We start from the raw sequence: 55,697 nt of genomic DNA on the forward strand, positions 1-55,697 counted from the left end.
GGTCTGCTTGCGCTTGCCTGCGTACTCGGCGTCGGCGAAGGTCATCTGCTTCATCGGAAAACTCAGCGGGTGGAATCCGGGTATTTTGCCAAAATCAGGAAGTCTTCTTCAGAGTTTCCCTAGTGGTCGATGACCACGATCTGGTTCGTACAGGCATCACCCGGATGCTGGCCGATATCGATGGCCTGCAAGTCGTAGGGCAGGCCGACTCGGGCGAGGAGTCGCTGAAGAAAGCCCGCGAATTGAAGCCCGACGTGGTCCTGATGGACGTCAAGATGCCCGGCATCGGCGGCCTTGAAGCGACCCGCAAACTCCTGCGCAGTCATCCCGATATGAAAGTCGTCGCCGTGACCGCCTGCGAAGAAGACCCGTTCCCCACTCGATTGTTGCAGGCCGGCGCCGCCGGTTATCTGACCAAGGGCGCGGCCCTGGCCGAGATGGTGCAGGCCATTCGCCAGGTGTTTGCCGGGCAGCGTTACATCAGTCCGCAAATCGCCCAGCAATTGGCGCTCAAGTCGTTTCAGCCGCAAAACAATAACTCGCCCTTCGATTTGCTTTCCGAGCGCGAGATTCAGATCGCCCTGATGATCGCCGGCTGCCAGAAGGTGCAGAGCATCTCCGATAAGCTGTGCCTGTCGCCGAAAACGGTCAATACTTACCGTTATCGAATCTTTGAAAAGCTGTCGATTACCAGCGATGTGGAGCTTGCCTTGCTCGCCGTACGCCATGGCATGGTCGATGCCAACAGTTGAGATGCCCGCGGTTGAAGTGAACATTCCGTTCGAGCCCAACGCCTTCCTGGCCACTTGCAGCAGTCGCCCAGGTGTCTACCGCATGTTCGATGCGGACGCCAAGCTGCTCTATGTCGGCAAGGCGAAAAACCTGAAAAAACGCCTGGCCAGCTATTTTCGCAAGAGCGGCCTGGCGCCGAAGACCGCGGCGCTGGTCGGCCGGATCGTTCAGGTCGAAACCACCATCACCGCCAATGAAACCGAAGCCCTGCTGCTCGAGCAGACGCTGATCAAGCAATGGCGACCGCCCTACAACATCCTGCTGCGCGATGATAAGTCCTATCCCTATGTGTTTTTATCGGATGGTGATTATCCGCGCCTGAGCATTCATCGCGGGGCGAAGAAGCAGAAGGGCCGTTATTTCGGCCCTTACCCGAGCGCCGGAGCCATCCGCGAAAGCCTCGGCCTGCTGCAAAAGGCCTTCCTGGTGCGCCAGTGCGAAGACAGCTATTTCAAGAATCGTACGCGGCCGTGCCTGCAGTATCAGATCAAGCGCTGCAAGGGGCCGTGCGTCGGCCTGGTCGATCCGGCGGAATATGCCGAGGACGTGCGTCTCTCGGTGATGTTCCTCGAGGGCCGCAGCAATGCACTCGGCGATGAACTGTCCAGCGCCATGCAGCAAGCCGCCGCGACCCTGGATTTCGAGCGGGCAGCCGAATTGCGCGACAAGATGGCCTTGCTGCGCCGCGTGCAAGACCAGCAGAGCATGGAAGGCGGCAGCGGCGATGTCGATATAGTCGCCGCCATGGTCAATCCGGGTGGCGCCTGCGTGCACCTGATCAGCGTGCGCGGCGGTCGTGTGCTCGGCAGCAAGAATTTCTTCCCGCAAGTGGCGATCGAGGAGGATGTCAGTGAGGTATTGCTGGCCTTCCTGGCTCAGTACTACCTGGGCAATCAGGAGCGCGAGCTGCCTGCCGAACTGATCGTCAATGCGCAGCATGAAGACTTCCCCACGCTTATCGCTGCACTTGGCGAGTCGCGTGGCAGCGAGTTGAGCATCAGCTATCGGGTGCGCGGAACCCGCGCGCGCTGGCAACAGTTGGCGGTGACCAATGCCGAGCAAGCGTTAGACGCTCGCCTTGCCAGTCGCCAGCATGTGGCCGCCCGTTTCGAGGCCCTTGCAGAAGCATTGGCCATGGACGAGGTGCCGCAGCGCCTCGAATGTTTCGATATCAGCCATTCCAGCGGCGAGGCCACGGTAGCGTCCTGCGTGGTATTCGGCCCGGAAGGTCCGCTGAAATCCGATTACCGGCGCTACAACATCGAAGGCGTCACCGCGGGCGATGATTACGCCGCAATGCATCAAGCCCTGACCCGGCGCTTCAGCAAGATCAAGGACGGCGAGGGCAAATTGCCGGATATCTTGCTGGTCGACGGCGGCAAGGGCCAGCTGGCCATGGCCCGAGACGTGCTGAATGAGCTGGCTGTGCCAGAACTGATCCTGCTTGGCGTGGCCAAGGGGGCGACGCGCAAACCGGGACTGGAAACCCTCTACCTGAATGACGCCGCCCATGAGTTCACCCTGCCGGGCAACTCGCCGGCGCTGCATCTGATTCAGCAGATTCGTGACGAATCGCACCGCTTTGCCATCACCGGACACCGTGCCCGGCGCGGCAAGGCCCGGCGCACTTCGAGCCTGGAGGAGGTCGCCGGGGTAGGGCCGAAGCGGCGCCGCGAGCTGCTCAATCACTTCGGCGGTCTGCAGGAATTGTCTCGGGCCAGCAGCGAAGAAATTGCCAAGGCGCCCGGGATCAGTAAAAAGCTTGCAGAGCTGATTTATGCCGCCTTGCACAGCGAGTAGAATGCCGGCTCACCTTGCAGCCAGTTGTGTCGATGAATATCCCTAACCTGCTTACCGTGCTCCGCGTTGCACTGATCCCGATCTTTATCCTGCTGTTCTACCTGCCATTCAGCTGGAGTTATTGGGCCGCTAGCGCGGTTTTCGCTATTGCCGCTGTTACCGACTGGCTCGACGGCTTCCTGGCGCGTCGCTGGGAACAAAGCACGCCCTTCGGCGCCTTTCTCGATCCGGTCGCCGATAAGTTGATGGTCGCCGTAGCATTGGTCTTGTTGGTGGCCGAGCATGCCAACCTGTGGCTGACGCTGCCGGCGGCAATCATCATTGGCCGCGAAATTGTCGTCTCGGCCTTGCGCGAATGGATGGCCGAACTGGGCGCGCGCGCACATGTCGCCGTGTCCGAGCTGGCCAAATGGAAAACCGCAGCACAAATGGTCGCCCTGATCATGCTGCTGGCGAATCCACCCTTGTTCACGTTCTGGGTTCTGCTCGGCTACGGGCTGCTGATCGTTGCCGCCATCCTGACCTTGTGGTCGATGCTGCAGTATCTGCTGGCTGCCTGGCCGCACCTCAGCACTTCCACTGAAAAGAAATAAGCTTTTTTGAATCAAGGGGTTGACGGGGCGTTCTGAAGATATAGAATGGCGCCCGTCTACAAGACAAGCGGGAATAGCTCAGTTGGTAGAGCACGACCTTGCCAAGGTCGGGGTCGCGAGTTCGAGTCTCGTTTCCCGCTCCATTTTCAACGGACCGTCTAGCACGGTCCGTTTAGTTTCAAGGCTGAGTAGCAGAGTGGTTATGCACCGGATTGCAAATCCGTGAACGCCGGTTCGATTCCGACCTCAGCCTCCAATTAAAAAAAGCCTCGTAGATCTTTGATTTGCGAGGCTTTTTTGTTGGAGATAGGAGACCTTGCGAGGCTCGATAGGGCTGTATATAGTCCAAGCCTCGCGCTAAAGCGCTACCGCCCGAATGGCGAAATCGGTAGACGCAAGGGACTTAAAATCCCTCGGGGGTAACCCCGTGCCGGTTCGATTCCGGCTTCGGGCACCAACTGCAGTCAAACAAAAAGGCCAACCTCACAGGGGTTGGCCTTTTTGCTTTGTGTGCCCAGTTCGGATCGTTTTTGGCCTGGGTTGATCGCGCGTTCTGCGCCATTACGGACTGCATCTCAGCGCCACCGCCGCTGTGGCGCCCGGAACGAGGGCGGCCTTCACTCTCCGTTCATCCTGGTCGGGCTAGACGCCACACACGCGCTGTTAGCCAGACGCAGCCGCCTGGTACTTAGTGAAAATTGCACTGGCCTCACAGTTCACTAGCGTTATCATGCTGGCCGGCGCCGTATATCGGTGCGAGCGCTGGATGGATGCACCAGCAGCAAGCGTGCAGATGGCCATTATGGGGCGCGCAGCAGGGCTTACGCGTTATTCCTTACGGCATGAATTCTGCAGAAAGCCGAGGAGTTCGTTTTCAGTGGGACGGCAGGGCTGTGTCCGCCGTAGCGCGTCAATTTTCATGGAAGGCAACGTCAATGGCCATACGTATCGCGCTGCATCACAAAACCAGCTACCACTACGATCGCCAGGTTGGCTTGTCGCCCCATGAGGTGCGCCTGCGCCCGGCCCCCCACGCGCGCACGCCGATCTTGTCCTACTCGCTGAGCGTGACCCCGCAGAAGCACTTCATCAACTGGCAGCAAGACCCGTACGGCAACTACATTGGCCGTTTTGTCTTCCCGGAAAAATCCGCGACCCTGGAGTTCACCGTCGACTTGGTGGCGGACATGACGGTGATCAATCCGTTCGACTTTTTTGTCGAGAAGTACGCCGAGCAGTTCCCCTTCAGCTATCCGGCGCAACTGAGCGATGAGTTGGCAGCCTATCTGAAGGCCGACGAGCCCGGCCCCTTGCTGGGCAAATGGATGGCCGCAGCGCGCAGCGAAATGCTCGGCAAGGCGCAGCCGATCAATAATTTTCTGGTGGCCATCAACCAGCGCCTGCAGGCGGATATCGCTTATCTGTTGCGCATGGAACCGGGCGTGCAGACGCCCGAGGAAACCCTGGAGAAACGCTCGGGCTCGTGCCGTGACAGCGCCTGGTTGCTGGTGCAGATTCTGCGCGAATTCGGCTTGGCCGCGCGTTTTGTCTCCGGCTACCTGATTCAGTTGCGCGCCGACCAGGAAGCCCTCGATGGGCCGAGCGGGGCCGAGGTCGATTTCACCGACCTGCATGCCTGGACGGAGGTGTATATCCCCGGTGCCGGCTGGATTGGCCTCGACCCGACCTCGGGCATGCTCGCCAGCGAAGGGCATATTCCCCTGGCCTGCACCGCGCTGCCATCCTCGGCGGCGCCGATCAGCGGCTTTACCGACAAGGCCGAAGTCACCTTCGCGCACGAAATGACCATCACGCGCATCCACGAGGATCCGCGGGTAACCAAACCTTACTCGGAAGCCGACTGGCAAAAGATCGATCAGCTCGGTCAGCAGGTCGATGCCGACTTGAAACGTCAGGATGTGCGCCTCACCCAGGGGGGCGAGCCGACCTTCGTCTCCATCGATGACATGGATGGCGCGCAATGGAATACCGAAGCCCATGGCGAGCAGAAACGCGAGCTGGCCGGGGAGTTGCTGCAGCGCCTGAAAAACCACTTCGCCCCCGGCGGCATGCTGCATTACGGCCAGGGCAAGTGGTATCCGGGCGAGCCGCTGCCGCGCTGGGCGTTGAACATTTTCTGGCGGGTCGACGGCCAGCCGATGTGGCTCGATGCGACGCTGTTTTCTGCCGATGACCACAGCGATGGCTATGGCGCCGCCGAAGCTAGGCGGTTTACCGCCGAACTGGTGAAAATCCTCGGTTTACCGGCCAACTGCCCGATTCCGGCCTACGAGGACGTGGTGCAGCAGGCCCATCTGGAACAAGGGCTGCCGAACAACCTCGACCCGCTGCAGTTGGATCTCAAGGCGCCCGAGGCGCGGCAACGTCTGGCCCGCCTGCTGGAGCAGGGCCTGGGCGAGGTGGTTGGCTATGTGCTGCCCCTGGCGACCAAGGCGCTCGACCCGACTATTGCTCTGGGGGTCGCCTGGCGCACCTGCCCCTGGCCGCTCAAGCGCGAGCACCTGTACCTGATCGAAGGCGACTCGCCGATGGGCCTGCGCCTGCCGCTGAACGCGCTGCCCTGGGTCATGCCGGAGGATATGCCGCAGACCTTCGATGTCGATCCTTTCGCGCCGCGCGAGGCATTGGCGACCGTCGCCCCGGTCGTGGCCGCGGCGCCCGGCAAGAGTGAAAAGCGTCCGACGTTGAGCCGCAAGAATGCCGCCAGCATCGCTGCCGAGAGCAAGATCGAGCCGCGCGACGTGATTCATACGGCGCTCTGCGTGCAGGTCAGGGAAGGGCGCCTGCATGTCTTCATGCCGCCGCTCAAGCGCATCGAGGATTACCTGGCCCTGGTGACCGCGGTCGAACATACCGCCACCAAGCTGAAGCTGAAACTGCGCATCGAGGGCTACCAGCCTCCACGCGACCCGCGGATCAAGCTGCTCAGCGTCACTCCGGATCCGGGCGTGATCGAGGTCAATATCCACCCGGCAGCCAGCTGGAACGAGCTGGTCTACAACATGTCGACCCTGTATCAGGAAGCCCGCCTGACGCGGCTGGGTACCGAGAAGTTCATGCATGACGGTCGCCATACCGGTACCGGTGGCGGCAACCATGCCACCCTGGGCGGCGCGACCGCCGAAGACAGCCCGATGCTGCGCCGGCCGGACCTGTTGAAAAGCCTGATCACCTACTGGCAGAACCACCCGGCCTTGTCCTACCTGTTCTCCGGCACCTTTATCGGGCCGACCAGCCAGGCGCCGCGGGTCGATGAAGCACGTGACGACAACCTCTATGAACTGGCGATTGCCTTCCAGCAGATGGATCAGATCCTGCCGACGCTGCAGCCCGGCGACAAGCCCTGGATGGTCGACCGCTTGCTGCGCAATCTGCTGGTCGATCTGACCGGCAATACCCATCGCGCCGAGTTTTCCATCGACAAGCTGTACTCCCCCGACGGCCCCACGGGCCGGCTCGGCCTGGTCGAGTTCCGCGCCTTCGAGATGCCGCCGCATGAGCGCATGAGCCTGTTGCAAATGCTCCTGTTGCGCGCCCTGGTCGCGCGTTTCTGGCGCGAGCCGTACCAGGCCAAACTGGTCAACTGGGGCACCGCACTGCATGACCGTTGGATGCTGCCGCACTTCGTCGCCCAGGATATTCGCGATGTGGTCAAGGACCTGCGCACGGCGGGCTATGCCTTTGAGGACCGCTGGTTCGAACCCTTTATCGAATTCCGCTTTCCACGCTTCGGCACCGTGGTCTACGAAGGGGTCGAGATGGAGTTGCGCCAGGCCATCGAGCCCTGGAATGTCCTGGGTGAGGAGATGAGCGGTGGCGGCACGGCCCGCTATGTCGACTCCTCGGTGGAGCGTATGCAGCTGCTGGTGCGTGGCCTGACCGATGGCCGCCACGAGATCGCCTGCAACGGCCGGCGCCTGCCGTTGCACCCGACTGGCGTGCCGGGCGAGTATGTCGCCGGCGTGCGTTTCCGCGCCTGGAGTCCCTGGTCGGCGCTGCACCCGAGTATCAAGGTGCAGGCACCGTTGACCTTCGATCTGGTCGATAATTGGAGCGGCCGCGCCATCGGCGGCTGTACCTATCATGTGGTGCATCCGGGTGGCCGCAGTGAAGAAAGTTCGCCGGTGAATGCCAATGCCGCAGAAGCACGGCGTTTTGCCCGCTTCTGGGCCCATGGACATACCCCTGGACCGATTCGCGTGTACAAGGAAGAACTCAACCCGAGTTTCCCGATGACCCTCGATTTACGCTGGCAGCCCTGCTAAGCCCGGGGGCATTCCCGTGCGTCATTCGCGAGCAAAAGAACTGAGTCAATGCTGAAAAAACTTCTCGCCGAGTACCGCGCCGCCCCCAACAGCTTCGATGAGCTGCTCGATGCCTCGAAGCAGCCACGCGAGCACTGGCGCGCCATGCTCGGCAGTTTGGCCAAAGAGTCGCCGCGGATCATGCGCCAGCGCCTGGAAGCGGTGGAAAGCCAGATCCGCGAAAACGGCGTGACCTACAACGTCTATGCCGACACCAAGGGCATGCAGCGCCCCTGGGATCTGAATGTGCTGCCGCTGATCCTGCCCCATGACGAATGGGCGGGCATCGAAGCGGCAGTGGCCCAGCGCGCAACCCTGCTGAATCGGATACTTGGCGACGTTTACGGCGAGCAGCGCATGCTCCAGGAAGGTTTGCTGCCGCCGGCGTTGATCCACGGGCATGCCGGTTTTCTGCGTCCGGCCCATGGCATCCGACACCTCGACAATGTGGCCTTGCATTTTTATGCGGTCGACCTGGCGCGCGCGCCCAACGGTCAATGGTGGGTCGTGGCCGATCGGACCCAGGCACCCTCGGGCGCCGGTTATGCACTGGAAAACCGTGCGGTGATTGCGCGCACCTTTCCGGATCAGTTGCGTGATCTCAAGGTGCAGGACTTAGCCGGCTTTTTCAGCAGCATGCGCGACAGCCTGGCCCATTGGGGGCGGCAGTGCGCCGCCAATGGCGGGGTGCCGTTGCGTGGCAGCGAATCGCCGTTGATCGTGTTGCTCACCCCCGGCCCCTACAACGAGACCTATTACGAACAAGCCTACCTGGCCCGTTATCTCGGTTTGCCGCTGGTCGAGGGCAGTGATCTCACCGTGCGCGGCGGTATCGTCTGGCTGAAAACCCTGTCCGGCCTGCAGCGTGTGCATGTGATCATGCGCCGGGTCGACGATGACTTCTGCGATCCCCTGGAGCTGCGTACCGAGTCGGCACTGGGCGTGGCCGGTTTGACCGAGGCGGCCCGGCTCGGCAATGTGCTGATCGCCAACAGCCTGGGCTCCAGCCTTCTGGAGTCGGGGGCGCTGCTGGGCTTCTTGCCGGCACTCTGCGAGCGCCTGCTCGGCGAGCCATTGCAGATGCCCTCGGTGGCAACCTGGTGGTGCGGCGAACCGGCCGCGCTCGAACAGGTACTGGCCAATCTCGATCAATTGGTGATCAAGTCGAGCTTCCCGCAATTGCGCCAACTCTCGCTGTTTGGCCAGGACCTCAGCGGTGAAGCGCGCGCGACCCTGATCGCCAAGATGCGCGCCAATCCACGCAATTATGTCGCCCAGGAACTGGTGCGCTTGTCGCAGTCGCCCGTGTGGAAGGCCAGTGCCCCAGCCGGGTTGAGTGCCTGCGCCGTCGGCCTGCGGGTATACGCCTGCGCCACTGCCGACGGCTACGTGGTGATGCCCGGCGGGTTGACCCGGGTCGCTACCGGGCCCGACTCGCGGGTCATCGCCATGCAGCGCGGTGGCAGCAGCAAGGACACCTGGGTGCAGGCGCGGGCGCAAGCCGCTGCGCACCGCCACCCCACGCGCACCACCACCAGCAAAGACCTGATTCGCGACGACACCCACCTGTCCAGTCGCATGGCCGAGAACCTGTTCTGGCTGGGGCGCAATACCGAACGCTGTGACAATATCGCGCGACTGATGCGCACCACCCTGCATGAGCTGTTGAATGTCAGCCCGCAGGAGCGCGGCCCCGAATGGGCCACGGTGAAGGCACTATGTGCCTGGTTTCAACTGATCGAGACCCCGGACAAGGATGCCCTGCTGCAGCAAAGCCAGGTCGCGGGGCAAACGCCAAGCCAGACGCAGAGCGCACCCCCAGTGGTGCGCTGGAGCGATGCCCGGATCGAGGCAGCCTTGCTACTGGCCGTGGTATCGCCCGATGTGCCCGGGCTCGCCAGCCAGCAGCAGCAGCTTTACAACACGGCCAGCCAGTTGCGCGAGCGCTTGTCGGCGGATAATTGGCGCGCCCTCAACCGCATGCTGCAGCGCAGCGCCAACAGCGATGCGCAGCTGACACCGGCGGAAGCCATGAGCGCGCTGGATGATGCAGCCGCGTCCCTGATGACCCTGTCCGGTTTCGCCCTCGATGGCATGACCCGCGATCTGGGATGGAGTTTTCTCTCCATTGGCCGGCGCCTGGAGCGCCTGCAATTCCAGACCCTGGTGCTGCAGCGTGCGCTGGCTATGGAGACCGACGGCAGCCTGGACTGGTTGCTCGAGCTGTCCGACAGTATCGTCACCTACCGCTCCCGTTATCGGGCGCAATCCGAGTGGTTGCCGGTGCTGGATTTGTTGCTGCTCGACAGCAGTAATCCACGCTCGGTACTGTTCCAAATGGCCGGTATCTTGAAAAGTCTGGATAAATTGGCGCTAACCTACGGCAGCTGTGGCGAGACGCTATTGCTGCCACTGAAGGATGCACTGTTGGCACTCGATCCGGATGACGACCTGTATTGCGCTAATCCAGCCCTGATCAGCCTGCTGCAGCGCATCAACCACGCCAGCGGGGAATTGTCGCAGCAGATCAGCGCGCGATTTTTCAGCTACACCGCTAGCGAACAGCGGGGCAGGGGGGCGGCATGAGCAATTTTCCCGCTGGCAATTCACCGCCCGTGCGCTACCGCGTGGTGCATGAAACCCACTACAGCTACCAGTTTCCGGTGACGCTCTCGCAGCAATACTTGCACCTGACGCCGCGCTCATTCGAGTATCAGCAGACCGAGTCGCAGGCTATCTGGGTTGACCCGCAGCAAGAGCATCACCTCGACGCGCTGGACTACTTCGGCAACCACACGCGCAACATCACCATCACCGAGTCGCACAAGGAACTGCTGGTGCATGCCGAGTCGACCGTGCTGCTGAGTCCGCGCCCGGGGCTGGGGCAGATAAAAGGCAGCATGCCCTGGGAAGCGCTGGCGCAGATGCTGCAGCAGGTACGCACCCCGGCAACGCTTGAAGCCGTGCGCTATCTGTATGACTCGCCCCATATCCAGTGCGGTTCCGAACTCGCACGTTATGCCCGCGACAGTTACAGCCCCGGCCGGCCGCATCTGGAGGCCGCGTTGGACCTGACTCGGCGCATTTTTGACGACTTCGAGTTCGACGAAACCGCCACCGAGATTTCCACTCCCCTGGCCGAGGTGCTCAAAGGCCGGCGCGGCGTTTGCCAGGATTTTGCCCAATTGATGATTGGTTGCCTGCGCAGCCTCGGCCTGTCGGCGCGCTATGTCAGCGGTTATATCCTCACCCACCCGCCGGCCGGGCAGCCGCGGATGGTCGGCGCCGATGCGTCACATGCCTGGGTTTCGGTGTTCTGCCCACAGCTTGGCTGGGTCGACTTCGATCCGACCAACCGCTGCCTGGTTCAGACTGAGCACATTACCCTGGGTTGGGGGCGTGATTTCAGCGATGTGACGCCCCTGCGTGGAGTGGTGCTGGGCGGTGGCGAACAGGAGCTGCAGGTGCGGGTGACCGTGATCCCCACCAGCGAAGAGCTGGCGGGGGCATAGCGCTCGATCCCGCCAGCGTCGGCTGAGCAGGTGTCAGGCTTGGCAACTGGGTCATCATGAATCCACGCCCCAGGCGCAGTGCTTAACCCTGCGCCTGGGGCGGTCGAGCAGTCATCCGGCCGACGTCATTGCTGTTGCACCTGCAACATCGGAGCAACTTCAACCTCCACATGGGCGTGCATCTGCTCGGTGCCACCGCCACGGCGCATGCCGCGCACCGGGCAGGCATCCAGGTAATCGCGGCCGATCGCCAGCTTCAAATGGCGTTCCGGTTTGGTCAGGCAGTTGGTCACATCGAAACTGTACCAGGCACCCTCCAGCCAAGCCTCGGCCCAGGCGTGGCTGGCCAGGTGGTCGTCGCTGTCGGTGTACAGATAGCCCGACGCATAGCGCGCGGGGATGCCCAGGCTGCGCGCGCAGGCGAGAAAGGCATGGGCATGGTCCTGGCAGACGCCCTGCTGGCCGGCGAAGGCTTCGGCGGCGCTGGTTTCCACGGCAGTACTGCCGGTCAGGTAGCTGATGTGGCCATGCAAGCCATGCATCAGGTCGATCAAGGCGCTGCGGTCGCGACGTTTTTTGCAGTGCAGTTGGGCGAACTCGCGCAAGGCTGGATCCGCCTCGGTCAGGTGGGTGAAGCGCAGGAACGGCAACGCCGACTGGCTCTCGTGCTCGGACTCGCACAACACATCGATCTCGACCTGGCCACTGGCGCCGATGAGGATGGATTCGTGGGGCTCATCCATCGTCAGCACATGCAGGATGTTGCCGTACGGATCGAGCTGGGCGCGCACCGGGCGCGGCAGCTTGAGCTGCCAGTTGAGCACGCGCTGGCGCTCACTGTCGTGCGGGGTCAGGCGCAGGTACTGGATGCTCGTGCGTACCTGGCTGTCATAGCGATAGGTGGTGTCGTGGCTGATGGACAGTCTCATACGACCTCCAGGTAGGAACTGTGGATGGCGTGGCCCAGGTCGCGCACCAGCAGGATGAGGTCGGTGAGCCAGGCATGCAGGCCCTCATCCAGCACCTCGTCGATGCTGGTGTAGCGCAGCCGGGCTTCCAGTTCGGCCGCCAGGCGCTGGGCCGGACGACCATTGTCGCCAGGCAGGCTGGCGAGCATCAGATGCAGTTCATCCACGCAGGCGCGCAGCGAACGCGGAATGTCGGGACGCAGCAGCAACAGCTCCGAGACCTTGCGCGTACCCGGCGAGCCGCGATAGATCTCGGCGAAGGCCTCGAACGAGGACAACGCGCGCAACAGCGCGCTCCACTGGTAGTAGCTGCGTGCCGGGCGGCCGTCGACCTCGTCGATGTCCTCGCCGAGCATCTCGTAGCGCGCATCGAGCAGGCGCAGGGTGTTGTCGGCCCGTTCGATAAAGGTGCCCAGGCGAATGAAGCGGTACGGATCGCCGCGCATGATGGTGCCGGAAGTGGCGCCGTGGAACAGGTGCGAGCGCTCCTTGACCCACTCGCAGAAGCGGCTGATGCCGTAGCGCCCCAGGCCCTGCTCGGCAATGCCGCGAATCTCCAGCCAGGTGGCGTTGATGTTCTCCCACATGTCGGCGGTGATCCGCCCACGCACGCCGTGGGCATTGCTGCGCGCCGCGCCCAGGCAGCTGTAGATGCTCGCCGGGTTCTCGGCATCCAGGGCGAAGAAGTACAGCATGCGTTCGCCGTGCAACTGGCCATGGCGCGCCATGTACTCCTCAAGCGTGCCGGTGATGAGCAGTGGCATGGCCAGCTCTTCCAGGCCATCGCCACGGCCATCCTGCGGCATCAGCGACAGCGAATAACTGACATCGAGCATGCGCGCGAGGTTTTCCGCGCGCTCCAGGTAACGCGACATCCAGTACAGATCGGAGGCAGTTCTACTCAGCATTTTTCAAGTCCTCCACCACCCAGGTGTCCTTGGTACCGCCGCCTTGCGACGAGTTGACCACCAGCGAACCCTCGCGCAACGCCACCCGGGTCAGCCCGCCTGGCACCAGGCGCACTTCGCGACCGGAGAGGACGAACGGGCGCAGGTCGATGTGCCGCGGCGCGATGCCAGTCTCGACAAAGGTCGGACAGGTCGACAGGCACAGGGTCGGCTGGGCGATATAGGCTTCCGGCTTGGCGATCAGGCGGGCGCGAAAGTCTTCGATCTCGGCCTTGCTCGCGGCCGGCCCGACCAGCATGCCGTAGCCACCGGAACCCTGGGTTTCCTTGACCACCAGCTCGCCGAGGTTGGCCAGCACGTGGGATAGGTCGGCCGGCTTGCTGCACTGCCAGGTCGGCACGTTCTTGAGGATCGGCTCCTCATCCAGGTAGAAGCGGATCATCTCGGTGACGTAGGGATAGGTCGACTTGTCGTCTGCCACCCCGGTGCCGATGGCGTTGGCCAGCACCACATGGCCCGAACGGTAGGCCGACAGCAGCCCGGGGACGCCGAGCATGGAGTCCGGGTTGAAGGCCAGCGGGTCGAGGAAGTCGTCATCCAGGCGTCGGTAGATCACGTCCACCTGCTTGGCCCCGGCGGTAGTGCGCATATAGACCTTGTCATCACGCACGAACAGGTCCGCGCCCTCGACCAGCTCCACCCCCATTTCCCGCGAGAGGAAGGCATGTTCGAAATAGGCACTGTTGAAGCGCCCCGGGGTCAGCACCACCACGTTGGGGTTATCCAGCGGGCTGGAGGTCTTCAGGGTCTCGAGCAGCAGGTTCGGGTAATGGTTGATGGGCGCAATGCGCTGCGCGGCGAACAGCTCGGGAAACAGGCGCATCATCATCTTGCGGTCTTCGAGCATGTAGCTGACGCCGCTCGGGGTACGCAGGTTGTCTTCCAGCACGTAGTAACTGCCATCGCCATCGCGGACCAGATCGACCCCGGCGATATGCGCATACAGGTCGCGGTGCAGATTCAAGCCCTGCATGGCGATCTGATAGCCCTCGTTGGCCAGCACCTGCTCGGCCGGAATGATCCCGGCCTTGATGATGCGCTGCTCGTGATAGAGATCGGCGAGGAACATGTTCAGCGCCTGCACGCGCTGGATGCAGCCGCGCTCGACCATCCGCCATTCGCTGGCGGGAATGCTGCGCGGGATGGTGTCGAAGGGAATCAGGCGTTCGGTGCCCTGTTCATCGCCATACAGGGTGAAGGTGATGCCGGCGCGGTGAAACAGCAGATCCGCTTCGCGGCGGCGCTGGGCCAATTGCTCTGGAGGGATGGCCGCCAGCCAGCGGGCGAACTCTAGATAATGCGGGCGACACTTACCCTGTGCATCGTACATCTCATCGTAGTACTTGCGATCCATACCGCATTCCTCATCCGCTGATGACGATCACTATCGCAAATCGCCAAGCCCGTGCCATCCACAAATTTGCTTTATTTAAAAAAGTTTTACATTCGCAAAAAAACTCGCGCTGTTGTTCCATTACCAATAGTGGCCAGCAGCCACTTGCGGAGAAGACCGGTCACCCGATGCCGAGACAGCAAGCCCGCAAAAAGCGCCCGTCATGGCCGCTTGTTGTATATGCAAGAGGCTGTTATTCATAGCGATTAATCACTGCCAGTGAATCGAATCATTATTTTCCTGAGCTGAAAAGGAGAGGGGCAAACGGCCCCGGTGCAATTGTCCGGAAGCCAGCGTTACACTCCACGTTGAATTCAAGGTGTCGATCATGGCGAAAAGAAAAACAGGCTCCGCCAAAATGGCGCAAGAGCCGAGTGGCGCACGGGCAGTTGAGGATAAGTTGACCACCGACAGCACGGTTGAACTACCAGCGATGCCCGTCGGCACCGCGTCGAGTTTCCCGGTTGTGGGGATTGGTGCATCGGCCGGTGGGCTGGCTGCGTTCGAGGCGTTTTTCTCCGGGATGCCGACCGATACCAATCCGAACATGGCGTTCGTGCTGGTCCAGCACTTGGCACCTGACCATAAAAGCATGCTCACGGATCTGATTCGACGCTTCACCCGCATGCAGGTCTTCGAGGTGGAGGATGGCATGCAGATACAGCCAAACTGCGCCTACATAATCCCGCCCAACCGCGACATGGCCTTTATCAACGGCACCTTGCAATTACTGTCGCCGGTCGAGCCACGTGGTCAGCGCCTGCCTATCGATTTCTTCTTCCGTTCACTGGCCCTCGACCAGCGGGAGCGGGCGATCGGTATCGTGCTCTCCGGTACCGGCAGCGATGGCACCCTGGGTGTGCGGGCGATCAAGGCCGAAGGAGGCATGCTCATGGCCCAGGATCCCGACTCCGCGGAGTTCGACGGCATGCCGCGCAGCGCCATTGCCACCGGGCTGATCGATTACGTGCTGCCGCCGGCCGAGATGCCGGTACAGCTCAGGGCTTATGTGGCCCATGCTTTCGGCAAGCCGCCGCTGCTGGCCAGCATCCCGCTATCCAAGGCCGAGGACGCCTTGAAGAAGATATTTGTCGCGCTACGCAGCCATGTCGGCCATGACTTCTCGCAGTACAAACCGAGCACCATCCTGCGCCGCATCGAGCGGCGCATGGCGGTCCATCAGCTGGAGAATATCGACAGCTACGTCAGGTATCTGCACCAGGCGCCAAGCGAGGTCGAGTCGCTCTTTCGCGACTTGTTGATCGGCGTGACCAATTTCTTCCGGGATCCGGCAGCGTTCAAGACGCTCGAGGAACTGGTTATCCCCAAGCTTTTCGCCAACAACCCACCGGGTTCGGCGATCAGGGTCTGGTCGACCGGTTGTTCGACCGGCGAGGAGGCCTACTCGCTGGCCATCCTCTTGCAGGAATACCGCGAGACGCTCAAGCAGGATTACACGGTTCAGGTATTTGCCACCGACATAGACAGCCGCGCGATCGCCACGGCTCGCGCCGGAATTTACCCGACCAGCATGACCGCCGATATTAGCCCGGAACGGCTGAAGCGGTTTTTCACCCTTGAGCCGGACGGCAGCGGCTACCGGATTCACAAAAGCATCCGCGACCTGCTGGTATTTTCCGAGCAGGACCTGATCAAGGATCCGCCGTTTTCCAAACTTGACCTGATTTGTTGTCGCAACCTGCTGATTTATCTGGGTGGCGAATTACAGAAGAAAATCATTCCGCTGTTCCACTATGCACTCAAGCCGGGTGGCGTCTTGTTTCTGGGTACCTCGGAAGGAGTCGGTGATTTTGACGACCTGTTCAGCGTGCTCGATCGCAAATCGAAGCTGTATCAGCGCAAGGAAGACTTCCATGGCATGCCTCGCACCTTCCTCAGCCGCTTTCTGTCCCCGGCGACCGCCGCCGACATGATCAGCGTTGCGCGCCCATCCGGTAGCGCCAAGACGGCTTTCCCGAGCAAATTACCGCTGCGCGAGATGACCGAACAGGCACTATTGCAGCACCTCGCCGCAGTAGCCGCGTTGATCAACGCCCAAGGCGACATCCTCTACCTGCATGGCCGCAGCGGCATGTACCTGGAGCCCGCGCCGGGCGAGGCGGGTATCAACAATATCCTCAAGATGGCGCGCGAGGGCTTGCGTTCCGGCCTGGCCAAGAGCTTGCACCAGGCTGTGGCCAGCAACCAGAACGTTTGTCTCAAGGCGCTGCAGGTCAAGACCAACGGCCATTTCACCCCGGTCAACCTGAGTATCTGGCCGGTAAAATCCGGCCCTGCGGCCACCTTGCAAGCCTCCCTGTTCCTGGTGATCCTGGAAGAAGCGCCAGTCCTGGCAGCGTCGCAGGCACCGCAGGCCGCCACGCAGGCGGGTGTTGCGAGCGAGGATCGCGATGCGGGGATGGACGCGCGCCTTGAGGCGCTCAAGCAGGAGCTGCAAAGCAAGGAAGACTACCTGCAGAGCACCATCGAGGCGCTGGAGACCTCCAGCGAAGAACTCAAATCCTCCAATGAGGAAATGCAGTCGGTCAACGAGGAGCTGCAGTCCACCAACGAGGAGCTGGAGACCTCCAAGGAAGAGTTGCAATCGGTCAACGAGGAACTGGCCACCATCAACGCCGAACTGCAGAGCAAGGTGCTCGAGTTGTCGCAGGCTAACAACGACATGAACAACCTGCTGGCCGGCACCGGCATAGGCACGGTCTTCGTCGACCTCAATCTGCGCATTCTGCGGTTTACCCCGGCGGCATCGCGGATCATCAACCTGATCCCGAGTGATGTCGGCCGACCAGTGGGTCACATCGTTTCCAATCTGCTCGGCTACGACCGCCTGGTGGCCGACGTCAAGGCGGTGCTGGATACCTTGACGCCCAAAGAAATCGATGTGCAAACCGTGGAAGGGCGCTGGTACAAGATGCGCATTCTGCCGTATCGCACCCTCGACAATGTGATCGAAGGGGCGGTGATCACCTACATCGATATCAATGAACACGAGACGCTGCGCCTCAACGAAGAGCGCTACCGGCTGGCGGCCAAGGCTGCACGCGACGTCATCTGGGATTGGGACATCATCAAGGGCGAGCAACGCTGGAACGAGGCGGGAGTCCCGCTGTTCGGCTGGAGCGACATAGTTTCGGCGCCACAATCGACCAACTGGTGGCTGGAACGCATCCATCCTGAGGATCGCCAGCGGGTCAACGACGGCATCCACGCCACCTTGAACGACCTCTCGCGTACGCACTGGGACGATGAATATCGCTTTCGCAAGGCCGATGGAGCCTATGCGACCGTACTCGATCGCGGCTTTGTCCTGCGCAACGAGCGCGGCCAGGCCATTCGCATGATCGGGACAATGCTCAATATCACCGAGCGCCGACAGGCTGAAGAGGCGCTACGGGTTAATGAGGCGCGCCTGCGGGTAGCCCTCGATGCTACGCCGGTCGTGGTATTCAACCAGGACAGGGAATTACGCTACACATGGATCTACAATTCTAAATTGGCAGTACCAGCCGAGCAGTTTCTCGGTAAGACCGATGCCGACCTGTTGCCGGCAGAGGCCGCGGCCAGCTTGACTGCAATCAAACGGCAAGTACTGGAGAGCGGGAAGGGCACACGGCGACGGGTTCAAGCCAATATCTATGGCAAACCGACCCCTTGTGATTTGACCGTGGAAGCGCTGCGTAATGATTCAGGCAGCATCATCGGTATTACCGGCGCATCAATTGAGGTCACCTATCAGCAGCAGGATGCAGTGCACGCAACGCCGAATCCACACCTTCAGGGTGAATAAGGGCTGCCAATGAAAGACAAGAATGCTCTGCAAGAGTGCGTCGCCACGTCGGCGAACTCGGGGGCGGCGTTGCGCCAGATGGCCGAAGAAATCGTTGGCGATGATGCGCCGGACTCGCGCGAGAATCTGCCACTCCTGACGCCAGAGGCGATGCATCAGGCCTTGCACGAGTTGCGTGTGCAGCAGATCGAACTGGAGATGCAGAACGAGGAGCTGCGCCAGGCGCAGGCCAGGATCGAAGTGGCGAAAGAGCGTTATTTCGATCTCTATGACCTGGCCCCGATTGGCTACCTGACGCTCAGCGTGCAGGGCTCGATCCTCCAGGCCAACCTGACGTCTACCCATCTGCTGGAAGTGGTTCGCGCCGAGTTGATCAAGCAGCCGATCACACGCTTCATCTATCGCGATGACCAGGATATTTTTTACCAGCTGCGTAAACGGCTGATTACCACAGGTGAGCCACAGACGTGCGAACTGCGCATGGTCAAAAGTGGCGGGGCGCTGCTCTGGGCGCACCTGGACGCAACCAAGGCACCGGACGAGCGCGGCGCACCGGCCTTGCGTATCGTGCTGAGCGATTTCAGCGCACGCAAGCGCGCTGAAGATGCACTGCAGGAGAGCTACCAGGCCCTGCAGAGCATCCTGGACGCTACCCTCGACGGCTTTTGGCGCGTTGATGTGCACGGCAACATTCTCGATGTGAATCCGACCTACTGCGAGCAGTCGGGTTATAGCCGTGAAGAACTGCTGAGGATGAACGTCCTCGACCTGGAAGTGGCGGAGTGCGTCGCCGCCACTGCGAGACAGACCCTCACCCTGATCGAAACCGGTCATGGACAGTTCGAGTCTGTCCATCGCCGCAAGGACGGATCCCTTTGGCAGGTAGAAGTCAGCAGTACTTATCGCGACGCTGCCGGGGGCCAGGTTTTCGTGTTCCTGCGTGATATTTCCAAGCGCAAACAAGCCGAAGAAAAACTCCAGCTCGCCGCCAACGTGTTCTCACATTCTCGCGAAGGCATCATGATCACCGCGGCCGATGGCCGCATAATCAACGTCAATAGCGCTTTTACCCGAATTACCGGCTACAGCCGCGACGAAGTCATCGGGCAGACCCCGCAAATGCTCAGTTCGGGCCGCCACACCAACGAGTTTTACGAATCCATGTGGCAGAGCCTGAATCTGAAAGGCCACTGGTACGGTGAAATCTGGAACAGGCGCAAAAACGGCGAAATTTATGCCGAGATGCAAACCATCAGTACCGTGCGCGATTCTAACGGGGACGTCATCCAGTACGTTGCGCTGTTCTCGGACATCACCGAAATCAAAGCGCAACAGAGCAAACTCGAACACATCGCGCACTACGATGCCCTGACCTCGCTACCCAACCGCGTACTTCTGGGCGACCGCCTGCGGCATGCCATCGCTCAGGCGCAACGACGCGGACAACTGCTGGAAGTCGTCTACCTGGACCTGGACGGTTTCAAGGCGATCAACGACAAGTACGGGCATGAGGCCGGCGACAAACTGCTGATTGCCCTGTCTGGCAGCATGAAGCAGGCGCTGCGTGAGTGCGACACCCTCGCCCGTATTGGTGGCGATGAGTTCGTTGCCGTGCTGGTCGACCTGCCGGATGTAGCCACCAGCATGCCAATGCTCACCCGGCTGCTCGCCGCGGCGGCGCAGGTAGTGCATGTGGGCGACCTGGCGCTGCAAGTGTCGGCCAGCATGGGGGTGACCTTCTGTCCGCAGCAGGATGAGGTGGACGCGGATCAACTGATGCGTCAGGCCGACCAGGCCATGTATCAGGCCAAATTGGCCGGCAAGAACCGCCTGCACTTCTTCGATATCGAGCAGGATCGCAGCGTGCGCGGCCATCACGAAAGCCTGGAACATATCCGTGTCGCACTGGCAGAGCGCGAGTTCGTCCTCTACTACCAACCCAAGGTGAATATGCGTAGCGGCGAGGTCATCGGTGTCGAAGCCCTGATCCGCTGGCTACACCCACAGCGTGGGCTTCTGGCTCCGGCGATATTTCTACCGGTGATCGAGGACCATCTGCGGGCGATCGAAATGGGTGAATGGGCAATAAATCAGGCCCTGACCCAGATGGAAGAGTGGCTCAAGGTCGGGCTGGACATCGAAGTCAGTGTCAACATCGGCGCTCGTCAGTTGCAACAGAAGAATTTCGTTGAGCGCCTGCGCGTCATTCTCAAGGCCCATCCGCAAGTCAAACCCTCACGTTTGCAGCTGGAGATTCTGGAAACCAGCGCATTAGAAGACGTTACGCATGTGTTCCAGGTAATCGAGGCCTGTCGGGAAATGGGGGTGATGTTCGCACTGGATGATTTCGGTACGGGTTATTCCTCGCTTACCTACCTGAAACATCTGCCGGTGGCCTTGCTCAAAATCGACCAGAGCTTCGTCCTCGGCATGCTCGATGACCCGGATGACCTGTCCATTCTCAAGGGGGTGGTTGGCCTGGCCAGCGCATTTCGCCTTGAGGTCATTGCCGAAGGCGTCGAAAGCCTGGAGCACGGCGCGCTATTACTGCAATTGGGTTGCGAGCAGGCGCAGGGGTTTGGTATCGCCGCGCCAATGGCGGCACACGAACTGCCCAACTGGGTGGCGACTTGGTGGCAGAGTTCGGATTGGTGCAACTTGCCCTCGGCAAGCAAGGAAGACCTGGTGCGCCTGATGGCCAGCGTCGAACTGCGTGCCTGGATCAAGGCCATGGACAACTACCTCAAGGGCGAGTGTGCAACCCTGCCGGCTCTGGAGCGGCAGCAGAGCTACTTCGCGCAATGGCTGAAAAGTGCCAGCCTGGATCAACGCGCCACCTGTTCGTCCTTTGCTGCCGTCAACGAGTTGCACGCTCAGATCCATGCGCTGGCGAGTGAACTCTGTGACCTGCATGTCAAGGGTCACGACGTGCAGGTAGAAACCAGGCTAGGCGAACTTCATGACCTGCAGGACGCCATGCTCGATCAGTTGAAAGCACTGCCTTAGGAGTCCAGATTGGGCTTCGTCGTTGCCTATCAGTCTGCATTTCTGCACCAATTGCAATATTTATGATCTAAAGCTGCTCGCCGAGCCGGGCTTGCGCTAGCGCAGCATGGGCCGGCCCTCTGACATTGTATGGCCAGTGCAGCCTGATAGACTGCCTGGCCATTTGCCAACTTCAAGGAGTCCCATGATCAAGAAATGCTTGTTCCCTGCCGCCGGTTACGGCACCCGCTTTCTACCTGCAACCAAGGCCATGCCCAAGGAAATGTTGCCGATAGTGAACAAGCCACTGATCCAGTATGGCGTCGAAGAGGCGCTTGAAGCTGGGCTGACGGAGATTGCCATGGTCACCGGCCGTGGCAAGCGCTCGCTGGAGGATCACTTCGACATCAGCTACGAGCTGGAGCACCAGATCCGCGATACCGACAAGGAAAAATACCTGGTCGGCATCCGCCGCCTGATCGATGAGTGCAGCTTTGCCTACACCCGTCAGGTCGAAATGAAAGGCCTTGGCCACGCGATTCTCTGTGCTCGTCCACTGATCGGCGACGAAGCCTTCGCCGTGGTACTGGCCGATGACCTGTGTCTGAACCTGGAAGGCGACGGCGTATTGACCCAGATGGTCAAGCTGTACAACCAGTTCCGCTGCTCGATCGTCGCCATTCAGGAAGTGCCGCCGGAGGAGACCCACAAGTATGGGGTGATCGCCGGCGAGATGATCCGTGATGACATCTACCGGGTGCATAGCATGGTCGAGAAGCCCAAGCCGGAAGATGCGCCGTCCAACCTGGCGATCATCGGTCGTTACATCCTCACCCCGGATATTTTCGACATCATCGAAAATACCCCGCCGGGCAAGGGTGGCGAAATCCAGATCACCGATGCGCTGATGAAACAGGCACAGGACGGCTGTGTACTGGCCTACAAGTTCAAGGGCCAACGCTTCGACTGTGGCGGCGCAGAGGGCTATATCGACGCCACCAACTTCTGCTTCGAGCACCTCTACAAGCCGGGCAAGGCTTTCTGAACCGAGTCGGGTTTGAGCACAAAGCCACCTGCGGGTGGCTTTGTGCTGTGAATGGTCAGGGAATCGGCAGCGCCTCCGAGCCCGGACCCAGAGGTTGGCCGTAGCTGAACTCGACGTAGTTGCCCGCAGGGTCACGTAGCCCGCAGTAATAGCCGACAGGGTAGGGCTCATCACGTGGCGCCCAGATCAGGCAGCCAGCCGCTTGCGCCTTGGCGGCGACCCGGTCGACCTGCTCGCGGCTGTCCACGGCAAAACCGAAATGGCTGTAATCGTCGGCGGCCAGCTGCCGATCCTGACCACCCGGCATGATCACGAATATAAATGTGTGTTCCTTGCCGGGCTCGGCCATCCAGACGATGCGCGAACCTTTGCCCGCACGCTGGTGGATCACGCGCATGCCGCAGAACTCCGAATAGAACGCCACACAGGCATCCAGATCCGGCACATGCAAAGCCAGATGGGTGAGGGTAGGGCGCATGGCGTTTCTCCTCTTGGTGACTCGGCAAGTTTAGGCCCAGCTCAGAATTCACGCGCGATTGGGTTATGCTGGCGGCCTGCTAAGGAGGCTGACCATGACCTATGATTTCGACCTGTTTGTGATCGGCGCCGGTTCCGGTGGGGTACGTGCTGCGCGCTTTGCCGCCGGTTATGGTGCCCGCGTGGCCGTAGCCGAGAGCCGTTATCTGGGCGGCACTTGCGTCAACGTCGGCTGTGTGCCGAAAAAGCTGCTGGTGTATGGCGCGCACTTTGCCGAAGACTTCGAGCAGGCCCGGGGTTTTGGTTGGTCGCTATCCGCTGCAGCGAAGTTCGATTGGCCGACCCTGATCGCCAACAAGAACCGGGAGATCGAGCGTCTCAACGGCATCTACCGCAACCTGCTGGTGGGCAGTGGCGTAACCCTGCTCGAGGGCCATGCGCGCCTGCTCGACGAGCATAGCGTGGAGTTGGGCGGCCAGCGGTACAGCGCCAGGCACATCCTCATCGCTACCGGTGGCTGGCCGCAGATCCCGCAGATTCCGGGGCACGAACATGCCATTGGCTCGAATGAAGCCTTCTTCCTTGAACAGTTGCCCAAGCGCGTGCTGGTGGTCGGCGGTGGCTATATCGCCGTGGAGTTTGCCTCGATTTTTCACGGACTAGGTGCCCAGACCTCGCTGCTGTATCGCGGCGAACTGTTCCTGCGCGGCTTCGATGGCGCGGTGCGCAAGCACCTGCAAGAAGAGCTGAGCAAGCGCGGCCTGGATCTGCAGTTCAACAGCGATATCGAACGCATCGATAAACAGCCCGACGGCAGCCTGCTCGCAACCCTCAAGGACGGCCGCAAGCTGTCCGCAGACTGTATCTTCTACGCCACCGGCCGGCGCCCGATGCTGGATAACCTGGGCCTGGAAAACACCGCGGTAGAGCTCGATGAGCGTGGCTATATCAAGGTCGATGAGCACTACCAGACCTCCGTACCATCGATCCTGGCGCTGGGCGATGTGATCGGCCGGGTGCAACTGACCCCGGTGGCCTTGGCCGAAGGCATGGCGGTGGCGCGGCGACTGTTCAAGCCCGAGGAGTATCGCAAGGTCGACTACCAGACGATCCCTACTGCGGTCTTCAGCCTGCCGAATATCGGTACCGTCGGCCTCAGCGAAGAGCAGGCGAGGGCGGAGGGCTACCGAGTAGAGGTCTACGAAAGCCGTTTCCGGCCGATGAAGCTGACCCTCACCGAATGCCAGGAGCGCACCCTGATGAAACTGGTGGTGGATGCCGACAGCGACCGCGTATTGGGCTGCCATATGGTCGGCCCGGAAGCAGGAGAAATCGTCCAGGGGCTTGCCGTGGCCTTGAAGGCTGGCGCGACCAAGCAGATTTTCGACGAGACCATCGGCGTGCATCCGACGGCTGCCGAAGAGTTTGTTACCATGCGCGCCCCCGTGACCACCTGAAAACGCCATGCCACAACTTTTCTACCTGGCTGACCTGTTCGGCGTAGCCGTATTCGCCATCACCGGCGCCTTGATGGCTGGGCGCAAATCCATGGACCTGTTCGGCGTGCTGGTGATTGCCGTCATCACCGCGCTGGGCGGCGGAACCTTGCGCGATGTGATTCTCGACAATCATCCAGTCAGCTGGATACGTGACGACACCTATATCGTCATCGCATCCCTGGCGGCGGTGGGCACCGTGGTGTGGGTTCGCTTCACCCAGCCGATCCATGAGAAGGGGTTGCTGATCGCCGATGCCTTCGGCTTGGCCGTATTCACCGTGATCGGCACCGAAGTGGCCTTGCAGCACAATGTGCCGCTGAGTACCGCGGTGATCATGGGCGTCATGACCGGCGTCGCTGGCGGCGTCATGCGCGATGTGATCTGTAATGAAATCCCGCTGATCTTCCAGAAGGAAATCTACGCCACCGCCTGCATTGCCGGCGCCCTGGTGTTTATCGGACTGCGCGCGCTCGACACGCCGCACTGGTTCGATACCGGTGTCGCCATGCTGACCGTGCTGCTTATCCGCCTGGCCGCCATCCGCTGGCATTTCTCGCTACCACGTTTCCATTTGCTGGATCGGGACTGAGCATGATCGAACGTCTGGATCTGCGGGGCTGACCTTGCCGAAAGCTGCCGTTCGCTATGGGCAGTTTTCGGCCCGAATAAGACAGCCATCAGAGTTTACAACGCTTGGGAGCATGGTGAATAAGAGCTGTTGCGGGCTGACGGCCAGGGTAGCCAATATCGATGTCCTTCATGCTGAACACTTGATACTGGGTATCCAATGCCGGGTCATGCTGGTCGCTGAAACTTTGTCGTAGCAGAGCTTCACCGAACGACTGGGTGAAGGCGTTGGTGGATGAAAATTCACAAAGGGTCAGAGTTTCTTCTGCTCGGATCATGCCGACGTAGTACAGGCGGCGTTCATCCTCTAACTGTTGCTGTTTTGGGTTCCAGCCTCCATCCAGTAAACACTGCTCTAAATCTTTGAGACGCTGCAACGCTGCCAATATGGCTTGTGCCTGGATGTTGCCTGTTGCCTGTTGCGCTGTCGGCTGCGGGTAGTCGAATACATAAAACGCGGCCCTGCCGCAGGTGATCAAGAGTCTGCCAGCGACCGCCCAGGGGCAGCTCCTGGCGAGTGTTGTTGATCTGGATTGGATGCTTGGCTTTGAGTCGATCACGGTTTTTTTCGATCAGCAGGTTGGCAGTCGCAATGATCATTTTGCTGGAGCGAAAGTTCTCCACCAGATAGCTGATGTCGGCTTTGTACTCTTGCTGGTAGCGCTCGATATGCTGATTGCTGCCGCCGCGCCATTGGTAAATATTTTGATCGTCGTCGCCGACGGCCAAAATGCACAGATCGTCGTCGTTTTCACTGTGGCGTTTGGCCAGGGCGCTTACCAGATTGTATTGGCGTTCCTTGGGTAGGAGCCATTGGCCTTGATCCGGCCATGTACGGCACCAAAACGATGCGCCACACGAAAGCATGCCTGTTCTATCGCAGGACGAAGAACCTCAGAGCAGTACAACTCCTGCTCGGCCATACGAAGTTTGAAAGCACTGTCCGACATCTAGGAATTGAGGTCGCTGACGCCTTGGAAATGGCGGAACAGACTGAGGTCTAACCATGCATAGCGACGGCCGAAAACGGACCGTCGCTATCCGGCAAAAAAAACGGCCGCCTGATTCGTCGATGAAACCAGAGCCGATTCAGGAACTGCACTGGCGTGCCTGCATCGCCTGGGCAAAGGCCTCTGGTGTCGGGCTTTCTGGCCAGCTTGGGCAACCCTCGTCCAGCTGCAGCCAGGGTTGCTTACGCTTCACCCAAATGTGTGCAATTGGCTCGATTTCAGCACTGTTATGCAGGGTACCGGCACGTAATACCAGCATGCCGGGAGCCGCGCTGGTGGTGTTGTAGATACGCGTATGGCAATGGGCGCAGAGCCGATGATGGCTGGCCTGGTGCGTACCTTCGTAGCGGTAGTCGCTTAACTCGCCAGTGATCTGCAGAGCGTCCTCGGGCAATAGCGCGTGCAGGCCAAACGCACTGCCGCTGGTTGTCTGGCAATTCAGGCAATGGCAGGCATAGCTCGGTGGCAGGTTATCCGTAGCAACAACGTAGCTCACCGCGCCACAATGGCATCCACCCGTAATCTTCATGCAATCCCCTTTTCTATGCGTAAGCGTTTGTCAGCGGTCGCTCACTTACCATTTCCGGGAATAGGCCACATCCGGCGCGAAGCCGGCAGGTATGAGTGGGTACCCGCCCAATACCGCAATCGCGACTAATGCGGTAGGCCTGGGTCGCAACTAATCCAAGACGAAATACAGTACAAATGGCTCCCCCGGTTACGGCGGGGCCATAGGCTATACAGCTCGGTACTTTGTTTGTTTTCATTCCCCACAGACAGGCTTGTCTTGATAGTGCTGACCGAGGAATGGTGATGAATTACACGGATATCGATGGGTCGCTGCTACTGGCATTAAAAGCGCTGCTTGAAGAGCGCAACGTCACACGAGCTGCGGCCCAGTTAGGGATCAGCCAACCCGCCTTATCAGCGCGCCTAGTACGTCTGCGCGACATCCTGGAGGACCCGTTATTCGTCCCAGCTGCAAACGGCCGAGGTGTTGTGCCAACCCCTCGCGCAGAGGCTCTGGAGCAGGAGCTGCTGCATGTACTTGAGGGGCTCAAGCGACTGGTCAGCCAGCCTGAGCTGTTTGATCCAGCAACCACGACACGCACCTTTGTCGTCGCCCTTTTCGAAACCCCCGCTGCGGTACTCATTCCCGAGCTCTGTGCGAATTTTGCACGTGAGGCTCCCAATGTGCGTTTGGCCTGTATTTATCCGCCACGCGACGTGTACGAGAAGCTTGAGCAAGGACAGATCGATCTATTGATCACTGTGCCGGATGGCCTGCCTGGAGACCTTATGCAGCGCCCGCTTTGGGAAGACGGATTTCGAACTGCGCAACGCAAGGGACACCCCCGCGGCACCGGGCCTTTCGATATTGAAAGCTTCTGCTCCCTCAACCACGTCCTTGTCTCTACACAAGGGGGGCGTTTCGCTGGCATGGTAGATGAGGCACTCCTTGAGCAAGGCTACTCACGCAATGTCATGTACTCGGTTCAAAACTATTCACACGTTCCTCTGGTTCTATCCACTACCGATGCGGTATGCACGCTGCCCTCTCGCTTCCTGAGCCAATACTCCGATCGACTGGACCTCTTCGAACCTCCTCTCGGGTTATCTGCACTGCGTCTGGTGTTGGCATGGCATGCACGTACCCATAAAGATGCCGGCCACCAATGGCTGCGCCGACAGCTCTATCTAAGCGCCCAGCTGGAGCCGAGCTGAACACGCCGTGTTAGATGGGCCGCCCAAGAGGATCAGCTGAGATTTAGCCGTTCTCGTAGCCATCGGCCTGGGCTATGGCAGCTATCAGGGGTACGGCAGTTCTCGGGCCCACTGTGCCTCCTTACTCTCCAAGACACGATCACTACCGGTCGTGACAGGTCACCCGACTCTCTTGGAGATATACGATGAACACCCTGAATCGCACCCTGGCACTGGCAACCCTGGCTCTCGCTACTCTTTCCGCCGAGGCCTCGCAGCCCAATAAAACTGGCAACAGCGCATCCGCTGTCGGCAAAATCGTCCAGTCTGCTAGCTACGTCACGACCAAAGATGGCGTGCAACTCTATTACAAAGACTGGGGGCCACGAGATGGCCAAGTGGTCGCATTCAGCCACGGCTGGCCGCTGAACTCGGACAGCTGGGAAGCGCAGATGCTGTTCCTCGCTGACAAAGGCTACCGCGTTGTCGCCCATGACCGTCGTGGCCACGGCCGTTCCAGCCAGCCCTGGGAAGGCAACGACATGGATCACTATGCCGACGATCTGGCAGCCGTACTTGAAGCATTGAACCTGAACGACGTCACCCTGGTCGGCTTCTCCACCGGCGGCGGCGAAGTGGCCCGCTACATCGGCCGCCACGGTACCAGTCGCGTCAAGAAAGCGGTTCTGGTGGCAGCCGTGCCGCCGCTGATGCTACAGACCGAAAGCAACCCCAAGGGCCTGCCTATCAAAGTGTTCGATGACCTGCGCAAAGCCTCACTGGAAAATCGCTCGCAGCTCTACCTCGATATCGCTTCCGGTCCTTTCTTCGGCTTCAACCGCGAAGGCGCCACCCCGTCTCAGGGCTTAATACAGTCGTTCTGGGTACAGGGCATGCAGGCTGGCCACAAGAACACTTACGACTCCATCGCAGCATTCTCAGCTACCGATTTCCGTGAGGATCTACGGAAATTCGATGTGCCTACCTTGGTAATCCACGGTGGCGACGACCAGATCGTGCCTGTGGAGACCTCAGCCAAGACCTCGGCAGCACTGATCAAGGGCGCCGAACTGATTGTGTATCCCGGTGCGCCACACGGGCTCGCCGACACTCACAAGCAGCGCCTTAATCAGGATCTGTTGGACTTCCTGCAGAAGTAAGCCCAGCGCATCCCGGACCAATCCTACTCATGTGCTGCCCAGACGGCTGCAAGCCAATCAAGGCCCCCATAACCATGGGCCGCGCATGAGCATTACCCCTAATGCAGCGCTACCAACCCAATCCACGAAAGGAACTCATCATGCGTAATTTCAAGTCTTTCTTGACCACCACCATCACCACCGCATTGGCTTTGGCATCACTCAATAGTGCAGCCGCCACGCAACCGACAACCGCCAAGCCCACCGTAGTACTTGTGCATGGCGCATTCGCCGAATCATCCAGCTGGAATGGCGTTGCCGCTCAGTTGCTGAGTCAGGGTTACCCAGTCATTGCCGCAGCAAACCCGCTTCGCGGCGTGAAGAATGACGCTGATTATGTTGCCGACATCGTTGAGCAAACCGCCGGTCCGGTGATCCTCGTTGGGCACTCCTACGGCGGGGCCGTGATATCCAACGCTGGTCACGACAACGCCAAGATCAAGGCGTTGGTTTACGTGGCAGCCTTCGCACCGGACAAAGGCGAAACCGCCATCGAACTGTCCGGCCGCTACCCTGGTGGCACCCTTGGCCCGACCTTGGCAGCTCCGGTGCTGCTGGACGACGGCAATAAGGACCTCTACATCCAGCAGGACAAATTCGGTCAGCAGTTTGCCGACGACGTTCCTGCTGCCGAGTCTGCGCTGATGGCCGCAACCCAACGTCCGATCAGCGAGTTTGCATTGACCGAGGCGTCTGGCGATCCGGCCTGGAAGAAACTGCCGTCCTGGTTTATCTACGGTTCGGCGGACAAGAACATTCCCGAGGCCGCGCTGAAGTTTATGGCCGAGCGCGCTGGCTCGAAAAAAACTGTCACCATCCAAGGGGCCTCCCATGTGGTGATGACGTCCAACCCGGAGCAAGTTGCAGCGCTGATCATTGAAGCAGCACAAGCGACCGCTCAATAAACAGGGGAAGCCATAATGAATACCCTCGTCGATTTCACCACCATCACCCTCCATCAGGCTACTCGCCTAGTGGATAAAAGCCCTTTGAGCAGGTTGAGAAGTAAAGGCCCTAAGCCAAATCCAAATTGGTAGATCAGCCATTGCGACTGAATACCCTGCCACCAACAAAGCAGTTTGTGGTGGTCTAATTTCCCTGGACACCTCGATAAGTGGAAAATCCACCGACAGAGGAGTCATGTATGAGCCGTAAACGCAGGGGATTCGACGCCAGCTTCAAGCTGCAAGTCGTTCAGATGGTTAGGGAACAAGGCCTGGCCGACTATCCATTCTGGCCGTGTAGTGCGACTACCTCTGTTCCGACAACATGCTCGGCGGCGTGACCCTGGCCAAGAACGGCGCGGTCCTGTTCCAGACCTATCGCTTCATCGTCGAACGCGAGCTGGCCGAGGGCTCGCTGGTGGACGGGCTTCAGCCGTTTGCCGGACGCTCGCGGCCCTTCACTCTGTTGTATCCGCACAGCCGGCATATGCCGCTGCGTCTGCGGGCGTTCGCGAACTTCATCATGGACAAGAACCAGGCCTGGTAGGCCTCTGCCGGCAATGCGAGGGCAGGAGGCCGGCGAGCCGCCGACTGTACCCTTCTGTATCCCGCGGCCCTTTGTACATGCAGGCTTGCAAGTCCGCATCCTTTCGACATACCGGCGGTACAGAGGTTGGACAGAGTGAGGCTTCCCTCTGACAGCTCTGAAAGGAGACGATCATGCGTTATCCCCATCTACTAGCCGCCGCCGTGGCGCTCACCGCATTCGCCGGGTTTACCCAGGCTGACCAACACCAGACTGAATACGCGGCGAACGCCAACTGGAAGCAAGGCATCCAGCGCACGGATCTGACACACAACGATCTCGGCGATTCCGTTCATGAGGTGATTCAGGCACGGGTCGATTTCGATCCTGGCGTGGCATCCCCGAATCACTCCCATCCGGGTGTAGAGGTCGCCTACGTGATCGAGGGCACCTTCGAGTATCGGCTCAAGGGGCGGGATCCTGTGATCCTCAAGGCCGGCGAGTCCCTTTATATCCCGGCTGGCACACCACATATCGCAACCAATATCGGCGACGGCAAGGCCTCGGAGCTGGCGACCTACATCGTCAGAAAAGGCGCGCCGCTCCTTGTCCTGGAGCAGTGAGTACCTCCCGACGACCTGTCATGACATGAGGCAGGTCGCCGTTGGACGACGGGATCGCAGGTCCCGTCGTCCAACCCATGTCTCTCTTCGCAAAGTACCTCAGCGGGCCGCCTCAACCAGCTGCCGGATTCTGGCTTCCGTCTCGGCATAGGCGCCTTCGCCGAAGTGCTGATAAACGATTCGGCCATCCTGGTCGATCAGGTAGAGGGCCGGCCAGTAGCGATTGCCGAAGGTGTTCCAAGTCCTGTAGCCGTTGTCCTGGGCAACGGGATAGGTGATGCCGAGTCGTTCAACTGCCTCCTCGACATTGGCTATTACTTTCTCATGGGCGTACTCGGGCGTATGCACACCGATCACGACAAGTCCCTGATCCCTGTAGCGTTCGTGCCATTGCTTCACATAGGGCAGGGTGCGTAGGCAGTTAATGCAATCGTAGGTCCAGAACTCGACAAGGATGACCTTGCCCCGCAGTTGCTCCATGGCCAGGGGATCGCTGTTGATCCAGTGGGTGATCCCTCTGAAGTCCGGAACCATGTGGGCAGGTGACGCAATTCTTGGATTGATCGGGTCGTCCTGAGCGCCTGCGCTGCAGGAGGCGGCCATCAGGCAGGCGGCAAGGATGCTGAAGAGAGGCTTGATCACGTTCGAGGTCCTGTCGTGGAGATCGGTCAGAAGGCGATTGGTCGAAGCGGTTGGCACGTGGTTGTCGTGCGCGGGGTGCCGACACGGTCATTCGGCTGCGTCGGCATCGCATTGAGGCCGGCGAGAACCAAACAGAGCGAGCCGTCTGGATGGCGACGCTGCTGCCCGCCGGCAGGCGGGCAGCAGCGCATGCCGAGGTCAGATCAGGTTTATTTCGACGTCGATATTGTCGCAAGTCGCCTTGGAGTAGGGGCAGGTGCGGTGCGCGGTATCGACCAGCGCCCGAGCGACTTCGGGGTCCACTCCGGGAAGGCTGACATTGAGCCGTGCCTGGAGGAAATAGGCGGTGCCGGCGATACCCAGGTCCACTTCCGCATCCACTGCCACGTCGCTAGGAAGGGTAACCTTCAGCGCGGCAGCCGCCTTGCCGATGGCGCCGATAAAGCAGGCCGACCAGCCGGCTGCCAGCAGTTGCTCGGGATTGGTGCCGTGGCCGGACGAGCCAGGTGCGGACAGCCTGATGTCCAAACGTCCATCCGAACTGCACGACTCGCCGTTGCGGCCTCCGGTGGTGTGGGTCTTGCCGGTGTAAAGCACCTTCTCGATAGCGTTGATCATGCGGTGTACCTCGTTGGCTGGGGCTGCGCCATTTCGTTATGCGGTCTATCGGGCGATGGCGTGAGCCCGACACGGCTCAGTCTTTCATCCGCGTGTAGTGCGGATGTGTCCAGCCGCGGCCCCTGTGCAACCTTGTGTAATATTTCGCGCCGCAATACAGAGCGTTACAAATCGCGACCGTGCGCCCCGCAATGGGACTGCGGATGGGCCCGGCCGTTCTGGTTCGTGATGTTCGATGCAGTGCGTCCCGCTCTGATGCCTAGCAGGCTTCAGCAAACCGTTCATTGACGTATCCCTCTGTATCCGGAGCGACGTGTACGGCGCTGGCATACAAAGGCGCCAGTCTGCCGATACTTCGTGGATACATCGCCGGTGCCAAATGGCCAGGCCCACAAGAGGCCTGCGCATGTCCCGTCGAGCGTCGATCAGGTCGCCATGTGCCTCATGCCGGGTTTAGCCCTTGTGGCATTTCCCGCGCGGTCAGCCGCGCCATGCATCATCCGGAGAAATCTAATGTCTCGTACCCAAGTTACCAACAAGACCCGTATCGGCCTGCTCGCTGTTGCCCTGGCGGGCGGCATGAGCCTGGCCCAGGCCTCCTTTGCCGTGGAGGCGTTGCCCCAGGGATACCAATTGGCTTCCGCCGAGAAAGCCGGCGAAGGCAAGTGCGGGGAGGGCAAATGCGGCTCCAGCGAGGCCGGTGCCAAGGTCAATCAGGCCGAAGGCAAGTGCGGTGAGGGCAAGTGCGGCGACGAGTCTTTCGCCCGCACCGATAGCGACGACGACAGCCTGGTGTCGCTCGCGGAGTTCCTGGCCGTGGCCCCGACCCGTCAGGACGAGTTCGAGGTGATGGACACCAACGACGACGGCTACCTGTCCGAGGCCGAGGTCTACAAGTACCGCAGCAATCAGTACACCTCCAACGGCAAGAAAGTGCCCACGGAGCTGTTCAGCCGCATGAGCCAGGCCAAGGACTGAGCCGATACCCTCCCTGCACCGCTGGCGCGGGGAGGGTGGCCAGCCATCAGGAGCATCGTCATGACCATCGCATCCCCCTTGTACGGCGCCGGCCTCGGTCTTCGACGTGCCTTGCTGCCCGAACTGCTGGCGATGGACGCCGGCGCCGTGGACTTTCTCGAGTGCGCGCCCGACAACTGGATCGGTGTCGGCGGCGCTTACGGCGAACAACTGGAGCGGCTCACCGAGCGCCTTCCGCTGACCTGCCACGGTCTGTCTCTGTCCCTGGGCGGGCCGGCCCCCCTGGACCAGGATTTGCTGCGACGCACGCGCCTGTTCCTCGATCGCCATCGCGTCGCGCTGTACAGCGAGCACCTGAGCTACTGCTCCGATGACGGCCAGCTCTATGACCTGCTGCCGCTGCCCTTCAGCGACGAGGCGGTGCAGCATGTCGCCGCGCGTATCCGCCAGGTACAGGACACCCTGGGCCGGCGCATCGCGGTGGAGAACATCTCCTACTACGCCGCGCCCTATCAGGTGCTGAGCGAGATCGACTTCCTCCGTGCGGTGCTGGAGGAGGCCGACTGCGACTTGCTGCTGGACGTCAACAACCTCTTCGTCAATTCGATCAATCATGGCTACGACGCAGCGGGCTACCTGGCCGCGATTCCGCCGCAGCGGGTGGTCTACCTGCATGTGGCTGGGCACTACGACGAGGCCGAAGATCTCAAGATCGATACCCATGGTGCAGCGGTGAAGGACGGTGTCTGGGCCTTGCTGAAGCAGGCCTATCGGCGTTTCGGTGTCCTGCCGACGCTGTTGGAGCGCGACTTCAACTTCCCGCCGCTGAGCGAATTGCTGGTGGAGGTGGATAGGATTCGCATGTTTCAGCATGCGACCCATGCGTTGCCGGAGGTGCGTTATGCCTGAGTCTTTTCACGAGCAACTGATGACGTTGGCGAGCCTTGTGCGTGATCCTCTTCAGCCGGAGCCCGCGGGTATCGAGGCTCGCCGTCTGGCGGTCTATCGCCGGCTGTTCATCGGCAACCTGGAGTCCTTGCTGGGTGGCGGTTTTCCGGTGATTCGCGCCAGCCTCGGGGCCAAGCAGTGGCGAGCGCTGGTTCACGCCTTCTACGCCGACTACCGCTGTCAGACGCCGCTGTTCACCGAACTCGCGGGGGAGCTCGTCAGTTACCTGGAAGAGGGGGCGGGCGATACCCTGGGCCTGCCGTCCTGGCTGGCGGAACTGGCCCATTACGAATGGATGGAAAGCGCGCTGCTTTTGAGCGACAGCCGCGAGCCGGCCCATGACCCCGAGGGCGACCTGCTCGAGGGCGTGCCGTTGCTGTCGAATCTGGCCTGGCCCTTGGCCTACCGCTGGCCGGTTTGCGATATCGGCCCAAATCACCTGCCGAAAGCGGCGCCGACCGAGCCGACCCTGATCTTGATACAGCGTCGAGCGGACCAGCGGGTGCATTTCTCGCGTCTCGCGCCGTTGGCGTATGCATTGCTCGCTTCGCTGCAGACGCGTGACAGCAGCGGCCGCGAGCATCTGGCCGTGTTGGCCGAAGCCGTCGGCGTCTCCGCAGGCGAGATTCTTCCCTCGGGCAGGGATCTGCTGGAAAGCCTGCGCGTTCAGGGTGTGGTGCTGGGCACTCGGGCCTAGCGCCTGCGCGACTGGCAGACGGATTCGAGACAGGCCAGGCATGCTCCGTCTTTACGGTAGGTCGTCCGTGTTGCCACCCACGCCGGGCGATTTGCTGACTGGCTCATTTCCAGGCCGGCATAAATTGATCGCGGATGAATCCGCGGGTGCCCAACTCGTGTGTGCGTCTATGGAGTTCGATGGCGGTGCCAGCAACCCGTTGTCTGCTTCGTTACCCGATCTTTTGGTGTTGCCCCTCGATGAGCTGCCGTTGTTGGCCGATACATTGAGGTGGTTGTTCGGTGAGGCGGCTGCCGGGCACTGTGGCAGTCCATGCATTTGTTCAGGACATAAACCATGTATTCACTGCCCGTGAAGCCCACTTTTCCGGGCGCCGCACGCTAAGCACGCCGACCGGGATCGAGGGCGCTGAGTGTTTGCTCCCACAACAGATTCAATCCGGGCGGTCGAAATGCATGCAGACCATGGCCCCACAGGCGAGCCCCCGGCACCCGGAGCCGGGGGATCAGCGCAATGACCTGAATGCGGCATGCACCTCGGTACTGAACAGATCTGGCTCTTCCCAGGCGGCGAAGTGACCGCCCTTGTCTACGTGATTTAAGTAGACAAGGTTGCTGTAGGCTCGAGGGCTTTGAGCGTTTTCATCAGGATCTCCAAAAATCAAAAAAAGTTCTAAATCAACAGTGGTTTGGAATTGCAGGAATACGGGTGCTAGCCAACAGCTTCGCACCCGGTGAACCCGCCCGGTTCTGGACGCACTATCGATCGTGGGCTTGGCGTTACTTCTTCAATGTGACCGGCTGGACGAGTTCCTCTTTGCCGTCGGACAGCAACCACGCCACCAGTGACGCGGGCTCGGAGCCACTCGCATTGCGGGACACCCGATGCAGTTGCCCTGGACTCTCATACCAGGCTTCGCCGGTCTTGAATCGTTGAGGGGAGTGGCCGTCAACGGCCGATTCAATCTCACCGCTCAGTACCACGACAAACACGTGCCCTGGGTGCCGGTGAGTCGTCGAAGTACCGCCAGGGGCGTAGTCGACGCGAACCGCCGTCGCACGTTTAAAGACCTGGGGAGGGACAACGGCTTGCGCGATTGGGGTGACGGTTTCTTCTCCGACACCGCTGCCGTGGGCCATAACAGCAGAGCTAAGCAGCCCTGAAATCGCGAGACAAATTGCCTTGGCATAGAGGCTCATGGTGTTAACTCCGGCTGCATTCCAAAACCAACGCCAAAACGATTCCAGGCATTGATGCCGGCGATGACGAACGTCAGTTCAGCCAACTCTTGATCGCTGAAGTGGGCTGCCACTTCTTGGTAGATTTCATCCGGCGCGTGAGTGGTCGCAACCAGCGTTAGCGTCTCGGTCCACAGCAGAGCGGCACGTTCTTGCTCGCTGAAGAAGGGCGTTTCCTTCCATACGCTCACGGCCATCAGGCGGCGAAGGCTTTCGCCTGCCTTCACCGCGTCAGTGGCGTGCATGTCGATGCAGTATGCGCAGCCGTTGATCTGTGACGCCCGGATTCGCACAAGTTCACGCAGCGACCCGGGAAGTACCGATTCAGAGGCAGTTTTCTCAAGGCCAAGCATCGCCTTCATCGTTTGAGGTGCTGCTTGGTAGTAGTTGAGGCGCTTTGAGCTCATATTTCATCCTCCATATGACCGAGGGAGTTCGGCCTTGGAGAAACTTTATTGAGCATTCGCTTGTGGATAAACTGGCATTTCCCGTTTTCATTGTGCGGAAAATCAGACAATCATGGCTTTTGATCGATTAGAGGCAATGCGTGCATTCTGCCGCATCGTTGAAGTGGGCAGCTTTACTGGTGCGGCAGCAGCACTGAATGTGGCGAAAACGACGATTTCCGGGCAAATTCAAGGGCTTGAGTCACAGCTAGGGGTGAAGCTGCTGCACAGGACCACCAGAAGGGTTTCCCCGACCACTGATGGCACTGCCTACTATGAACGCGCGCGCTTGTTACTGGATGACCTGGACGAGCTGGAGGCTTCGGTTGCACAGAGCCGTAGCGTGGTGCGTGGCCAGGTGAAAGTTGAGATGCCTTCTCCAGTCGGTATCTGCCTCGTTATCCCATCACTGCCGGAATTCACGGCGCAACATCCGCAGATTCAACTGGATATTGGCTGCAGCGAGCGTGTGATTGACCTCGTGCACGAAGGCATCGACTGCGCTTTTCGAGGTGGTATGGTCGCTGACCAGGATTTGGTGTGCCGCCCGGTGGGGCTGATGCGGTTTTGCCTATGCGCTTCGCCGACCTATTTGTTGGGTTCGACGTCGATACTGAAGCCAGACGACTTGCTTCACCATCGCTACCTCGGGTTCACATTTCCCGCCTCAGGCAGGCAGCTAACCCCGGCACTTCATCGTGGCGATGACCACTTTATGATCGAACAATTGGCGGCGATGCGTTTCAACAATGGCAGCGCATATATTACTGCCGGGTTGGCGGGCCTCGGCATCGTCTCGGTTCCGCGCGCGGAAGCAAGCCCACATCTTCAGGCGGGAAGACTGGTTGAGGTGCTGCCAGGTTGGGAGTTGGATAGCATGCCGATCAACCTCGTGTATCCATACACAAGGCATTTGTCTGCAAGGGTGCGGGCCTTCGTGGAGTGGGCGGCGGCGCTGATGGATAGTCATCCGCTTTGGACGACGAAGTAGCAGCTCAGCGTCCAGCAGGAGCTGAGGAAGAGAGGGCCGGCTAGCAGGTCCCGGCCTTACCCGAGCCGCTTGATTGCGATATTGGGTTGCACCTGCGCCGTACGTTGGCGCGGTGATAGTGTTGCTTCTGACGTCGTGCTCTTGGATTCCGAACTACAGAGCTCAATGCGGATCGTCTAAGCGCTCTTGAACTTCTGAGTGTGGGCGGTTTTCCCGTACTCGAAGAGGACCGTTAAGTCGCGCCGCCTTGAAAGTTTTCACCACGGCGGGCGGTTGGGTTTGAAGCCTGGCTGGTGCGCCAAGCATCAACGCAAAAATGCCCGCACACTTCAGGTGGCGGGCATTTTCGCTTGTGGATCAGCGCCTGTAGCGTAGCAGTTCATCCAGACTGAGCCGACCGGCGCCCTTGAGGAAAAGCGGCAGCAGGGCGACCAGGTAGATCAGCGGTAACTTGTAGTTGCCGAAGCCCTTGTCGCTGATGGAGTAGCCCATCAGAAGTTCGGACAGGCTGGACCACTGCGCCGGCCAGTGCACCGCCGCGATGGCAACCAGGGTCAGCGCCATCAGCACCACCGAGGCCAGGCGGGTACCCAATCCGAACAGCAGGAGTAGGGGGGCTATTAGTTCGATCCACATCGATAGCTGCCAGTTCAGCTCGGCCGGAAACAGACGGAAGGGGAAGGGGAAGGCCGACTGGATATGGCCGAACCAGTTCTGACCGTTCCACTTCTCCAGGCCGGCCTCGAAGAACTCCCAGGCCAGGAACAGACGTAGCGGCAGGTCGGCACTCCAGACGCCGAGGCGATCGATATGACTGAAGACGCTTTTAAGTGCGGAGAGGATAAAGCTGGTGGGGCTGGCAGAAGTGGGCATGCGACTCATGGATAGGGGCCTTGGACATGCGCGCGGTCGGCGGAATGCCGCCGCTAGGCTGCCCATGCTCGCCGGGCGGCTTGTCCCGGATGTGTCCGCCAGGAGGCGTGCTGTATCCCTCTGTATCCCCGGTTCAGGGCGTTACATTCAGCTCCAGTTGCGCGCACAGCCCACCGCCTTCGCGGTTGCTCAGGCTCAAGCGGGCGCCCAGGGACTCGCTCAGCTGCAGCGCGATGGCCAGGCCGAGGCCGGTGCCGCCGGTGCTGCGGTTGCGCGAACTCTCCACCCGGTAGAAGGGCTTGAAGACCTCTTCCAGTTCCGCCTCGCCGATGCCGGGGCCGTCGTCCAGTATTTGCAGGCGTACGCTGCCCTGGCTGTCCTGTACCTGTAGATGGGCGCTGCCGGCGAACTTGAGGGCATTGTCGATGAGGTTGCTCAGCACCCGCCGCAAAGCATAGGGCCGGGTTTCCAGGAGTGCGCCGCTGTGCCCTTCGAGGCTGACCGCCTGGCCGCTGTCCTGATAGTCGAGCACCAGACTGTCGAGAAAGGCATTCAGATCCACCCGACACGGTGCTTCTCGGCTCCCCTCCATGCTGCGGGCATAGGCTACGCCCTCGCGCACCAGATGCTGCATCTCATTGAGGTCGCTCCACATGGATTCCCGTTCCGCCGAGGCCTCCATCTGTTCGACCCGCAGTTTCATGCGAGTGATGGGGGTTTGTAGGTCGTGAGAGATGGCCGCCAGCAGTTGCATACGCTCCTTCAGGTGGGCGGCGATGCGGCCTTGCAGGGTATTGACGGCGCGTGCGGCATAGGCCACTTCCCGCGGGCCGTTCTCGTCCAGAGGTGGGTGCGGGGCGTCCGGATCGAGCTGCTCGACGGCATCGGCCAGTTGCGTCAGCGGGCGAATCGCCATGCGCACGCCGACCCAGGTGCACAACAGTAGTAGGGCCAGTTGCAGGGCGAGCACCAATGGCAACCACTGTGCGACCGGAATAGGGGCGGGTGTCACATCAAGGGTCAGCGGGTTGCCGTCGCTCAATCTCAGGTGGGCCTGAAAGTGCGGCCGCGGCCCGTCGATGGTTTCGAAACGCAAGGCATAGCGCTTGCCGATTGCTTGTTCGATCGAAGCTACAGCCATGTGGGGTTCAGCCATGTCCATGGGGCGTCCTGGCAGCCCCCCATCGAGTCGATAGCGGTAGTTGCGCCGTTCCAGCAGGGGCAGCCACTCGGTGCGTTCTGCCGCCGGCAGGCGATCGATCAGGGCAACGGCAGTGCTTACGTCCAGTTCGAGATTCCCCAGCATCACGTCGCGTCCGGTCTGATAGCGCTCGTAGAACTGTGAGGTGAAGGACAACCCGTAGGCGAGCACCAGACCGCAGAGGAAAAGCAGCGTCAGCCGTGCCGCCAGGCTGCGTGGACCGATCACGCGGGTGACTCGAGCAGTTGCACCGGCAACGAGAAGACGTAGCCCTCGCTGCGCACGGTCTTGATGTACATCGGCTCACGTGCGTCGTCCTGCAGACGCTGGCGCAGGCGGCTGACCAGCAGGTCGATGGAGCGGTCGAAGATGTCGGCCTCGCGTCCCTGGGTCAGATTCAGCAGCTGTTCGCGGCTTAGTACCCGTTGCGGATGGTCGAGAAAAACCCGCAGCAGGCGGTATTCGGCGCCGCTCAGGGCGATCATGGTGTCTTCAGCATCCAACAGGTGCCGCGCACTGGTATCCAGGCGCCACTGGCCGAAGCCGATCAGTCGGCTGCTTTCGCTGATCTGCAGATTCGGCGGCAGCATTCGAGCGCGCCGCAGCACTGCGTTGATCCGGGCCAGCAGCTCGCGAGCCGAGAAGGGTTTGGTCAGGTAGTCGTCGGCACCCATTTCCAGGCCAATGATGCGGTCGGTTTCCTCGTTACGCGCGGTGAGCATCAACACCGGCGTGGCCTTGTGCCGGCTCACGCGCAGCTCGCGGCACAGGCGCAGGCCGTCGTCGCCGGGCATCATGATGTCGAGCACGATGAGGTCGACCACATTGCCTTCGAGGAGCGCGCGCATCTGCCTGCCATCGGCTGCCAGGCTGACACGCAGGCCATTCTTCTTCAGGTAGTTGCCGACCAGCTCACGGATCTCCCGGTCATCGTCAACTATCAGGATGTGATCGACATGCTCCATGAGTGGTCCTCGTCGCTTTTACTCACCTGAGTTTATCGCCGTTGACGGCAGTTGCCCTCCGCCCTTTGTATTGCAGTGTATCCGCCCCTCTTTCCGCCACTTGAGCATGCACGGCGGGCCTCAGGTATCAGCGTGTATCAGAGCGCGACGGCGATACCTGGTGCGGCAATGGCCGCTCACAGCGGACATATCGACGATACCTCCCAGGCATGAAATGGCCCCACCGGATGAGATGCCTCATCTGCCATTCATCACCGGAGGATATCCATATGAAATCAATCACTCGCCGCATCACCTACGCCCTGACGGTTCTTCTCGCCTTCGCCAGTCTGCCCTTGCAGGCTGCCGAGTCTCTCCCGCTGGAGCGCTATCACTACGGCATGCAACTGGATGTGCAGAAGGTCCTGGCGTTGCACGAAGAGTCTTCCCAGTGGTGCCAAGTGGTGGACGCGCGGATGGACTACCTGGATTCCCGGGGCCAGAAGCGCAGCCTGGCCTATCGGAAACACGCCAGCTCCTGCTCTGAAGGCAACTGAACTCGAGCGACCGGTGTTCTGTGCCTGGTCGTTCGGTTGTTGCCGGACATGACCTCCTTTAGTCCATGAGGTGCCTATGTTGCTCGTCGCCTTTCTCGGCGGGGTGCTGACGCTGCTCAGTCCCTGCATTCTTCCCATACTGCCGTTGCTGCTTTCACGCGCCGGAGGGCCGGCATGGGGCCCCAGTTTGACTTTGCTCGGACTGGCCTCGGGGTTTGCCGTGCTGGCCAGTTTGGCGGTCGTATCCAGCGATTGGGTCATCGGAGCCAGTGAGTGGGGCCGTTATCTGGCCCTGGGTTTGCTGGCCGCCTCTGCACTGGCTCTGCTGTCGACGCGCTTCGGCACCTGGCTGTCCCGCCCCTGGCTATGGCTGGGCAACCGGCTGTACGGCGATGCCCGACGTCTGCCACCGGCGCTTTCAGCCTGGCTGCTGGGTTGTGCCGCGGGACTGCTCTGGGCACCTTGCGCCGGTCCCATTCTTGGCCTGATCCTCTCGGGTGCCATGCTCGAAGGGCCTAGCGCGTCCACCAGTTTGCTGCTGCTCGGCTTCGGGCTCGGCAACGCCGTGGCGTTGGTTGGGGTGATCTTCCTGGGGCGCGGCCTGTACCGGCGGGCTCGACCGTCTCTGCGTCTGGTCGAATGGCTGCGGCGTGGCACGGGGGCTGTGGCGCTGCTGGCGGTCATCGGTATTGTCAGTGGTGCCAGCAGCCAATTGGCCAGCGTCGGATCCTCCAGCCTGGCATCCGCGCTGGAACACAAGGTGCTCGAGGGTGTACCGGCTTTCCTCGAACAACTGTCCCGCGATGCCGATGCAGCCACCCCCGGAGAACTACCTGACCTGGGGCCGGCGCCATCCCTGGCCGGAGCTACCCAATGGCTCAATGGCCCAGCGCTGCAAATGCCGGACCTCCGTGGCAAGGTCGTGCTGGTGGATTTCTGGGCCTACGACTGCATCAATTGCCGCAACAGCCTGCCATACGTCAACCAATGGGCCAGGCGCTATGCCGACCAGGGGTTGGTGGTGATAGGGGTGCACACGCCCGAGTACGCCTTTGAACGGATCCTCGACAACGTCCGCCAGGCCATCAGGCGTCTGGATATCCAGCATCCCGTGGCGATCGACAACCAGTACCGCGTATGGAATGCCTTCGGCAATCATTACTGGCCGGCGCATTACTTCATCGATGCCAATGGCCGTATTCGTTATCTGCATGTGGGCGAGGGGGATTACGCAAGGCAGGAGGGTGTAATCCAGCAGCTTCTGCAGGAGCACAACGCTGGGGATAGCGCTGGGGCTGTCTCGGTCAGCGGAGTTGGGCTTGCCCACGCCCACCAGGACCGTTGAGTCACTGCTCCTGAGTTTCTAATCGATATCAATACACGAAAAAAAGCCGGCCAAGGGGGCCGGCTTTCGTGCTAGCAGCAATTGCGAACTGCTCATACTGGGCTCTCAATCAGACAGTCGGGACCACCTTAGGCAATGCGGTTCTCGATCAGGCGATCGGCGCCACCTTCGGCAACGCGGTTCTCGATCAGGCGATCGGCGCCACCTTCGGCAACGCGGTTCTCGATCAGGCGATCGGCACCACCTTCGGCAACGCGGTTCTCGATCAGGCGATCGGCGCCACCTTAGGCGACACGGTTCTCGATCAGGCGATCGGCACCACCTTCGGCGACAACTGGTTGAGCAGCGGAAGCCGCAAAAACATTGGCGGCCAGTACAGAAAAAGCAAAACCGAGGATAAGTTGGGGTTTCATAGTTGTGTGCTCCGGGAAGTTGTTGGCTGGGTACGGAGCAGATGTTACGCCCGAGTTTTTTTAAGAGAACTTCATCGGGATGATGGTAAATATCGATGCCAGCAATGCCTTGCTAGCCTCAGGAAAAACCAGCAGGACAAGAAGGCCAAACAGGCCGATATCGGATTAATCCTGCGCCGCCATCTCGCGTACAAGGATTGCGACGAGATCGGCTGCCGGCAGCTCGCGCGCCAGAGGAGCACCCTGTCCAGCCCATCGCACGGCAAAGTCGTCGCAGCCTTTGGCGAGGGCTACGGCGTGCAGCGCCTTGGCGGCGTCGTAGGTTATCGGGTAGTCCGGCAATGCGGGCGCCTCCGGGCTGCCGACATCGGTGAACAGGCGATTGACCAAGCCCCGTGCGGGTCTGCCGGAAATGGCTGCCGAGATAGCCGTACTCTCCACCCTCGGGTTCTTCATGGCCGCACGGTACGAGGCGTTGGCGGCGGACTCAGGGCATAGAATGAAGGCCGTACCCAACTGGGCGCCGGCCGCCCCCAATTGCATTGCCGCGCGGATGCCCATGCCATCCATGATGCCGCCCGCCGCGATGATCGGCAGCTTCGACTGCCGCGCCAGGGTACGCACCAGGGCGAATGTACCAATCAATGTATCCTGCACAGGCTCGAATACCCCCCGGTGGCCACCGGCTTCCACTCCCTGGGCCACTATGGCGTCGAGTCCGGCAGTCGCAATCAGACGTGCTTCATCCAGCGAAGTCGCTGTGGCAACTAGACGAACCCCCTTGGCCTTCAGCCGATCGATCCAGTCCTGCTTGGGCAGCCCGAAGTGGAAGCTGACCACCTCGGGGCGGGTATCCAGCAAGACCTGAAGCGTTTCAGGATCATCAACGAAGCTACGATATATCTCACGCAGGCTAGCCGGCGGCTCGGCATCGAACTCGGCGAACAATGGGCACAGGTGTTCAAGCCAATACTGCTCGCGCACCGGATCGAGACGAGCGGGTTGATGACAGAAGACATTGACGTTGAATGCCTTGTCTGTGAGTTCCTGCGTCTGCTTGATCATCGCCTCGGCCTGGGCCGGCGAACTGGCCCCGATGCCTATCGAGCCCAGCGCACCGGCATTCGACACCGCCGCAGCCATTTGCGGTGTCGAAACACCAACCATCGGCGCTTGAATGATCGGGAAATCGATCCCCAGTAGTTGTGTGATCCGCATGTTCGGCAGGCCTCTCGTGAGCGGTTGTTGTTGGCTGACGCAGCTTCCCACAGAGGATGTCACGTCAAATCAGCGGTGACTCGTGCCCTGACACAGTCTGCTGTTTTCCAGGCAGGACTCGGCGTCTTGCTGTTGATAGGCATCGGCTGCGCTCAGCATATGGAGCCGCTATTTGGCGGCAGAGACAAGAAAAGGGAGGCCATGCCTTCCTTTTCTTGTTCAATCAATTACCACTTGCCAGTGCTCATGCCTCCGTCCACTGCAAGCACGACGCCGGTAGTGAAGTCGGCCTTGGCCAGGTACAACACCGCCTCGGCAATTTCTTCGACGGTGCCGACACGGCCGGAGGGCGCCAGGTTGTTCAGGAAGTCACGTGCGCTCGGATCGTGCATGGGGGTATCGATGATGCCAGGTGCGACCGCATTCACCTGAATGTTGTGCGGCGACAGCTCCAGAGCCAGTGCACGGGTCAGGTGATTGACCCCACCCTTGATCAGCACCGGAAGCGCTGCGGGAACGGCGATATTGGGCTGGAGGGCGACCGCGGCGGAGACGTTCACGATATGTCCCTGCCCGCGCTCGATCATGTGGGCGGCAGCCACCTGGGTGCTGTAGACCACGCCCTTGAGGTTGGTATCCAGGAGCGCTTCCAGATCCTCCGGAGTGTATTCAATGAAGGGCTTGGGCAGGAAGAAGCCGGCATTGTTGACGAGCACTTCGACACTGCCGAAGCGATCGATTGCCGCAGCGAAGAGGTTGCGAGCGGTCGACGGATCGGCAACGTCACCGGTAACGCCGACGAAATGGTCGGGGTTGCCCAGGCTATTGGCCGCTTCTTTCAGGCCCTCAGTGGAGCGTGCGCTGCCGACGACGTTGTAGCCGTTGTCGAGGAAGGCCTTGGCCAGGCCCAGGCCAATACCGCTGGATGCGCCGGTGATGACTACGGTTTTCTTGCTCATGATCTGTTTCCTCACGGGGATGGTCGGGGGACTTGCTGGTAGCAGCCAGGTTCTGAAGGTGAGCTGCTAGTGAGGTGGACTATATTTATGATTAATTTGCGGATAAACCATGCGCCTTTAACTTCAGTTGATACACGGTGTAACTAATTGAATGAGTACTCTTGCCCATGAATGGGATCGTTCTGGGGGGGCGTTAAGGGGAATGCTCGGGTGCCCCTGGCGGACGGCAAAGGCAGATCGCAGGTCATCGTTTGTGGATCGACACACGCCCGGGCCGATGACCATTCCCTCTTGCATGGGCATAGGCCACAAGGCCAGAGGAGGGTAGGCCCCGATCGCAGAGCGCTGCTAAACGGTTGATTCACCGCACAAGCGGTGCGAGCGTGCCGGGGCTGTGCCTATCGGGCGTAGGCGGTTCTATAGGCGAACAGCCCGGGTATTCCGCCGGTCATGATGAACAGGACATTGCTGCCGGCGGAAAGCTCGCCACTGGCAATGGACTCGAGCAAGCCGGCGAATGCCTTGCCGCCATAGACCGGATCGGTCAGCAGCCCTTCCTGGGAGGCCAGGGTCCTGGTGGCTGCGAGCATGCTGGCCGTTGGGGCGCCGTAGGCGTCTCCTCGTTGAGAGCCATCGATTTGCACCGCCTCGGGGGGCAGCTCCGTGCTACTACCGAGTAGTTTCATGACATCCCGGGTTTTGTCCCGCGTCACTTCAAGCGTTTCCCCTGCCGTGCCCAGTACGGAATAACCCAGCACCTGGGTTGATGAACCGGCAATAGTGAGTCCTGCCAAGAGGCCTGAATGGGTTCCGCTGCTGCCGTTGGGGACGATGATCCGGTCGAACTGCAGGCCGAGGGTGTCGGCTTGCCCAAGGACTTCGGCCGCGCAGGCCGCATATCCCAGGCTTCCGCGCGGGCTCGAGCCACCCAGAGGCATGAGGAAGGGTTTCCGGCCCTGCCGCCGCTGCCGCTCGACCAGCTCCAACGCATAGATCTCGGCGGTTACCCCTGCGGGCAGCTGATGAACGCTGGTACCGAAGAGTTCGTCGAGCAGCACGTTGCCATTGTGGCGATAGTCGTCATCGTCACGAATCGGCGACGGGGTCAGGATCAGCTCGCAGGCCAGGCCGTGGCGGGCGGCGACTGCCGCTGTCAGCCGGGCATGATTGGATTGCAGGCCACCCCAGGTCACCAAGGTAGCGGCTGCGCAGGCCAGCGCTTCACCCAGCAGGAACTCGAGCTTGCGCAGATTGTTGCCACCACCGCCCAACCCGGTCAAGTCGTCCCGCTTCACGTAGATGTTGCACCCTCTCATGCCGGGCAAGGCGCTGAGCCGCGACAGCTTCTGGATCGGCGTTGGGCCTTCCAGCAGGGCGATTCGCGGATAGGCCGACAGGGCACTTTCCAGGTGTTTGATGTCGTCTCGCATGTAGGCTTCCTCGCGGGTGGCAAAGAGCATAGTCGCGGCCGGGGGCGCAGGGGGAGGGCACTTCAGACCCGGGCACATCGCTGGCGATCATCCCTGGCGCCAATGCTGGTTCAGCGGTCCGCTTGAGCCGCGACCTGTCGCAAAGCCTGCTCGAAGTAGTCGACCGATTGCGCGCCGATGATCAGCTGCCGGCCATCGATGATTAGCGCAGGCACCGCGTGAATGCCCCGGCGGGTGAAGAAACGTTCGCGCTCGCGCACCTCGTTGGCGAATCGGTTCGAGGCCAGTACCTCGCGCGCCTGATCTCTGGGCAGACCAGCCTCGTCGGCGAGTTCGGCCAGCGTCGCATGATCGCTGATGTCTTTGCCGTCGGTGAAATACGCGTGGAACAGGGCGTGGGCGAGACGGCGTTGACACCCCTCGGCCCTGGCCCAGTACATCAGGCGATGCGCATCGAAGGTGTTGAAGAAGTGCGTGCGCTTCTCCAGGTCGAAGTGGAAGCCCACCTCTCGACCGTGATCGCGAATGCTGGCCTGACTGCGCGCGATATCGTCCGCGCTGCTGCCGTACTTCTGCATGATGTGCTCGACTGCGTTCTGGCCGCCCGCAGGCATATACGGGTTCAGCTCGAACGGCTCGAAGTTGAGTTCGACTGCCACAATCCTGGGCAGACGCTGAATAGCGAGCTCCAGGGCTCCCAGGCCAACTGCACACCATGGGCAAACTGGGTCGGAGCGGACGTCGATGCGAATAGCTGTACTCATGGGGTGACCTCCGTGGTCGGTCAGGCGACCAGACGCTGGGCAAGGCTGCGACGACCCTCTGCCAGTTCATGGGATACGCGTGCCACACGGGCTCCCAGATGCTCGGCAGTCAAAATGTCGGGATGCTTGGGCGCGACCTCCGGACCCTCGTCGTAGTTGGACTGCGCACCTACGCCAAGGAAGTAGGTATCCCGGTTCATCATGTTCTCCGTAGTGGTCGAGCTGTTGTGCCCCGGAGGGAGGCCCAGATTGATCCAGTGCATGGCGTGCCGGGCGGCGAAGATGCTCAGTTGCTGTAGCGTTGCCAATTTGTCGCCCGAGCGCGACGCCGCATTGGTGAAACCAGCGGCGACCTTGTTGGCCCAGAGCCCTCCTTTGGCGAAAACCTGGTGCGAGGTGGCGTCCATGAAGGCTTTGAACTGGGCCGAGACGCTGCCCATGTAGGTGGGCGAGCCAAAAACGATGGCGTCGACCTGCTCCAGAGTCTGCCAATGCTGGTCGATGTCTCCGACCCGGATCAGCAGGCTTTGGGTGTTGGTCGTACTCTCCACCCCGCGGGCAACGGCTTGCGCAATGCGGGCGGTGTGCCCATAGCTGCTGTGATAGATGACTGCAACGGTAATGCTCATATCGGTGCTCAACTCACTGGTGTCGGTTAGCGCCCCCGGCCGGTCCGTGACTGGCCGGGTCTGGTTCAGGTGAATGTCACCCCTGTTCGTTCTTTCGGTACTCGGTTGTGGTCATTCCGGCATAGCCCCAGTTATCGGTATCGACTTCTTCGATGACGATATGGGTGAGGTCAGGGCGCTTGCCCAGCACTCGTTGCAGGGTGTCGGTGATCTCGGCGATGACCTGGGCTTTTTGCTCCCGGGTAACCCCGTCACGGGTGATGCGAACGCTTACAAAGGGCATGATGAACCTCCATGGAGAGGGTGGTTTAGTGGCACCATGGCAGCAGGACTACGCCGCCCTTGGCCCGGTTGGCCGCAACTAGCTGGTGGGCCTGCGCGGCTTCGCTGAGTGGAAGCACTGTGTCCACCACCGGTCGTATGTGACCGGCACGAACACGATGCATCCAGGTTCTGAGGTCCTCGATGTCGGCCATCAAGGTTCCTCTGATCTGTTTCTGGGCATTGAAGAAACGACGGATATCAAAGCTGACTTCCGAACCGGCCATGAATCCCATGGCGACCACGATGCCGAATGGGCGTACGGCATCGATGGTGCGCTCGAAACCAGGTCCGCCGAGGCAATCGATCGCCACATCGACACCTTCGCCTCGGGTCCATTGCTGGATGGCTTCGGCAAAGTCCTCTTCGCCAGTATCGATAACTTTGTCTGCACCGACCTGGCGAGCGACGGACGCTGCAGCAGCGCTGCGCACGGTGGTGGCGACCATGGCGCCGAGGGCTTTCGCCACCTGAATGCTCATGGAGCCGGTTCCCGAGGCGCCTGCATGAATCAGTACTTTATCGCCGAGCTTGATTTCGCCAACGGTTTGAACCGCCCGAATCGCCGCCAGGAGCATGAGCGGCAGTGTTGCGGCCTGCTCAGGAGGCAGCCCGGAGGTATCCGCAATCACCCAGGTTTCGGGCAGCACGATGTACTGGGCGTAGGTTCCCGAGGCATCCAGGCCGAGCAGGGCATAGCTGGGTGCGGCGGTGGCGGGGCGGATAGCCCACTCGGCCGGATTGGTTGGATAGCCGGGCATGGCAATCACCCGATCCCCGACCGTATGGTTCACCGCTCCGGGCCCGAGCTCGGCGATCTCGCCTACAGCGGCCGTTCCGAGGACGTGCGGAAGCGTCATGGTGGTTGGGATATCACCTTGGCGGATGTAATGATCGAGGCGATGCACCATAATCGCTAGAACTTTGATCAGCACCTGCCCAGGCCCAGGTCGGGGGGTGGGCAGGTCCACAAGTTCGATCACCTCTGGCCCCCCGAAACGGGTAACGACAGCAGCCTTCATGGTCGAGCCTCCGACTGGGGTCAGGCCGTCGCGGTGGGGCGGTAGCCCACTCGCTCGAGGACCAGTTGCAGGTTCTGCTCCAGCTCGCGGGCAGCCGTATAGCCCGCAGCCACGGTGTGCCGCTGTCCGTTCACCTCCAGCAGCAAGGCCGGAAAACTGGAGACCCCCCAGCTCCTCGCCTTGAGGAAATCCTGCCGGGTTTCGCTAATGCTGGTCTCGTCCGTCCAGATCACCAGGAAGGCGTCTCTGGTGGTGGGATAGCCCTGGTTGGTCATGGCCTGCGCCGCGACCGCCACCAGCACGTCGCCACTGGTGGTATCTCTTCCATAGACGTAGAAGGCCTCCTGCAGGCGGCGGAACAGCGGCAGTAACGCCATGCCCGGCGCAAGCCACGGCCCGGCAGGCGGGCTCGGTGTCGTACACGAAGTTCTCCAGGGCAACGAAGGCTTCACGGTTGAAGATCAAGCCACTGAGTCTTTCAACACGTGCCCAGTGACCGAGCCGGAACTGCTTCATCTCGTCGGTCATGATGGCGGTGTCGCCCGCCCGTACGCCTCCGACGACTATCTGCAGCGGCAGTTGGGGATACGCCGCGGTAAGGGCGGCCAGCTCCTTGCCGAACCCGTAGCACCAGGAACACATGGGGTCGGCGACATAAATCAGGTTCATCCGGGCAATCCTCTCGACTGGTTGGCTCGGCGACCGTCGATGCAGTGAGTTCTCGCAAACATCCAGCCAATCGACCGTCCAGTATTCGGAAGGGCAACTCACGCGATGGCGCCGAGTTCAGCACGCACCGGGTTCGTCGTCGTTGGGTGAACTATATTTGTGCATGATTCTTGGATAAATGTAGGATCTGACACTTCAGTTGATACCTGGTGTAACTAATCGTGAAGCGCCACTTTGATGACCTTCAGCTAGGCAGCATCGAACTCTTTTGCCTGGCGGCAGAAGAGGGGAGTTTTACCGCTGCCGCGCTTGCTGCGGGCGTCACCCCAGCGGCTGTGAGCCGGTCAATCTCCCGGCTTGAGGAGCGCCTGGCGACGCGGCTGTTCGTCAGAACGACCCGCAGCATTCGGTTGACGGAGAGCGGGCGAGCATACTTTGAACAGTGCCGCCAGGCCCTGACCCAGCTGGTGGAGGCTGAACGTGAAGTGATGGGCAAGCAGCTCGAGCCGACGGGTGAGCTGCGCATCAGCATTCCGACCACCTACGGTCACTACCGGATCCTTCCGCTGCTGCCCCGCTTCAGGGAGCGTCATCCGGGAGTGAAGGTCGACATCCATCTGAGCAACAGGAACATAGATTTCGTGGCGGAGGGCTATGACCTGGCGATCCGAGTGCGCGCGTTGCCCGACTCGACGCTCATCGCGCGCCACCTCGAGGATGCCCGGCTGGTGGTGGTGGCCACGCCGGAATACCTGACCCGGATTGCTACCCCGACGAGCCTGGAAGACCTTGGCAGTTGCGACTGTATCCAGTTCGAGTTGCCCAGCAGCGGTCGGCGCATCCCCTGGCTGTTCAGCGAGCACGGGAAGGATCGCGAGATCCTCGCCGCGGGCAATTACTGTTGCTCCGACGATGTTCTCGGCGGTGTGACCCTGGTCAAGAGTGGCGCGGGGCTGTTTCAAACCTATCGCTTCATCGTCGAGCGGGAACTGGAGGAGGGGAGCCTGATGGAGGTTCTCCAGGAGTTCGGTGGCCGGTCCAGGCCCTTCACCCTGCTGTACTCGCACGGACGCCACGTTCCGTTACGCCTGCGTGCTTTTGTCGATTTCCTAATGGAGTGCAAACGCCAATGGAATACCTGAGCGTCGGCCCAGCGTCGGCCCATGATGGTGAGCGTTATGAGGTCCGTCTGTGCGAAACCAGAATAACGACCATTGTGGTGGTCTAATTTTCCTGGACATCTCGATAGGTGGAAAATCCACCGACAGAGGAGTCATGTATGAGCCGTAAACGCAGAGGATTCGACGCCAGCTTCAAGCTGCAAGTCGTTCAGATGGTTAAGGAACAAGGCCTGAGCATTCCTCAGATCTGCCAGGATATGGATTTTGGCGAGACGGCGGTTCGTCGTTGGGTTCAACAGTACGAAGCAGAACTATCCGGCCAGTCTGGAATAGGTAAGCCGCTGACACCCGAGCAGCAGCGGAATTGGTAAAGCACTCCCCACTTTTGAAGATTACTGCTGGGAATTTTCGATCTTTAGTTCGGTGTACTACTAAATACATATTGCATCGGTAAGCCGACATGCAATTTAACATAATATACATTATGCGAAGTAATAGGCTTGGCTACCGCGGCAGTTAGTAGGATAAGATGCCTGCAACCCAGGCTCGCCGTGAGAAGCCCCACATGACAGATAGCAGTCGGAACAATACTCTCCGCCTCATCAAGAAATACGCCAACCGCCGCTTGTATGACACTCACACGAGCAGCCACTTGACCCTTGCGGATGTCCGTCAGCTGGTGATCGAGAATGTTCCCTTCCAGGTGGTCGACGCCAAGAGCGGTGAGGACCTGACCCGGAGCATCTTGCTGCAGATCATTCAAGAGGCCGAAAGCGACGGCGAGCCGATCTTCTCCATAGAGATGCTCACGGGCATCATCCGCTTCTATGGTCCTTTCCAGGGAATCCTCGGCAGCTACCTGGACAAGAGCATCCAGACGGTCATCGACATCCAGTCGCAAACGGGTGCTCAGTCCTCCGAGGCCTGGAGCGAGTTCATGCACCAGCAGGCACCGGTCATGCAGGATCTGATGCGCCAATACGTCGAGCAATCGAAGGCGCTGTACCTGAACACACAAAATCTCTTCGGCCTGTTCGGCGGCGTGCCGCCTGGCGCCGGACGCAAAAAAAATGGTGATGGGGAATGACCCATCACCATCTGTGCAAGCGTTTCTAAGACGACTTACTTGCTACCGCCAGCCGCCTTCTTGCCCGCTTCACGGGTGGCTTGCTCGGCGGCAGAGGTCGCGGCGGCGACGCTGCTTTCGGCGACTTCGGCCGCCTGCTTGGCGGCTTTCTGGGCGCTTTCATAAACGCTGCCCGCATTCGCCAGCGCCGTCTTGAACACCGCCACGGCAGGTTCGCAGCCAGCTGGCGCATTCTGGCCGATCACATCCATCAACTCCTGCACCTGTTTGGTGCCCTCCTCGACCTGGCGCTCGGCCAGTTTGCTGATTTCCGACTGAGTGCCGGAGATCAGCGCATATACCTGGCTATTGAACTCTTTCAGGCGTTTGGCCTGCACCGTCGGCTGGACCAGGGAAGCTTGCAGCTCGGCGAAGCCTTGGGGAGTGCTCACCGCTAGCAGCTTGCGGAAACTGTCGAACTGTTCCTCGCTGGAAGCGCGCAGGGTTTTGAACTGCAGTTGACTGAGCTGTTCGACGCCCTCGAAGACCTTGGCGCTGATTTGCTGCAGCAGGTCGAGATTGCTTTTCTGGGCGCTTTGCAACTTTTCCGGGTCAAAAAAAGACATGTTTGGATACTCCTGGCAATGGGAGGGCCGACATGGCCCTGACACGCGAAAGCTACTCTACTCAGTCATCGCGTTGAGTCTTATGTTGCAGTGCACAAAATAGGTTTGCAAGCATTTTTGTGCGCTGCAACATAATATTCTCCGCTCTCTAAAGGCTAGACCTGCAGCATCTACGGCCCGCCTGGACAGCCCTCGGCCGTGCACAAGCGCCAGGGTTGGTTCGTGTGTGATAGTCTTTTTTGCAGAGCAAAACAAAGGATTACATTCATTTCAACGCCCCCCGTTCTGCGCCAAGAGGCGATCTCAGAAACGGTGAAAATATCGAGCACCGTCACCGCAGGCGGGTGCTTTTTCACACCTGCTCAGCCTAGACCTACAGCGGCACCTGAATGGCCCGGTACTGGCCAGGCGGCATGCCGAACCAGCGGCTGCAGGCCTTATGGAAGCTGCTGTGATCGTGGAAGCCGAGGAGGTAGGCCACACGCTTCACGCTGTAACGGGAGTGGCGCAGATAGAAGTCGGCCAATTGTCGACGCACGTCGCTCAGGACATCCTTGAATTGCATGCCATCCTTCTCCAGCGCGCGCTGCAGCGTTCGCTTGCTGATGCTGAGCGCCGCCGCGATCGACTCCACGTCATGTGCCCCCTGCCCTTGTCCCTGGCTCAAGCGCTGGGTGATCAGCGCGCGAATCCGGCCAAGAATGGAGTAGCCGAACGACAGGTCCAGTTGGGCCTCGGCCAGGGTGTCATGCAGCGCGGCGAGCGCCTCGTTGGCCATCTGCAACGGATGCAGGAGTTCCTGCCCATCGAACAGGATGCTGTCATAGGCGGCGCTGAAATGTAACGGACAAGCAAAAAGCCGCCGATGCGCCGAGGTATCCTCCGGCTCTGGGTAGGTGAACTCGACAGCCAGCGGTTGCGGCACCTCGCCCCCCGTAAGCCAGCGGCAGAAAGCTAGCAGCGAGGCGAGCCCGGCGTCGGTGTACTGCCGGGGCTTGATGGAGTCGCATTGCTGGTGATCGAGTCCGGCCAGGCGGTAATGCGATCGCTCTTCAACCAGGAAGAGACTGGAACCGGTATCGATCAACGGGCCGAAACGGACCAGGCGCTCGAGGGCCCGTTGCAGATTCAAGCTGGACATCATGGTGTAGCCGACCAACTGGAAGCTGCCCGGATGGAAATGCCGGTAGGCGCTCAAGCCGATGTCCGGATCGCCGGACACCCCGGCGGCCATGCCCCATAGCCGGTAAAGCGCACTGCGCTGACAGAAGCCTCCCGGCTGCCCCAGGATGCCCGCATCCAGCCCGGCCTCCCGGCACAGTTCACCCACCTCCACGCCCTCGGCCGAGAGCGTGTTCACCAGCACACTGGCATAACCTGTACTCACTCTATGCATGACGTCCTCATCGACCTGTATCTGTTGCGCAGCCATGACGGACCCGCTCTGATGTGCAGGCTACCGGCACTTCATGAAGCAAATATTGATCCGGATCGGCTTCACGTTGTTTTTCTCCCTCTCTGTCTGACAGCGCACAGACAGCGCCAAGATGGCGCCGATGGACACCAGACAGTCACCTGCCAACACTTCCGCGGCCCCAACCCATACTGAATAATCGTTCCCTCGTGCAACGCAAAATGAGGAAACGGTTTCATGACTTCAGGTAAGCGCATCGCAATGGTGACGGGTGGTATGGGCGGCATTGGCACGGCGATCAGCCAGCGCCTGTACCACGATGGCTTCAAGGTAGTGGTCGGTTGCAGTCCCAACTCCAGCCGCAAGGATGCCTGGCTGGCGAGCCAGTTGGAGGCCGGCTATCACTTCGAGTGCGTCGACACCGACATCACCGATTGGGAGTCGACCCGCAAAGCCTTCGAACTGGTGCGCGAGCACTTCGGTCCGGTCGCCGTTCTGGTCAACAACGCCGGTATCACCCGCGACGCCTCCTTTCGCAAGCTCACCCCGGAAGACTGGAACGCCGTGATCGGGACCAACCTGAGCGGCTTGTTCAACACCACCAAGCAGGTCATCGAAGGCATGTTGGCCATGGGCTGGGGGCGGATCATCAACATCTCCTCGATCAACGGCCAGCGCGGCCAGTTCGGCCAAACCAACTACTCGGCGGCCAAGGCCGGCATTCATGGTTTCACCATGGCCCTGGCACGTGAAGTCTCCGCCAAGGGCGTGACCGTCAATACCGTATCCCCAGGCTACATCCAGACCGACATGACCGCGGCCATCCGCCCGGACATTCTCGACGGCATGATCGCGGGAATCCCGGTCGGACGCCTGGGCACCCCCACAGAAATCGCCTCGATCGTGGCCTGGCTGGCCTCCGAGGAATCCGCCTACAGCACCGGTGCCGACTTCTCGGTAAACGGCGGCATGAACATGCAGTAGCCCTGCCAGGCGCATGCATGCCTTGGTTCCGTTCGACAATCTTTCTTGGCTTTTCCATGAGGTCACACATGAACGAAGTCGTAATCGTTGGCGCTACGCGTACCGCCATCGGCAGTTTTCAGGGTGCTCTATCCGCGCTTCCCGCCGCCGAACTGGGCGCTGCGGTGATTCGCGGCCTGCTGGAACAGACGGGTGTCGACGCGGCGCAGATAGATGAGGTGATCCTCGGTCAGGTACTCAGCGCCGGCGTCGGGCAGAACCCGGCCCGCCAGGCGGCGCTCAAGGCCGGTTTGCCGCACACTACGCCCGCACTGACCCTGAACAAGGTCTGCGGTTCCGGTCTCAAGGCCGTCCATCTCGCAGTCCAGGCAATCCGTTGCGGCGATGCGCAACTGGTCATCGCCGGTGGCCAGGAAAACATGAGCCTGGCTCCCTATGTCCTGCCCAAGGCCCGCACCGGCCTGCGCATGGGCCATGCGCAGCTGATCGACAGCATGATCCAAGACGGTCTGTGGGACGTGTTCAACGACTACCACATGGGCGTCACCGCCGAGAATCTGGCGCAGAAGTACGGCATTGGCCGCGAGGCCCAGGACGCTTTCGCCGCTGCCTCGCAGCAGAAGGCCAGCGCGGCCATCGAGGCCGGACGCTTCAAGAGCGAGATTACCCCGATTCTGATCCCCCAGCGCAAGGGTGACCCGCTGGTCTTCGATACCGACGAGCAGCCGCGCGCCGACTGCAGCGCGCAGGCCCTGGGCAAGCTAAAACCCGCCTTCCAGAAGGAT

At 60.7% G+C, this 55,697-nt stretch carries 51 protein-coding genes, 3 tRNA genes and 5 pseudogenes (1 of these 59 running past the window's edge); 33 read left to right on the forward strand and 26 right to left on the reverse strand.

Annotated elements, in window-relative coordinates; translation table 11 throughout:
- Positions 1-164 precede the first annotated feature (164 nt).
- The 9 genes from gacA (at position 165) to G9C89_RS15270 (ending at position 11,022) form a co-directional block, all read left to right on the forward strand.
- Positions 165-752 carry a response regulator transcription factor GacA gene (gacA, locus tag G9C89_RS15230; RefSeq protein WP_218575940.1) on the forward strand — a complete coding sequence of 196 codons (588 nt, stop codon included), beginning with the start codon at positions 165-167 and terminating at the stop codon, positions 750-752.
- Position 753: 1 nt separating this feature from the next.
- Positions 754-2,592, forward strand: a complete 1,839-nt coding sequence (gene uvrC, locus G9C89_RS15235; RefSeq protein ID WP_178115584.1) for an excinuclease ABC subunit UvrC — start codon at positions 754-756, stop codon at positions 2,590-2,592.
- Positions 2,593-2,624: 32 nt separating this feature from the next.
- Positions 2,625-3,185, forward strand: coding sequence for a CDP-diacylglycerol--glycerol-3-phosphate 3-phosphatidyltransferase (gene pgsA, locus G9C89_RS15240; RefSeq protein ID WP_172149860.1), 561 nt, complete (start codon positions 2,625-2,627; stop codon positions 3,183-3,185).
- Positions 3,186-3,252: 67 nt separating this feature from the next.
- A tRNA-Gly gene (locus tag G9C89_RS15245) sits at positions 3,253-3,328 on the forward strand.
- A 39-nt stretch (positions 3,329-3,367) separates the two neighbouring features.
- Positions 3,368-3,441: transfer RNA gene (locus G9C89_RS15250), tRNA-Cys, on the forward strand.
- Between the two features lie 114 nt (positions 3,442-3,555).
- Positions 3,556-3,642, forward strand: a tRNA-Leu gene (locus G9C89_RS15255).
- Between the two features lie 478 nt (positions 3,643-4,120).
- The gene (locus G9C89_RS15260; protein WP_172149465.1) at positions 4,121-7,471 is read left to right on the forward strand and encodes a transglutaminase family protein; all 3,351 of its coding nucleotides are present in this window, start codon (positions 4,121-4,123) and stop codon (positions 7,469-7,471) included.
- 48 nt (positions 7,472-7,519) lie between these two features.
- Entirely contained in the window at positions 7,520-10,096 is a 2,577-nt protein-coding gene (locus G9C89_RS15265) for a circularly permuted type 2 ATP-grasp protein (protein ID WP_172149467.1), read from the forward strand.
- Positions 10,093-11,022, forward strand: a complete 930-nt coding sequence (locus G9C89_RS15270; RefSeq protein ID WP_172149469.1) for a transglutaminase family protein — start codon at positions 10,093-10,095, stop codon at positions 11,020-11,022. Before G9C89_RS15265 ends, G9C89_RS15270 begins: the two co-directional genes overlap by 4 nt.
- A gap of 125 nt (positions 11,023-11,147) precedes the next feature.
- Here the strand turns inward: G9C89_RS15270 and G9C89_RS15275 are convergent, their stop codons facing one another.
- The 4 genes from G9C89_RS15275 to G9C89_RS24975 form a co-directional block, all read right to left on the reverse strand.
- Entirely contained in the window at positions 11,148-11,951 is an 804-nt protein-coding gene (locus G9C89_RS15275) for a transglutaminase family protein (protein ID WP_172149471.1), read from the reverse strand.
- Positions 11,948-12,898, reverse strand: coding sequence for an alpha-E domain-containing protein (locus G9C89_RS15280; protein ID WP_172149473.1), 951 nt, complete (start codon positions 12,896-12,898; stop codon positions 11,948-11,950). Before G9C89_RS15280 ends, G9C89_RS15275 begins: the two co-directional genes overlap by 4 nt.
- Complete coding sequence (locus G9C89_RS15285; RefSeq protein WP_172149475.1) at positions 12,888-14,312, reverse strand: circularly permuted type 2 ATP-grasp protein; 1,425 nt, start codon at positions 14,310-14,312, stop codon at positions 12,888-12,890. Before G9C89_RS15285 ends, G9C89_RS15280 begins: the two co-directional genes overlap by 11 nt.
- Positions 14,313-14,561: 249 nt before the next feature.
- Positions 14,562-14,900 (reverse strand): hypothetical protein, encoded by a 339-nt coding sequence (locus tag G9C89_RS24975; protein WP_178115574.1) that lies wholly within the window; start codon positions 14,898-14,900, stop codon positions 14,562-14,564.
- Here G9C89_RS24975 and G9C89_RS15290 point away from each other — a divergent pair.
- The 3 genes from G9C89_RS15290 to galU all read left to right on the forward strand — a co-directional run bounded on the left by G9C89_RS15290 (position 14,875) and on the right by galU (position 22,189).
- Complete coding sequence (locus G9C89_RS15290) at positions 14,875-18,159, forward strand: CheR family methyltransferase (RefSeq protein ID WP_178115575.1); 3,285 nt, start codon at positions 14,875-14,877, stop codon at positions 18,157-18,159. The two genes, G9C89_RS24975 and G9C89_RS15290, sit on opposite strands and share 26 nt — an antisense overlap.
- 9 nt (positions 18,160-18,168) lie before the next feature.
- Entirely contained in the window at positions 18,169-21,165 is a 2,997-nt protein-coding gene (locus G9C89_RS15295) for a sensor domain-containing protein (RefSeq protein WP_172149479.1), read from the forward strand.
- 184 nt (positions 21,166-21,349) lie between these two features.
- On the forward strand, positions 21,350-22,189 hold the full coding sequence (gene galU, locus G9C89_RS15300) for a UTP--glucose-1-phosphate uridylyltransferase GalU (protein WP_172149481.1): 840 nt from the start codon (positions 21,350-21,352) through the stop codon (positions 22,187-22,189).
- 55 nt (positions 22,190-22,244) lie between these two features.
- Here galU and G9C89_RS15305 read toward each other — a convergent pair whose 3' ends face one another.
- Positions 22,245-22,667 carry a VOC family protein gene (locus tag G9C89_RS15305; RefSeq protein ID WP_172149483.1) on the reverse strand — a complete coding sequence of 141 codons (423 nt, stop codon included), beginning with the start codon at positions 22,665-22,667 and terminating at the stop codon, positions 22,245-22,247.
- Between the two features lie 94 nt (positions 22,668-22,761).
- On the opposite strand from G9C89_RS15305, the gene gorA reads away from it, so the two are divergent.
- Both gorA and G9C89_RS15315 read left to right on the forward strand, forming a co-directional pair.
- Positions 22,762-24,123: a glutathione-disulfide reductase gene (gene gorA / locus G9C89_RS15310; RefSeq protein WP_172149485.1), complete on the forward strand. Its 1,362-nt coding sequence runs from the start codon at positions 22,762-22,764 to the stop codon at positions 24,121-24,123.
- A 7-nt stretch (positions 24,124-24,130) separates the two neighbouring features.
- Positions 24,131-24,754, forward strand: coding sequence for a trimeric intracellular cation channel family protein (locus tag G9C89_RS15315; RefSeq protein WP_172149487.1), 624 nt, complete (start codon positions 24,131-24,133; stop codon positions 24,752-24,754).
- A gap of 88 nt (positions 24,755-24,842) precedes the next feature.
- Here the strand turns inward: G9C89_RS15315 and G9C89_RS25250 are convergent, their stop codons facing one another.
- Positions 24,843-25,271, reverse strand: a complete 429-nt coding sequence (locus G9C89_RS25250) for a hypothetical protein (protein ID WP_256674209.1) — start codon at positions 25,269-25,271, stop codon at positions 24,843-24,845.
- A gap of 223 nt (positions 25,272-25,494) precedes the next feature.
- Positions 25,495-25,659, reverse strand: a pseudogene (locus tag G9C89_RS25550) (hypothetical protein); the annotation flags it as partial.
- Here G9C89_RS25550 and G9C89_RS25260 point away from each other — a divergent pair.
- Positions 25,593-25,796: pseudogene (locus tag G9C89_RS25260) on the forward strand (integrase); the annotation flags it as partial. The pseudogenes G9C89_RS25550 and G9C89_RS25260 sit on opposite strands and share 67 nt — an antisense overlap.
- Before the next feature lie 85 nt (positions 25,797-25,881).
- Here the strand turns inward: G9C89_RS25260 and G9C89_RS15325 are convergent.
- Entirely contained in the window at positions 25,882-26,331 is a 450-nt protein-coding gene (locus G9C89_RS15325) for a GFA family protein (RefSeq protein ID WP_172149491.1), read from the reverse strand.
- Positions 26,332-26,615: 284 nt separating this feature from the next.
- On the opposite strand from G9C89_RS15325, the gene G9C89_RS15330 reads away from it, so the two are divergent.
- The 5 genes and pseudogenes from G9C89_RS15330 (at position 26,616) to G9C89_RS15350 (ending at position 30,798) form a co-directional block, all read left to right on the forward strand.
- Positions 26,616-27,527, forward strand: a complete 912-nt coding sequence (locus G9C89_RS15330) for a LysR family transcriptional regulator (protein WP_172149493.1) — start codon at positions 26,616-26,618, stop codon at positions 27,525-27,527.
- A 185-nt stretch (positions 27,528-27,712) separates the two neighbouring features.
- Complete coding sequence (locus G9C89_RS15335; protein WP_172149495.1) at positions 27,713-28,666, forward strand: alpha/beta fold hydrolase; 954 nt, start codon at positions 27,713-27,715, stop codon at positions 28,664-28,666.
- A gap of 140 nt (positions 28,667-28,806) precedes the next feature.
- Entirely contained in the window at positions 28,807-29,610 is an 804-nt protein-coding gene (locus G9C89_RS15340) for an alpha/beta fold hydrolase (protein ID WP_172149497.1), read from the forward strand.
- A 346-nt stretch (positions 29,611-29,956) separates the two neighbouring features.
- Positions 29,957-30,196, forward strand: a pseudogene (locus G9C89_RS15345) (LysR substrate-binding domain-containing protein); the annotation flags it as partial.
- Between the two features lie 173 nt (positions 30,197-30,369).
- Positions 30,370-30,798 carry a cupin domain-containing protein gene (locus G9C89_RS15350; protein WP_172149499.1) on the forward strand — a complete coding sequence of 143 codons (429 nt, stop codon included), beginning with the start codon at positions 30,370-30,372 and terminating at the stop codon, positions 30,796-30,798.
- A gap of 99 nt (positions 30,799-30,897) precedes the next feature.
- Here the strand turns inward: G9C89_RS15350 and G9C89_RS15355 are convergent, their stop codons facing one another.
- Positions 30,898-31,440: a thioredoxin family protein gene (locus G9C89_RS15355; RefSeq protein WP_390623825.1), complete on the reverse strand. Its 543-nt coding sequence runs from the start codon at positions 31,438-31,440 to the stop codon at positions 30,898-30,900.
- A 198-nt stretch (positions 31,441-31,638) separates the two neighbouring features.
- Positions 31,639-32,058, reverse strand: a complete 420-nt coding sequence (locus tag G9C89_RS15360; protein WP_172149501.1) for an organic hydroperoxide resistance protein — start codon at positions 32,056-32,058, stop codon at positions 31,639-31,641.
- A gap of 513 nt (positions 32,059-32,571) precedes the next feature.
- Here G9C89_RS15360 and G9C89_RS15365 point away from each other — a divergent pair.
- The 4 genes and pseudogenes from G9C89_RS15365 to G9C89_RS15380 all read left to right on the forward strand — a co-directional run.
- The gene (locus tag G9C89_RS15365) at positions 32,572-33,036 is read left to right on the forward strand and encodes an HvfA family oxazolone/thioamide-modified RiPP metallophore (RefSeq protein ID WP_172149503.1); all 465 of its coding nucleotides are present in this window, start codon (positions 32,572-32,574) and stop codon (positions 33,034-33,036) included.
- A gap of 60 nt (positions 33,037-33,096) precedes the next feature.
- Positions 33,097-33,945, forward strand: a complete 849-nt coding sequence (locus tag G9C89_RS15370; protein ID WP_172149505.1) for an HvfB family MNIO-type RiPP peptide maturase — start codon at positions 33,097-33,099, stop codon at positions 33,943-33,945.
- Entirely contained in the window at positions 33,938-34,681 is a 744-nt protein-coding gene (locus tag G9C89_RS15375; protein WP_172149514.1) for an HvfC family RiPP maturation protein, read from the forward strand. The genes G9C89_RS15370 and G9C89_RS15375 overlap by 8 nt, the downstream gene beginning before the upstream one ends.
- 40 nt (positions 34,682-34,721) lie before the next feature.
- Positions 34,722-34,988, forward strand: a pseudogene (locus G9C89_RS15380) (cupin domain-containing protein); the annotation flags it as partial.
- Positions 34,989-35,460: 472 nt separating this feature from the next.
- Here the strand turns inward: G9C89_RS15380 and G9C89_RS15385 are convergent.
- Both G9C89_RS15385 and G9C89_RS15390 read right to left on the reverse strand, forming a co-directional pair.
- Positions 35,461-35,880 (reverse strand): cupin domain-containing protein, encoded by a 420-nt coding sequence (locus G9C89_RS15385; RefSeq protein WP_172149516.1) that lies wholly within the window; start codon positions 35,878-35,880, stop codon positions 35,461-35,463.
- Positions 35,877-36,326, reverse strand: coding sequence for a carboxymuconolactone decarboxylase family protein (locus tag G9C89_RS15390; RefSeq protein ID WP_172149518.1), 450 nt, complete (start codon positions 36,324-36,326; stop codon positions 35,877-35,879). The genes G9C89_RS15385 and G9C89_RS15390 overlap by 4 nt, the downstream gene beginning before the upstream one ends.
- A 112-nt stretch (positions 36,327-36,438) precedes the next feature.
- Between G9C89_RS15390 and G9C89_RS15395 the strand changes: the two genes are divergently transcribed.
- On the forward strand, positions 36,439-37,356 hold the full coding sequence (locus tag G9C89_RS15395; RefSeq protein WP_172149520.1) for a LysR family transcriptional regulator: 918 nt from the start codon (positions 36,439-36,441) through the stop codon (positions 37,354-37,356).
- 357 nt (positions 37,357-37,713) lie between these two features.
- Here G9C89_RS15395 and G9C89_RS15400 read toward each other — a convergent pair whose 3' ends face one another.
- The 3 genes from G9C89_RS15400 to G9C89_RS15410 form a co-directional block, all read right to left on the reverse strand.
- Positions 37,714-38,229, reverse strand: coding sequence for an HvfX family Cu-binding RiPP maturation protein (locus G9C89_RS15400; RefSeq protein ID WP_256674231.1), 516 nt, complete (start codon positions 38,227-38,229; stop codon positions 37,714-37,716).
- Between the two features lie 133 nt (positions 38,230-38,362).
- Positions 38,363-39,658: an ATP-binding protein gene (locus G9C89_RS15405; protein ID WP_172149524.1), complete on the reverse strand. Its 1,296-nt coding sequence runs from the start codon at positions 39,656-39,658 to the stop codon at positions 38,363-38,365.
- Entirely contained in the window at positions 39,655-40,395 is a 741-nt protein-coding gene (locus tag G9C89_RS15410; protein WP_172149526.1) for a response regulator, read from the reverse strand. The genes G9C89_RS15405 and G9C89_RS15410 overlap by 4 nt, the downstream gene beginning before the upstream one ends.
- Positions 40,396-40,664: 269 nt before the next feature.
- Here G9C89_RS15410 and G9C89_RS15415 point away from each other — a divergent pair, with 269 nt between their 5' ends.
- Both G9C89_RS15415 and G9C89_RS15420 read left to right on the forward strand, forming a co-directional pair.
- Complete coding sequence (locus G9C89_RS15415; protein WP_172149528.1) at positions 40,665-40,931, forward strand: DUF2790 domain-containing protein; 267 nt, start codon at positions 40,665-40,667, stop codon at positions 40,929-40,931.
- Positions 40,932-41,007: 76 nt separating this feature from the next.
- Positions 41,008-42,276, forward strand: a complete 1,269-nt coding sequence (locus tag G9C89_RS15420; RefSeq protein ID WP_172149530.1) for a cytochrome c biogenesis protein DipZ — start codon at positions 41,008-41,010, stop codon at positions 42,274-42,276.
- Positions 42,277-42,407: 131 nt separating this feature from the next.
- Here G9C89_RS15420 and G9C89_RS15425 read toward each other — a convergent pair.
- The 9 genes and pseudogenes from G9C89_RS15425 to G9C89_RS25035 form a co-directional block, all read right to left on the reverse strand.
- A pseudogene (locus G9C89_RS15425) lies at positions 42,408-42,689 on the reverse strand (phage infection protein); the annotation flags it as partial.
- A gap of 165 nt (positions 42,690-42,854) precedes the next feature.
- Positions 42,855-43,907, reverse strand: coding sequence for an NAD(P)H-dependent flavin oxidoreductase (locus G9C89_RS15430; RefSeq protein ID WP_172149532.1), 1,053 nt, complete (start codon positions 43,905-43,907; stop codon positions 42,855-42,857).
- A gap of 227 nt (positions 43,908-44,134) precedes the next feature.
- The gene (locus G9C89_RS15435) at positions 44,135-44,869 is read right to left on the reverse strand and encodes an SDR family NAD(P)-dependent oxidoreductase (RefSeq protein ID WP_172149864.1); all 735 of its coding nucleotides are present in this window, start codon (positions 44,867-44,869) and stop codon (positions 44,135-44,137) included.
- A 395-nt stretch (positions 44,870-45,264) separates the two neighbouring features.
- A complete protein-coding gene (locus tag G9C89_RS15440; protein WP_172149534.1) occupies positions 45,265-46,296 on the reverse strand; it encodes a D-cysteine desulfhydrase family protein in 1,032 nt (343 codons plus the stop codon).
- Between the two features lie 110 nt (positions 46,297-46,406).
- Entirely contained in the window at positions 46,407-47,060 is a 654-nt protein-coding gene (locus G9C89_RS15445; protein WP_172149536.1) for a DsbA family oxidoreductase, read from the reverse strand.
- A 20-nt stretch (positions 47,061-47,080) separates the two neighbouring features.
- Entirely contained in the window at positions 47,081-47,689 is a 609-nt protein-coding gene (locus G9C89_RS15450; RefSeq protein ID WP_172149538.1) for a flavodoxin family protein, read from the reverse strand.
- A 76-nt stretch (positions 47,690-47,765) separates the two neighbouring features.
- Positions 47,766-47,972: a tautomerase family protein gene (locus G9C89_RS15455; protein WP_172149540.1), complete on the reverse strand. Its 207-nt coding sequence runs from the start codon at positions 47,970-47,972 to the stop codon at positions 47,766-47,768.
- Between the two features lie 25 nt (positions 47,973-47,997).
- The gene (locus tag G9C89_RS15460) at positions 47,998-49,032 is read right to left on the reverse strand and encodes a quinone oxidoreductase family protein (RefSeq protein WP_172149542.1); all 1,035 of its coding nucleotides are present in this window, start codon (positions 49,030-49,032) and stop codon (positions 47,998-48,000) included.
- Between the two features lie 20 nt (positions 49,033-49,052).
- On the reverse strand, positions 49,053-49,409 hold the full coding sequence (locus tag G9C89_RS25035; RefSeq protein ID WP_218575935.1) for a hypothetical protein: 357 nt from the start codon (positions 49,407-49,409) through the stop codon (positions 49,053-49,055).
- Here G9C89_RS25035 and G9C89_RS25040 point away from each other — a divergent pair.
- From G9C89_RS25040 to phaR, 4 genes are all read left to right on the forward strand, one after another.
- Positions 49,408-49,749 carry a hypothetical protein gene (locus G9C89_RS25040; RefSeq protein ID WP_218575936.1) on the forward strand — a complete coding sequence of 114 codons (342 nt, stop codon included), beginning with the start codon at positions 49,408-49,410 and terminating at the stop codon, positions 49,747-49,749. The genes G9C89_RS25035 and G9C89_RS25040 overlap by 2 nt on opposite strands.
- Before the next feature lie 173 nt (positions 49,750-49,922).
- A complete protein-coding gene (locus tag G9C89_RS15470) occupies positions 49,923-50,843 on the forward strand; it encodes a LysR family transcriptional regulator (RefSeq protein WP_172149544.1) in 921 nt (306 codons plus the stop codon).
- Between the two features lie 137 nt (positions 50,844-50,980).
- A complete protein-coding gene (locus tag G9C89_RS15475) occupies positions 50,981-51,193 on the forward strand; it encodes a transposase (protein ID WP_218575937.1) in 213 nt (70 codons plus the stop codon).
- 194 nt (positions 51,194-51,387) lie between these two features.
- A complete protein-coding gene (phaR, locus tag G9C89_RS15480; RefSeq protein ID WP_172149866.1) occupies positions 51,388-51,909 on the forward strand; it encodes a polyhydroxyalkanoate synthesis repressor PhaR in 522 nt (173 codons plus the stop codon).
- 35 nt (positions 51,910-51,944) lie between these two features.
- Here phaR and phaP read toward each other — a convergent pair whose 3' ends face one another.
- Both phaP and G9C89_RS15490 read right to left on the reverse strand, forming a co-directional pair.
- Positions 51,945-52,514 carry a TIGR01841 family phasin gene (gene phaP, locus G9C89_RS15485; RefSeq protein ID WP_172149554.1) on the reverse strand — a complete coding sequence of 190 codons (570 nt, stop codon included), beginning with the start codon at positions 52,512-52,514 and terminating at the stop codon, positions 51,945-51,947.
- A 373-nt stretch (positions 52,515-52,887) separates the two neighbouring features.
- The gene (locus tag G9C89_RS15490; RefSeq protein ID WP_172149556.1) at positions 52,888-53,910 is read right to left on the reverse strand and encodes an AraC family transcriptional regulator; all 1,023 of its coding nucleotides are present in this window, start codon (positions 53,908-53,910) and stop codon (positions 52,888-52,890) included.
- A 255-nt stretch (positions 53,911-54,165) separates the two neighbouring features.
- On the opposite strand from G9C89_RS15490, the gene phbB reads away from it, so the two are divergent.
- Both phbB and G9C89_RS15500 read left to right on the forward strand, forming a co-directional pair.
- The gene (gene phbB, locus G9C89_RS15495; protein ID WP_172149558.1) at positions 54,166-54,912 is read left to right on the forward strand and encodes an acetoacetyl-CoA reductase; all 747 of its coding nucleotides are present in this window, start codon (positions 54,166-54,168) and stop codon (positions 54,910-54,912) included.
- A 68-nt stretch (positions 54,913-54,980) separates the two neighbouring features.
- Positions 54,981-55,697, forward strand: partial view of an acetyl-CoA C-acetyltransferase gene (locus G9C89_RS15500; protein ID WP_172149560.1) — the 5' portion only. The gene runs 462 nt beyond the window's last position; 717 of the gene's 1,179 nt are visible here — the first part of the coding sequence; its start codon is at positions 54,981-54,983; its stop codon lies beyond the right edge, outside the window.

It is taken from the genome of Pseudomonas tumuqii, from assembly GCF_013184545.1.
Classification (GTDB): domain Bacteria; phylum Pseudomonadota; class Gammaproteobacteria; order Pseudomonadales; family Pseudomonadaceae; genus Aquipseudomonas; species Aquipseudomonas tumuqii.

What these genes read in the sequence shown, in the direction of transcription:
- gacA (WP_218575940.1), top strand. Translation starts at nt 165, where the DNA reads ATGCTGGCCGATATCGATGGCCTGCAAGTCGTAGGGCAGGCCGACTCG.
- uvrC (WP_178115584.1), top strand. Translation starts at nt 754, where the DNA reads ATGCCCGCGGTTGAAGTGAACATTCCGTTCGAGCCCAACGCCTTCCTG.
- pgsA (WP_172149860.1), top strand. Translation starts at nt 2,625, where the DNA reads ATGAATATCCCTAACCTGCTTACCGTGCTCCGCGTTGCACTGATCCCG.
- G9C89_RS15260 (WP_172149465.1), top strand. Translation starts at nt 4,121, where the DNA reads ATGGCCATACGTATCGCGCTGCATCACAAAACCAGCTACCACTACGAT.
- G9C89_RS15265 (WP_172149467.1), top strand. Translation starts at nt 7,520, where the DNA reads ATGCTGAAAAAACTTCTCGCCGAGTACCGCGCCGCCCCCAACAGCTTC.
- G9C89_RS15270 (WP_172149469.1), top strand. Translation starts at nt 10,093, where the DNA reads ATGAGCAATTTTCCCGCTGGCAATTCACCGCCCGTGCGCTACCGCGTG.
- G9C89_RS15275 (WP_172149471.1), bottom strand. Translation starts at nt 11,951, where the DNA reads ATGAGACTGTCCATCAGCCACGACACCACCTATCGCTATGACAGCCAG.
- G9C89_RS15280 (WP_172149473.1), bottom strand. Translation starts at nt 12,898, where the DNA reads ATGCTGAGTAGAACTGCCTCCGATCTGTACTGGATGTCGCGTTACCTG.
- G9C89_RS15285 (WP_172149475.1), bottom strand. Translation starts at nt 14,312, where the DNA reads ATGGATCGCAAGTACTACGATGAGATGTACGATGCACAGGGTAAGTGT.
- G9C89_RS15290 (WP_178115575.1), top strand. Translation starts at nt 14,875, where the DNA reads ATGCCGACCGATACCAATCCGAACATGGCGTTCGTGCTGGTCCAGCAC.
- G9C89_RS24975 (WP_178115574.1), bottom strand. Translation starts at nt 14,900, where the DNA reads ATGTTCGGATTGGTATCGGTCGGCATCCCGGAGAAAAACGCCTCGAAC.
- G9C89_RS15295 (WP_172149479.1), top strand. Translation starts at nt 18,169, where the DNA reads ATGAAAGACAAGAATGCTCTGCAAGAGTGCGTCGCCACGTCGGCGAAC.
- galU (WP_172149481.1), top strand. Translation starts at nt 21,350, where the DNA reads ATGATCAAGAAATGCTTGTTCCCTGCCGCCGGTTACGGCACCCGCTTT.
- G9C89_RS15305 (WP_172149483.1), bottom strand. Translation starts at nt 22,667, where the DNA reads ATGCGCCCTACCCTCACCCATCTGGCTTTGCATGTGCCGGATCTGGAT.
- gorA (WP_172149485.1), top strand. Translation starts at nt 22,762, where the DNA reads ATGACCTATGATTTCGACCTGTTTGTGATCGGCGCCGGTTCCGGTGGG.
- G9C89_RS15315 (WP_172149487.1), top strand. Translation starts at nt 24,131, where the DNA reads ATGCCACAACTTTTCTACCTGGCTGACCTGTTCGGCGTAGCCGTATTC.
- G9C89_RS15325 (WP_172149491.1), bottom strand. Translation starts at nt 26,331, where the DNA reads ATGAAGATTACGGGTGGATGCCATTGTGGCGCGGTGAGCTACGTTGTT.
- G9C89_RS15330 (WP_172149493.1), top strand. Translation starts at nt 26,616, where the DNA reads ATGAATTACACGGATATCGATGGGTCGCTGCTACTGGCATTAAAAGCG.
- G9C89_RS15335 (WP_172149495.1), top strand. Translation starts at nt 27,713, where the DNA reads ATGAACACCCTGAATCGCACCCTGGCACTGGCAACCCTGGCTCTCGCT.
- G9C89_RS15340 (WP_172149497.1), top strand. Translation starts at nt 28,807, where the DNA reads ATGCGTAATTTCAAGTCTTTCTTGACCACCACCATCACCACCGCATTG.
- G9C89_RS15350 (WP_172149499.1), top strand. Translation starts at nt 30,370, where the DNA reads ATGCGTTATCCCCATCTACTAGCCGCCGCCGTGGCGCTCACCGCATTC.
- G9C89_RS15360 (WP_172149501.1), bottom strand. Translation starts at nt 32,058, where the DNA reads ATGATCAACGCTATCGAGAAGGTGCTTTACACCGGCAAGACCCACACC.
- G9C89_RS15365 (WP_172149503.1), top strand. Translation starts at nt 32,572, where the DNA reads ATGTCTCGTACCCAAGTTACCAACAAGACCCGTATCGGCCTGCTCGCT.
- G9C89_RS15370 (WP_172149505.1), top strand. Translation starts at nt 33,097, where the DNA reads ATGACCATCGCATCCCCCTTGTACGGCGCCGGCCTCGGTCTTCGACGT.
- G9C89_RS15375 (WP_172149514.1), top strand. Translation starts at nt 33,938, where the DNA reads ATGCCTGAGTCTTTTCACGAGCAACTGATGACGTTGGCGAGCCTTGTG.
- G9C89_RS15385 (WP_172149516.1), bottom strand. Translation starts at nt 35,880, where the DNA reads ATGAGCCTCTATGCCAAGGCAATTTGTCTCGCGATTTCAGGGCTGCTT.
- G9C89_RS15390 (WP_172149518.1), bottom strand. Translation starts at nt 36,326, where the DNA reads ATGAGCTCAAAGCGCCTCAACTACTACCAAGCAGCACCTCAAACGATG.
- G9C89_RS15395 (WP_172149520.1), top strand. Translation starts at nt 36,439, where the DNA reads ATGGCTTTTGATCGATTAGAGGCAATGCGTGCATTCTGCCGCATCGTT.
- G9C89_RS15400 (WP_256674231.1), bottom strand. Translation starts at nt 38,229, where the DNA reads ATGCCCACTTCTGCCAGCCCCACCAGCTTTATCCTCTCCGCACTTAAA.
- G9C89_RS15410 (WP_172149526.1), bottom strand. Translation starts at nt 40,395, where the DNA reads ATGGAGCATGTCGATCACATCCTGATAGTTGACGATGACCGGGAGATC.
- G9C89_RS15415 (WP_172149528.1), top strand. Translation starts at nt 40,665, where the DNA reads ATGAAATCAATCACTCGCCGCATCACCTACGCCCTGACGGTTCTTCTC.
- G9C89_RS15420 (WP_172149530.1), top strand. Translation starts at nt 41,008, where the DNA reads ATGTTGCTCGTCGCCTTTCTCGGCGGGGTGCTGACGCTGCTCAGTCCC.
- G9C89_RS15430 (WP_172149532.1), bottom strand. Translation starts at nt 43,907, where the DNA reads ATGCGGATCACACAACTACTGGGGATCGATTTCCCGATCATTCAAGCG.
- G9C89_RS15440 (WP_172149534.1), bottom strand. Translation starts at nt 46,296, where the DNA reads ATGCGAGACGACATCAAACACCTGGAAAGTGCCCTGTCGGCCTATCCG.
- G9C89_RS15445 (WP_172149536.1), bottom strand. Translation starts at nt 47,060, where the DNA reads ATGAGTACAGCTATTCGCATCGACGTCCGCTCCGACCCAGTTTGCCCA.
- G9C89_RS15450 (WP_172149538.1), bottom strand. Translation starts at nt 47,689, where the DNA reads ATGAGCATTACCGTTGCAGTCATCTATCACAGCAGCTATGGGCACACC.
- G9C89_RS15455 (WP_172149540.1), bottom strand. Translation starts at nt 47,972, where the DNA reads ATGCCCTTTGTAAGCGTTCGCATCACCCGTGACGGGGTTACCCGGGAG.
- G9C89_RS15460 (WP_172149542.1), bottom strand. Translation starts at nt 49,032, where the DNA reads ATGAAGGCTGCTGTCGTTACCCGTTTCGGGGGGCCAGAGGTGATCGAA.
- G9C89_RS25040 (WP_218575936.1), top strand. Translation starts at nt 49,408, where the DNA reads ATGCCCGGCGCAAGCCACGGCCCGGCAGGCGGGCTCGGTGTCGTACAC.
- G9C89_RS25035 (WP_218575935.1), bottom strand. Translation starts at nt 49,409, where the DNA reads ATGGCGTTACTGCCGCTGTTCCGCCGCCTGCAGGAGGCCTTCTACGTC.
- G9C89_RS15475 (WP_218575937.1), top strand. Translation starts at nt 50,981, where the DNA reads ATGAGCCGTAAACGCAGAGGATTCGACGCCAGCTTCAAGCTGCAAGTC.
- phaR (WP_172149866.1), top strand. Translation starts at nt 51,388, where the DNA reads ATGACAGATAGCAGTCGGAACAATACTCTCCGCCTCATCAAGAAATAC.
- phaP (WP_172149554.1), bottom strand. Translation starts at nt 52,514, where the DNA reads ATGTCTTTTTTTGACCCGGAAAAGTTGCAAAGCGCCCAGAAAAGCAAT.
- G9C89_RS15490 (WP_172149556.1), bottom strand. Translation starts at nt 53,910, where the DNA reads ATGCATAGAGTGAGTACAGGTTATGCCAGTGTGCTGGTGAACACGCTC.
- phbB (WP_172149558.1), top strand. Translation starts at nt 54,166, where the DNA reads ATGACTTCAGGTAAGCGCATCGCAATGGTGACGGGTGGTATGGGCGGC.